General features: G+C 55.7%; 48 protein-coding genes, 1 tRNA gene and 1 pseudogene (1 of these 50 running past the window's edge). 32 read left to right on the forward strand and 18 right to left on the reverse strand.

Annotated elements, in window-relative coordinates; genetic code table 11:
• Positions 1–100 precede the first annotated feature (100 nt).
• Positions 101–2,977, reverse strand: coding sequence for a bifunctional [glutamate--ammonia ligase]-adenylyl-L-tyrosine phosphorylase/[glutamate--ammonia-ligase] adenylyltransferase (gene glnE / locus Q0753_RS08815; RefSeq protein ID WP_298719575.1), 2,877 nt, complete (start codon positions 2,975–2,977; stop codon positions 101–103).
• Between the two features lie 173 nt (positions 2,978–3,150).
• Here glnE and Q0753_RS08820 point away from each other — a divergent pair, with 173 nt between their 5' ends.
• Genes Q0753_RS08820 through Q0753_RS08830 form a run of 3 tightly spaced genes read left to right on the forward strand, consistent with a single transcriptional unit; the run spans position 3,151 to position 4,533 of the window.
• Positions 3,151–3,564 (forward strand): DUF2170 family protein, encoded by a 414-nt coding sequence (locus Q0753_RS08820; protein ID WP_298719577.1) that lies wholly within the window; start codon positions 3,151–3,153, stop codon positions 3,562–3,564.
• A 10-nt stretch (positions 3,565–3,574) separates the two neighbouring features.
• The gene (locus tag Q0753_RS08825) at positions 3,575–4,204 is read left to right on the forward strand and encodes a hypothetical protein (RefSeq protein WP_298719578.1); all 630 of its coding nucleotides are present in this window, start codon (positions 3,575–3,577) and stop codon (positions 4,202–4,204) included.
• Complete coding sequence (locus Q0753_RS08830; protein ID WP_298719580.1) at positions 4,201–4,533, forward strand: hypothetical protein; 333 nt, start codon at positions 4,201–4,203, stop codon at positions 4,531–4,533. The genes Q0753_RS08825 and Q0753_RS08830 overlap by 4 nt, the downstream gene beginning before the upstream one ends.
• A 699-nt stretch (positions 4,534–5,232) precedes the next feature.
• On the opposite strand, the gene Q0753_RS08835 is transcribed toward Q0753_RS08830, so the two are convergent.
• Positions 5,233–6,744 (reverse strand): inorganic triphosphatase, encoded by a 1,512-nt coding sequence (locus tag Q0753_RS08835; RefSeq protein WP_298719582.1) that lies wholly within the window; start codon positions 6,742–6,744, stop codon positions 5,233–5,235.
• A 168-nt stretch (positions 6,745–6,912) separates the two neighbouring features.
• On the opposite strand from Q0753_RS08835, the gene Q0753_RS08840 reads away from it, so the two are divergent.
• The 3 genes from Q0753_RS08840 (at position 6,913) to Q0753_RS08850 (ending at position 9,608) form a co-directional block, all read left to right on the forward strand.
• Positions 6,913–7,593 carry a TIGR00153 family protein gene (locus tag Q0753_RS08840; RefSeq protein ID WP_298719584.1) on the forward strand — a complete coding sequence of 227 codons (681 nt, stop codon included), beginning with the start codon at positions 6,913–6,915 and terminating at the stop codon, positions 7,591–7,593.
• A gap of 21 nt (positions 7,594–7,614) precedes the next feature.
• Positions 7,615–8,880 (forward strand): inorganic phosphate transporter, encoded by a 1,266-nt coding sequence (locus Q0753_RS08845; protein ID WP_298719586.1) that lies wholly within the window; start codon positions 7,615–7,617, stop codon positions 8,878–8,880.
• Between the two features lie 110 nt (positions 8,881–8,990).
• On the forward strand, positions 8,991–9,608 hold the full coding sequence (locus Q0753_RS08850) for a TIGR04211 family SH3 domain-containing protein (RefSeq protein WP_298719588.1): 618 nt from the start codon (positions 8,991–8,993) through the stop codon (positions 9,606–9,608).
• A 475-nt stretch (positions 9,609–10,083) separates the two neighbouring features.
• Here Q0753_RS08850 and Q0753_RS08855 read toward each other — a convergent pair whose 3' ends face one another.
• Entirely contained in the window at positions 10,084–11,049 is a 966-nt protein-coding gene (locus Q0753_RS08855; protein WP_298719590.1) for a hypothetical protein, read from the reverse strand.
• Positions 11,050–11,073: 24 nt separating this feature from the next.
• On the opposite strand from Q0753_RS08855, the gene Q0753_RS08860 reads away from it, so the two are divergent.
• From Q0753_RS08860 to Q0753_RS08870, 3 genes are all read left to right on the forward strand, one after another.
• Entirely contained in the window at positions 11,074–11,277 is a 204-nt protein-coding gene (locus Q0753_RS08860) for a hypothetical protein (protein WP_298719592.1), read from the forward strand.
• A gap of 212 nt (positions 11,278–11,489) precedes the next feature.
• On the forward strand, positions 11,490–14,657 hold the full coding sequence (gene putA, locus Q0753_RS08865) for a bifunctional proline dehydrogenase/L-glutamate gamma-semialdehyde dehydrogenase PutA (RefSeq protein WP_298719594.1): 3,168 nt from the start codon (positions 11,490–11,492) through the stop codon (positions 14,655–14,657).
• 111 nt (positions 14,658–14,768) lie between these two features.
• On the forward strand, positions 14,769–15,995 hold the full coding sequence (locus tag Q0753_RS08870) for a multifunctional CCA addition/repair protein (RefSeq protein ID WP_298719596.1): 1,227 nt from the start codon (positions 14,769–14,771) through the stop codon (positions 15,993–15,995).
• Here Q0753_RS08870 and Q0753_RS08875 read toward each other — a convergent pair.
• Together Q0753_RS08875 and folB are read right to left on the reverse strand one after the other, a co-directional pair.
• Entirely contained in the window at positions 15,992–16,795 is an 804-nt protein-coding gene (locus tag Q0753_RS08875; RefSeq protein ID WP_298719598.1) for an undecaprenyl-diphosphate phosphatase, read from the reverse strand. The genes Q0753_RS08870 and Q0753_RS08875 overlap by 4 nt on opposite strands.
• 65 nt (positions 16,796–16,860) lie before the next feature.
• A complete protein-coding gene (gene folB / locus Q0753_RS08880; protein WP_298719600.1) occupies positions 16,861–17,229 on the reverse strand; it encodes a dihydroneopterin aldolase in 369 nt (122 codons plus the stop codon).
• Positions 17,230–17,348: 119 nt separating this feature from the next.
• On the opposite strand from folB, the gene plsY reads away from it, so the two are divergent.
• Positions 17,349–17,957 (forward strand): glycerol-3-phosphate 1-O-acyltransferase PlsY, encoded by a 609-nt coding sequence (gene plsY / locus Q0753_RS08885; protein ID WP_298719602.1) that lies wholly within the window; start codon positions 17,349–17,351, stop codon positions 17,955–17,957.
• A gap of 71 nt (positions 17,958–18,028) precedes the next feature.
• Here the strand turns inward: plsY and tsaD are convergent, their stop codons facing one another.
• Positions 18,029–19,045, reverse strand: a complete 1,017-nt coding sequence (gene tsaD / locus Q0753_RS08890; protein WP_298719604.1) for a tRNA (adenosine(37)-N6)-threonylcarbamoyltransferase complex transferase subunit TsaD — start codon at positions 19,043–19,045, stop codon at positions 18,029–18,031.
• A gap of 179 nt (positions 19,046–19,224) precedes the next feature.
• On the opposite strand from tsaD, the gene rpsU reads away from it, so the two are divergent.
• From rpsU to Q0753_RS08915, 5 genes and pseudogenes are all read left to right on the forward strand, one after another.
• Positions 19,225–19,440 carry a 30S ribosomal protein S21 gene (gene rpsU, locus Q0753_RS08895; protein ID WP_014293599.1) on the forward strand — a complete coding sequence of 72 codons (216 nt, stop codon included), beginning with the start codon at positions 19,225–19,227 and terminating at the stop codon, positions 19,438–19,440.
• Positions 19,441–19,455: 15 nt separating this feature from the next.
• The gene (locus tag Q0753_RS08900; protein WP_204795213.1) at positions 19,456–19,899 is read left to right on the forward strand and encodes a GatB/YqeY domain-containing protein; all 444 of its coding nucleotides are present in this window, start codon (positions 19,456–19,458) and stop codon (positions 19,897–19,899) included.
• Positions 19,900–19,978: 79 nt separating this feature from the next.
• Entirely contained in the window at positions 19,979–21,757 is a 1,779-nt protein-coding gene (gene dnaG / locus Q0753_RS08905; protein ID WP_298719625.1) for a DNA primase, read from the forward strand.
• Positions 21,758–21,983: 226 nt separating this feature from the next.
• Positions 21,984–23,825: pseudogene (gene rpoD, locus Q0753_RS08910) on the forward strand (RNA polymerase sigma factor RpoD); the annotation flags it as partial.
• Between the two features lie 153 nt (positions 23,826–23,978).
• A tRNA-Ile gene (locus Q0753_RS08915) sits at positions 23,979–24,055 on the forward strand.
• A gap of 402 nt (positions 24,056–24,457) precedes the next feature.
• Here Q0753_RS08915 and Q0753_RS08920 read toward each other — a convergent pair.
• Both Q0753_RS08920 and Q0753_RS08925 read right to left on the reverse strand, forming a co-directional pair.
• A complete protein-coding gene (locus Q0753_RS08920; protein ID WP_298719627.1) occupies positions 24,458–25,309 on the reverse strand; it encodes a reverse transcriptase domain-containing protein in 852 nt (283 codons plus the stop codon).
• Positions 25,310–25,363: 54 nt separating this feature from the next.
• Entirely contained in the window at positions 25,364–25,723 is a 360-nt protein-coding gene (locus tag Q0753_RS08925) for a hypothetical protein (RefSeq protein WP_298719629.1), read from the reverse strand.
• An 877-nt stretch (positions 25,724–26,600) separates the two neighbouring features.
• Here Q0753_RS08925 and Q0753_RS08930 point away from each other — a divergent pair.
• Positions 26,601–27,218 (forward strand): Fic family protein, encoded by a 618-nt coding sequence (locus Q0753_RS08930; RefSeq protein ID WP_298719631.1) that lies wholly within the window; start codon positions 26,601–26,603, stop codon positions 27,216–27,218.
• Between the two features lie 8 nt (positions 27,219–27,226).
• On the opposite strand, the gene Q0753_RS08935 is transcribed toward Q0753_RS08930, so the two are convergent.
• Positions 27,227–27,394: a hypothetical protein gene (locus Q0753_RS08935; protein ID WP_298719633.1), complete on the reverse strand. Its 168-nt coding sequence runs from the start codon at positions 27,392–27,394 to the stop codon at positions 27,227–27,229.
• Positions 27,395–27,907: 513 nt separating this feature from the next.
• Between Q0753_RS08935 and Q0753_RS08940 the strand changes: the two genes are divergently transcribed.
• Positions 27,908–28,762 (forward strand): NAD-dependent protein deacetylase, encoded by an 855-nt coding sequence (locus Q0753_RS08940; protein ID WP_298719635.1) that lies wholly within the window; start codon positions 27,908–27,910, stop codon positions 28,760–28,762.
• A 17-nt stretch (positions 28,763–28,779) separates the two neighbouring features.
• On the opposite strand, the gene Q0753_RS08945 is transcribed toward Q0753_RS08940, so the two are convergent.
• Positions 28,780–29,553, reverse strand: a complete 774-nt coding sequence (locus Q0753_RS08945; RefSeq protein WP_298719637.1) for a helix-turn-helix domain-containing protein — start codon at positions 29,551–29,553, stop codon at positions 28,780–28,782.
• Positions 29,554–29,799: 246 nt separating this feature from the next.
• On the opposite strand from Q0753_RS08945, the gene Q0753_RS08950 reads away from it, so the two are divergent.
• The 7 genes from Q0753_RS08950 to Q0753_RS08980 all read left to right on the forward strand — a co-directional run bounded on the left by Q0753_RS08950 (position 29,800) and on the right by Q0753_RS08980 (position 39,169).
• Positions 29,800–31,329 (forward strand): ABC transporter substrate-binding protein, encoded by a 1,530-nt coding sequence (locus Q0753_RS08950; protein ID WP_298719639.1) that lies wholly within the window; start codon positions 29,800–29,802, stop codon positions 31,327–31,329.
• A gap of 87 nt (positions 31,330–31,416) precedes the next feature.
• On the forward strand, positions 31,417–32,337 hold the full coding sequence (locus Q0753_RS08955) for an ABC transporter permease (protein WP_298719641.1): 921 nt from the start codon (positions 31,417–31,419) through the stop codon (positions 32,335–32,337).
• A 3-nt stretch (positions 32,338–32,340) separates the two neighbouring features.
• Positions 32,341–33,294, forward strand: coding sequence for an ABC transporter permease (locus Q0753_RS08960; RefSeq protein WP_298719643.1), 954 nt, complete (start codon positions 32,341–32,343; stop codon positions 33,292–33,294).
• Between the two features lie 45 nt (positions 33,295–33,339).
• Positions 33,340–35,391, forward strand: a complete 2,052-nt coding sequence (locus tag Q0753_RS08965) for an ABC transporter ATP-binding protein (protein WP_298719645.1) — start codon at positions 33,340–33,342, stop codon at positions 35,389–35,391.
• A 272-nt stretch (positions 35,392–35,663) separates the two neighbouring features.
• Positions 35,664–37,133, forward strand: a complete 1,470-nt coding sequence (locus Q0753_RS08970) for a M81 family metallopeptidase (RefSeq protein ID WP_298719647.1) — start codon at positions 35,664–35,666, stop codon at positions 37,131–37,133.
• Between the two features lie 251 nt (positions 37,134–37,384).
• Entirely contained in the window at positions 37,385–38,656 is a 1,272-nt protein-coding gene (locus tag Q0753_RS08975; RefSeq protein ID WP_298719649.1) for a D-amino acid dehydrogenase, read from the forward strand.
• Between the two features lie 45 nt (positions 38,657–38,701).
• Positions 38,702–39,169 carry a RidA family protein gene (locus Q0753_RS08980; RefSeq protein ID WP_298719651.1) on the forward strand — a complete coding sequence of 156 codons (468 nt, stop codon included), beginning with the start codon at positions 38,702–38,704 and terminating at the stop codon, positions 39,167–39,169.
• Positions 39,170–39,337: 168 nt separating this feature from the next.
• Here Q0753_RS08980 and Q0753_RS08985 read toward each other — a convergent pair whose 3' ends face one another.
• Together Q0753_RS08985 and Q0753_RS08990 are read right to left on the reverse strand one after the other, a co-directional pair.
• A complete protein-coding gene (locus Q0753_RS08985) occupies positions 39,338–40,600 on the reverse strand; it encodes a dicarboxylate/amino acid:cation symporter (protein WP_298719653.1) in 1,263 nt (420 codons plus the stop codon).
• Between the two features lie 391 nt (positions 40,601–40,991).
• Positions 40,992–42,002: a D-cysteine desulfhydrase gene (locus tag Q0753_RS08990; protein WP_298719655.1), complete on the reverse strand. Its 1,011-nt coding sequence runs from the start codon at positions 42,000–42,002 to the stop codon at positions 40,992–40,994.
• 157 nt (positions 42,003–42,159) lie between these two features.
• Between Q0753_RS08990 and Q0753_RS08995 the strand changes: the two genes are divergently transcribed.
• The gene (locus Q0753_RS08995) at positions 42,160–43,068 is read left to right on the forward strand and encodes a LysR family transcriptional regulator (protein ID WP_298719657.1); all 909 of its coding nucleotides are present in this window, start codon (positions 42,160–42,162) and stop codon (positions 43,066–43,068) included.
• A 52-nt stretch (positions 43,069–43,120) separates the two neighbouring features.
• Here the strand turns inward: Q0753_RS08995 and Q0753_RS09000 are convergent, their stop codons facing one another.
• The gene (locus tag Q0753_RS09000) at positions 43,121–43,276 is read right to left on the reverse strand and encodes a DUF2797 domain-containing protein (protein ID WP_298719659.1); all 156 of its coding nucleotides are present in this window, start codon (positions 43,274–43,276) and stop codon (positions 43,121–43,123) included.
• A 220-nt stretch (positions 43,277–43,496) separates the two neighbouring features.
• Between Q0753_RS09000 and Q0753_RS09005 the strand changes: the two genes are divergently transcribed.
• From Q0753_RS09005 to Q0753_RS09015, 3 genes are all read left to right on the forward strand, one after another.
• A complete protein-coding gene (locus Q0753_RS09005) occupies positions 43,497–45,173 on the forward strand; it encodes a sensor histidine kinase (protein WP_298719661.1) in 1,677 nt (558 codons plus the stop codon).
• Positions 45,170–45,880, forward strand: coding sequence for a two-component system response regulator BtsR (gene btsR, locus Q0753_RS09010; RefSeq protein WP_298719663.1), 711 nt, complete (start codon positions 45,170–45,172; stop codon positions 45,878–45,880). The genes Q0753_RS09005 and btsR overlap by 4 nt, the downstream gene beginning before the upstream one ends.
• Before the next feature lie 144 nt (positions 45,881–46,024).
• Positions 46,025–47,461: a carbon starvation protein A gene (locus tag Q0753_RS09015; protein WP_298719665.1), complete on the forward strand. Its 1,437-nt coding sequence runs from the start codon at positions 46,025–46,027 to the stop codon at positions 47,459–47,461.
• Positions 47,462–47,665: 204 nt separating this feature from the next.
• On the opposite strand, the gene Q0753_RS09020 is transcribed toward Q0753_RS09015, so the two are convergent.
• Positions 47,666–49,360 carry a cytochrome c peroxidase gene (locus Q0753_RS09020; protein WP_298719668.1) on the reverse strand — a complete coding sequence of 565 codons (1,695 nt, stop codon included), beginning with the start codon at positions 49,358–49,360 and terminating at the stop codon, positions 47,666–47,668.
• Between the two features lie 1,036 nt (positions 49,361–50,396).
• Positions 50,397–51,086, reverse strand: a complete 690-nt coding sequence (csiR, locus tag Q0753_RS09025; protein ID WP_298719670.1) for a DNA-binding transcriptional regulator CsiR — start codon at positions 51,084–51,086, stop codon at positions 50,397–50,399.
• A 162-nt stretch (positions 51,087–51,248) separates the two neighbouring features.
• Between csiR and glaH the strand changes: the two genes are divergently transcribed.
• On the forward strand, positions 51,249–52,217 hold the full coding sequence (gene glaH / locus Q0753_RS09030; protein ID WP_298719672.1) for a glutarate dioxygenase GlaH: 969 nt from the start codon (positions 51,249–51,251) through the stop codon (positions 52,215–52,217).
• 110 nt (positions 52,218–52,327) lie between these two features.
• Positions 52,328–53,539: an L-2-hydroxyglutarate oxidase gene (gene lhgO / locus Q0753_RS09035; protein ID WP_298719674.1), complete on the forward strand. Its 1,212-nt coding sequence runs from the start codon at positions 52,328–52,330 to the stop codon at positions 53,537–53,539.
• A 347-nt stretch (positions 53,540–53,886) separates the two neighbouring features.
• Here the strand turns inward: lhgO and Q0753_RS09040 are convergent, their stop codons facing one another.
• From Q0753_RS09040 to Q0753_RS09050, 3 genes are all read right to left on the reverse strand, one after another.
• Positions 53,887–55,209 (reverse strand): aspartate aminotransferase family protein, encoded by a 1,323-nt coding sequence (locus tag Q0753_RS09040; RefSeq protein ID WP_298719676.1) that lies wholly within the window; start codon positions 55,207–55,209, stop codon positions 53,887–53,889.
• A gap of 256 nt (positions 55,210–55,465) precedes the next feature.
• Entirely contained in the window at positions 55,466–56,284 is an 819-nt protein-coding gene (locus tag Q0753_RS09045; protein WP_298719677.1) for a DUF2797 domain-containing protein, read from the reverse strand.
• Positions 56,285–56,358: 74 nt separating this feature from the next.
• Positions 56,359–57,078, reverse strand: a complete 720-nt coding sequence (locus Q0753_RS09050; RefSeq protein ID WP_298719679.1) for a GntR family transcriptional regulator — start codon at positions 57,076–57,078, stop codon at positions 56,359–56,361.
• Positions 57,079–57,282: 204 nt separating this feature from the next.
• Here Q0753_RS09050 and Q0753_RS09055 point away from each other — a divergent pair, with 204 nt between their 5' ends.
• Positions 57,283–57,621 carry a UxaA family hydrolase gene (locus Q0753_RS09055; RefSeq protein ID WP_298719681.1) on the forward strand — a complete coding sequence of 113 codons (339 nt, stop codon included), beginning with the start codon at positions 57,283–57,285 and terminating at the stop codon, positions 57,619–57,621.
• Positions 57,618–57,671, forward strand: the 5' end (the start) of a protein-coding gene (locus Q0753_RS09060) for a UxaA family hydrolase (protein ID WP_298719683.1). 1,125 nt of this gene lie beyond the right edge of the window; the window shows 54 of its 1,179 coding nt (coding positions 1–54); its start codon is at positions 57,618–57,620; its stop codon lies beyond the right edge, outside the window. Before Q0753_RS09055 ends, Q0753_RS09060 begins: the two co-directional genes overlap by 4 nt.

Here is a 57,671-nt window from a genome sequence, read left to right on the forward strand (position 1 = left end):
TGCTGCTCCCGAGTCCGTTCGTCAGGAGATCGGATCACGGGAGAAGCAGATAGTTCCCTGATTTAGGAAACAACGCCCCTTCAATGTGGCACTACACCGCTTAGGGCGTTCTGCTTCCCTGCAACCACTTGTTCCAGCTGGCGACCACCCACTCCCGCTCTTGAGTGAGCTCGGTGTCCGGTAGCAGACCCGGCTTGTCCGACAGGCTCAGTCGGTGGCCCCGGTCGCGAATGGCGCAGTAGGCGGTTTTCAGCCGCCGGGCTTCGTCTTCTTCCAGCAGTCCTACTTCCACCGCCGACTCCAGAATACGGATATTGTCCGACCAGCGGGTCAGGGCCTGCGGGTGCTCATGGCCATGAGCCAGCACCAGATACTGGGTCAGAAACTCGATATCGACCAGGCCGCCTGCCGACTGCTTGAGATGAAACTCGCCGGGGCCGGCCTTGCTCAGGTGAGTGCGCATCTTCTCGCGCATCTTGATCACCTCTTCGGCCAGGGTGGCGCGATCGCGCGTGGCGCTGAGGGTTTCTCGCCGAATACGCTCGAACTCCCGGTGCAGCGCCGCATCGCCCACTATCAGCCGGCTGCGCACCAGTGCCTGGTGTTCCCAGATCCAGGCCTCGTTCTGCAGGTAATGCTGATAGGCATCGAGCGGACTCACCAACAGACCGGCGTTGCCGCTGGGCCGCAGCCGCATGTCCAGCTCGTAAAGCACGCCGCTGGGAGTACGGGTGCTGAACAGGTGAATGATGCGCTGAGCCAATCGCAGATAGAACTGGCGCACGTCCAGCGGCTTGTTGCCATTGGTCTGACCCTTGAGCCCGGCCTGCTGCACAAATACCAGATCCAGATCCGAACTGTAGGCCAGTTCGATGCCGCCCAGCTTGCCGTAGGCCACCACGCCAAAGCCGCGGCTCGGGCTGTCGGCCAGCACCTCGGGCACCCCATGGCGCTCGCTTATCTGAATCCAGGCCTGGTTGACCACCTCCTCGACTATGGCTTCTGCCAGCCAGGTCAGGTGATCGCTCACCTTCATCAGCGGCAGGGCTCCGGCGATATCGGCGGCGGCGATGCGCAGCAGATGAATCTGCTTGAACTGGCGCAACGCCTCCATCTGCTGCTCCACGTCTTCTTCCGGCACGCGCAACAGAAACTGGCGCAACTCCCCCTTGTAGGCCTCGAGCGGCATCGGGTTGTACAGCAGCTCCGGCACCAACAGCTCGTCCAGCAATATCGGGTAACGGGCCAACTGCTCGGCCACCAGCGAGCTGGCCTCGCACAGGCGGATCAACTGGGTCAGGGCGCCGGCGTTTTCCACCAGCAATTGCAGATAGGCGGTGCGGGTCACGATTTGCAGCAGCAATTTCTGCAGCCGGGCAAACAGGATGCCGGGGGTATCCGACTGGCTGACCTTGTCCAGCAGCACCGGCATCAGTTTTTCCAGCGCCTGTCGCCCCTGCGGCCCCATGGCCCGGCGCGGACATTCTTCCTTGAAGGTATTGAGCGCCCGGGCCAGCCGCATCGCCTTGTCTTGGTCCATGCCCTGCTCTTGCAGCATCGGCAGCAGCTCCGACTCGTCCAGCTCTGTCTGCCACACATCGAACCAGATCTGGTCTACCCCTTCGTCTTCCACCTCGGTGCTGTCACCGATGAGGCCGCCAAACTGCTGGTGCACTCCGTCCATCGCCTGGCGCAGCGCCTGATAAAAGCCGTCCCAGCTGTCATGGCCCATCAGCCAGGCCAATCGGCTGCGGTTGAGCTCATCCTGAGGCAGGGTCTGGGTCTGTTGATCGTCAAATGCCTGCAGGAAGTTCTCGACCCGCCGCAACAGCCGATAGCTCTGGTGCAACTGGTCGGCCTCGACGGCGGTCAGTGCCCCCGACGCCTGAATGGCTGCCAGCGCATCCGGCAGGTGGCGTACCTGCAGCGCCGGCTCTCGTCCGCCGCGGATCAGCTGAAAGACCTGAGCGATAAATTCCACCTCGCGAATGCCACCGGCGCCCAGCTTGATGTTGTCATGCAGACCCTTGCGCCGCACTTCGGCGGCGATCATCGCCTTCATCTGACGCAGGGAGTCGATCACCCCGAAGTCGATATAGCGGCGAAACACGAAGGGTTTGAGCATGGCGCGCAACTCGGCGGTATATTCGCCCTCGTCGTTGAGGATGCGCGCCTTGACCATGGCGTAACGCTCCCAGGTACGGCCATGATGCTGGTAATAGTCTTCCATGGCGGCAAAGCTGACCGCCAACGGCCCCGACTCGCCAAAGGGCCGCAGCCGCATGTCGACCCGGTAGACCTGACCGTCAACCGTGGTCTGGTGCAGGGCGTTGACCAGCTTCTGCCCCAGACGGATGAAGAACTGCTGATTGGCCAGCTCGCGACGCCCGCCTTGAGTGACGCCGTTATGGGGAAAGGTGAAAATCAGGTCGATATCGGACGAAAAATTCAGCTCGCGCCCGCCCAGCTTGCCCATGCCCAGAATCAACATCGGCACCGCCTCGCCGTCGGCGTCGGTGGGGGTACCCAGCTCGGCGCACTGGCGTTGATACCACCAGCGATAGGCGGCCAGGATCAGGGCATCGGCCAGCGCCGAGATATGGGCGAAGCTTTCTTCCACCTCGGCGCCCAGCAGCATCTCGCGCCAGGCAATCAGCAGCAACTCACGGCGGCGAAAGCGGCGCAGGGTGCGCTGCAGGCCGGGCTCGTCATTCACCTCGGCCAGCAACTGCGCCAGCTCCGGTTGATAGCGCCCGGCACGGTCGGCGTTATGCAGATCCCGCTCGTCGTCCAGCTCCAGCGCCAGCTCCGGTTGCCGGCACAGGCTGTCGGCGGCAAAATCGCTGCAGGCAAACAGGGTGCGCAACTGGTCGCGACGTGCGTCACTCAGTTGCGCCACTACGTCGGCGGCGCGCTCTTCGAAACCGGACCAGTGTTTGTCGGCCTGGGCGTGCAGCAGGGTGGGCATCTCAACCATATCGTTATCCTTAATCCTTGGCGGCGGCATCTGAGCCCAGATTATCATTGTTGTGCGCCTTGCACAGCGCGCCGAAGCAGATTGTGGTGCGCCCGGTGCATCGCAGTGCATGCTTGCGCTGAGGGTGACAGCTGATTTAGTCTGTACCGGACTTATTATGTCAGGACTTCTTGATGGATCTTTCAGTTATCGGCCACCACCTCGAACGGCTCGACGAGCAATCGACCACCGGCTTTCGTTTTCAATGCTTTCCCATCTCCGGCGACGTCGAGGTGCTCAAGGTCACGGTCGAAGGCCGGGAAGAGTTACCGCTGTTTATTTCGGTCTCCGACGATCAGATTCTCTGCATCAGCTACCTCTGGGATGAACGCCAGGTTGATCCCGGCCGCCGTCAGGCCATGCTTGAGGCCATGCTCGACATGAATATTCCCATGCCGCTGTCGGCCTTTGCCCGACTCGATGACTGGTATGTGGTGTTCGGTGCCCTTTCACTGACCTCCGCGCTGGTTGATATCGAACACGAGCTGGCGGTGCTGAGCGACAACTGCCTGGAAGTCATCGAAGACATGGCGGAGTTTCTATTATGAGGGCCGTCCGATGAGCACCCTGAGTCAGGTACTGCGCAGCCTGCATAACGCGGACAATGGCGATCTGGAGTCGGACCGGGTCTGTGTGCAACTGCTGCGCGATGGTCGCCATGCCGAACAGCATATGCAGGGGCTGGCACGCCAGTGCCGACAGCTCGACCTCGATATCGAGCAACTGCGCCGACAACTGCCGGTGTTGCAGCAACAGCGGGCAGAGCGGGAACAGGCGGTACTCACCGCATTGGCCGCCGGAGAGCAGGAGCAGGCCCGCCAGCTGGCCATGGCGCTTGCTCGCGAAGAAGACCGGCTCGACGCCGGCCAGCTGGCGCTGACCGGGCTGCTTAAACGACAAAGCTACTATCAGGGCCGCTGGCTGAGTGCCGAGCGCCATTATCACGACTTGTGCCGCCAGCTGGCCATGGCCAAAACCACCGCCTGTGTGCGCAAGACCATGACCGCCATTCGCCGGCACCCGGCGGTAACGCTGATCGATGCCAAGCAGGCACTGGCCGATATACGGGCTCGTGAGCGACAGCAGGCGGCAGACGCCGAGCCCGAGGCCACGCCGGCCACCCTCGAGGAGCGCAGTGCCGATCAGGTACTGGCACGATTGGAGCAACAACTGAGGGGCCGCTCATGAGCCAACGCAAGCTGCCGGATAAATGGCAAAGCTCGGTGCGTGCCGCCAAGGCGGTACAGGTGGCCTTTGATATGGACGAAACCCTGCAGTATCAGATCCGGCGCGAGGCGCTGGATAACGGCCTGAGTCCATCGGATCAGATCCGCCATATTCTGACCCTGCCCACCGCCGACAAACCCAAACGTCCCCGGCTGACGGTGTCGCTCAGCCCGGACGATTATGTTCATCTGGCCGAGCGCTACGGCCTGCAGCCCGAGCAGCAGCTGGAAATAAAACACAAGGTGATGGATGAATTGCTGAGCTATAGCCAGCAGATGCTGAAGTCCTGAGTTGCCAGCCGCGCAGTATCGTTACCCCCGCGAAGGCGGGGGCCCAGTGCCTTTGCAGACCCCCCCCTCAATCTGACCACTCAACGCCATAAGCCCCGGATTCCCGCCTTCGCGGGAATGACAAGAATAATACCAATCCTACTAAACAAATGATCTATTTCATTTTTGTATAAAAGTCGAACAAAGGGCCCGCTCCCCCGACTCGCCGTGAATCCCTCCCTGGAGGCTCAGCCGCGCCATCCGTGGCGCGGCCGGGAAATGCTCCTGCCGTCCAGGCATTCCCGCCGTCCATGGCGGTCAGATGGTCGGCGGAGCAGATCCCTTTGCTCTCCTTGATGCACCGGAGTTGCCTGTTAGCGCCGTCTACAGACAACTCGATGCTCGAGAAGAGGCAACAGAGATCGACTCTCACGACCGTGAAATGCCATGGCCGGAAAATGCTCCTGCCGTTCCGGCATTCCCGCCCTCCCTGGCGGTCAGACGGCATTTCCCGAGCCCTCAGGGGGCGAGCTTGCCTCGCCGTAACGAACGGTTGCAGCCTGACCGAACATCCAGTGGATGTTCGCAGTAGGCTGCAACTGTGAGTGTCATTTGCCAGTGGCGTGTCGTGGGAGGCGACTGTGTTGCCTCTGATCCCGGGGTTAAAATGATCAGATGTTTATTCAAATTGGTATAATTCGGTGTTCAGCAAGAGCCGCCTCAGCGCCAGTAGGGTTGCAGCAGCAAGGCCTGGGCCCGGGACTGCTCCAGCGCTTCCAGCAAAAATCGCTGCTTGCGCGCCAACCATTCGTCCAGCTCGGCGGCGTCCTGCTCGTTCAGCTCATCACGCAGATCCAGCAGCGGCGATAACATATCCAGATCTTCGATGCCGCGCAGAATGTCGAGCCAGGGCATGCGAAACGTCATGCGCTCCGTCTCCGGATACAAGTCGCTGAAGCAGAGTCCAACCATCAGGTTGCGTCTGAGCTTGCCCTTTTGCTGTATGTATTGCGCGCCATTCAGTTCCGGCTTGCCCAGCGCGCTGTGACGCAGGGTATGCCAACTGTCATCCAGTCGTTGTCGGGCCAGCTCGGCCACCGGAGCGGCCAACTGGGCCGTCTGCGCCGGAGCCAGTCCGGCTCGCCAGTCCTGGCGGTACAGCCAGTGGGTCAGTCCCAGCATCAATCGTGCATAACGGGGGCTGTAGAACAGAGTGCGCAGCTGGGTCGCGTCGGGCAACTGCGCCTGCTGAGCCAACAATTGACTGACCAGGGTTTTCCGGCAGTCCAGTCGACGCAGGTAGTGACCCTTGTCGGCGGTCAGGTGAACCAGCATCTGGGCCCGATCCAGCCATGACAGCTGCTGCTGTAACCACAGTAAATCATCTATCCAGCCGCTGTTGATCCGGTGCGAAACCAGTTCGCCAAACAACAGCAGGGTCTGATGCACCAGAGAGACTCCCTCTCTCAGCTGTACCAGCCATTCGAGACTCGCGTTGGCCAGCCAGCCCTCTTCATGATGTTGCCAGTGACGCAGCCCCTTGTGCAGCAAGGCCACCATGGTCTGCTCACACACATCCTGCGGTTGCAGCGCCAGCGGTTCCAGCATGCACAGCCGGGGGCTGGAGCTGAGCCCCGCCAGTTGATAGCCGCGCCTGGCCTTGGAAACGGCCCCCAGTCGCAAGCCGCCCGCTTTCACCAGTTCCTCGGCCAGCTCGAACAACTGAGAGACATCGCCTTTTACCAACTCCAGCTCCAGCTCGTGAATGGGCTCTCGCCGTTCTCCCGCCTGTACTTCCCCTTCATCCAGTGCCAGCTCTATTTCGGTGCCGTCGATCGCCAGCAACCAGCGCCGACGCAGAAAATCGGTGCTGAACAACGGCTGCAATGACGCCTGTATCTGCGCCACATCCAGCCCTTCGGGCCAGATCCGGGCCGGAAACAGCGACAGATCAGGGGAGTGTACCGTCAGGGGAACATTATACTCCGGCCGTTGATGCAGCCCCCCCACCTGATTGCCCGCCAGCTTGATGGTTTGCTCCATCTCCCCGTTCTGACTGCGGATACGCAAACCGGCATCCATTTTGCGCAACGCCAGATCGGCGGTATCGAAATAGGTGTTGGCCAGATGTTGCTGGTCCTGCTGGAGGATTTGGTAAGATTGCAACTGTGTGGACAGCTGAGCGCCCACCTCGGGTGAGACAAGAAACTTGAGTTCGATTTCTGTATCCATAAGGGTGTCCGGGAGTTCCAACCTTTTGATTTAAAAGTACAATAATAAAATACCGATGAGCCGAGACCCCGGCATCATGAAAAATGCTGTTTTCTTGCCTTTATAGTTAAGTTACCATTCGCGCCACTTTAATGTATCGAGTGTTTTTTCACCGACACAGGGTTGGCCATGCCAGTAAATACTATTTTAGGACTCTTTGCCAAGTCCCCAATCAAGCCCCTGCAGAAGCATGTGATTAAAGTCCATGAAGCTGCACAGCAATTGGTTCCCTTCTTCGACGCCATGTGGGAGCAGGACTGGGAGCAAGCCGAGATCATTCAACGCCGCATTTCCCAGCTGGAACGGGAAGCCGACACGCTGAAACGGGAAATTCGTCTCAAACTCCCTCGCGGCCTGTTTATGCCGGTTGAGCGTACCGATATGCTGGAACTGCTCACTCAGCAAGACAAGATCGCCAACAAGGCGAAAGACATCTCCGGCCGTATTATAGGTCGTCAGATGGGTATTCCGCCGCAGCTCAAACCCGCCTTCATGGATTATCTCAGCCGGTGTATCGATGCTACCGCTCAGGCCGCCAAAGCCATTGACGAGCTCGATGAACTGCTGGAAACCGGCTTCAAGGGCCGGGAAATGGATTTGGTGTCCGAAATGATCCACCAGCTCGACCTGATCGAAGATGATACCGATGTGATGCAAGCCAAACTGCGCAAGCAATTGCAGGCCATCGAAGACGGCTATAACCCTATCGATATCATGTTTCTGTACAAGATCCTCGAGTGGGTCGGTGACCTGGCAGATCAGGCCGAACGGGTAGGTGCCCGTTTAGAGCTGATGCTGTCCCGTTCCTGAGCGAAATAACAAGGTATTACAATGGATATCATTGCTAACTACGGCACCACGCTGATTCTGGTGGCGGCGCTCTTCGGCTTTTTCATGGCCTGGGGTATCGGTGCCAATGATGTGGCCAACGCCATGGGCACCTCGGTGGGCACCCGCTCACTGACCATCAAGCAGGCGATCCTCATCGCCATGGTCTTCGAATTTGCCGGCGCCTATCTGGCAGGGGGTGAGGTCACCTCAACCATAAAAAACGGTATTATCGACTCCAACGCCTTTGCCGGGCATCCCGATTTGTTGGTGTTTGGCATGATTGCCTCATTGCTGGCCGCCGGTACCTGGCTGCTGCTGGCATCCTACTTCGGCTGGCCGGTGTCCACCACTCACTCCATTATCGGCGCCATCATCGGCTTCGCCCTGGTATCACTGGGCTCGGAGGCGGTGCACTGGAACAAGGTGGCCGGCGTGGTCGGCTCCTGGATTATCACCCCGGCGCTGTCTGGTGTGCTCGCCTACTTCACCTTCATCAGCGTACAGCGGTTGATTTTCAACACCGACAATCCGCTGGCGGCCGCCAAGAAGTACGTGCCGGTTTACATCTTCATGACGGTGATGGTGATCTGTCTGGTGACCCTGAAGAAGGGTCTCAAGCATGTCGGTCTGGACATGAGCGATGCCCAGAGCTGGGGGCTGTCGATTCTGGTTTCCCTGATCAGCGCCGTGCTCTGCAGTCTTTATATCAAGCGCCAGCAGTACAACCCGAACGATGACAAGGACATGCACTACTCCAACGTGGAGAAGGTGTTCGGCATCCTGATGGTGGTCACCGCCTGCGCCATGGCTTTTGCCCACGGCTCCAACGATGTGGCCAATGCCATAGGGCCGCTGTCTGCCGTGGTCAGCATAGTGCAAAGCTCCGGCGAAATTGCGGCCAAGTCCAGCATCGCCTGGTGGATACTGCCGTTGGGCGGCATCGGCATCGTCATCGGCCTGGCCTCACTCGGTCACAAGGTAATGGCCACCGTAGGTACCGGTATTACCCACCTGACCCCCAGCCGAGGCTTTGCCGCCCAGCTGGCCACCGCTGCGACAGTGGTGATCGCATCCGGCACCGGCCTGCCCATTTCCACCACCCAGACCCTGGTCGGTGCCGTGATGGGCGTCGGTCTGGCGCGCGGTATTGCGGCGCTCAATCTTAACGTATTGCGCAATATAGTGGTTTCCTGGATAGTCACGCTGCCTGCCGGCGCTATTCTGGCCATCATCTTCTTCTATATCATTCAGTGGTGCTTCAGCTAAGCACCGACTTCAAGGGGGCAAAACGCCCCCTTGTTCTTGTTCTCCCCCCTTGCACCCATTACCATGTTCCCACTGTTGACAATGAATTATCGAGAACGAAGGAACCCCAGGTGAAATCGAGACTTCTTGTGGTACTGCTGTGCTATCTGCCGTGGCTCGGCGCGGCCGAAGCCGCCAATCGTTACATTTCAGATAACGTATATACCTATCTGCACTCCGGTCCCAGCAACCAGTTCCGTATCATCGGCACCGTCAATGCCGGCGAGCCGGTCGAGCAACTGGATCATGATGCCAAGACCGAGTACGTACAAATTCGTGACGCCGAGGGTCGTACCGGCTGGGTAAATGGCGACTTTATGCAGACGGAAGAAAGCTTTCGCTCACGGCTGCCGTTGCTGGAAGAGGAACTGACCAACACCAAGCAGATGCTCGCCTCGGTAGATGAACGTCATGAGCTGGATATGCAGGACAAAACTACCCGGCTATTGCAACAGGAGCAGGAATTGAACCTGATGCACGATCAATTCAACGAGCTGCGTCAGCAACACGCCAAGCTGGAAAGTGAAAACCAGCGTCTGAGCAGCCTGATGGATGATAAGGAACACAAAATGCGTCTGGACTGGCTGCTGAACGGCGGCATGGTAGCCGGCGCCGGTATTCTGTTCGGGATACTACTGCCGATGATTCCGTTGCGCCGCAAGCGCAATCAGAGCCGCTGGATGAACTAATACCAATCCCAGTAATAATATGGTCATATTAGGCCTCAGATCAGAGGCAACACAGCCGCCTTCCTCGACACGCTACGAGTACATCCATGTAAGCTCGGACATGCCTTCCCTGGCATGTCACGGTCGTGGAAGTCGTTCTCTGTTGCCTCTTCTGGAACACCGAGTTGTCCGCAGGCTGTGCTAACAGGCGACGCCGGAGCATCAAGGAGGGCAAAGGGATCTGCTCCACCGACCATCACATGACAGGGCCAACAAAAGCTCCTGCAATGCTGGCACTCCCGCCGTCCATGGCGGTCGGACGTCATGTGCTGAGCGTCACAAGGAGGTGCTTGAGCGAGTCGGTGGATCGAGCCCTTTGTCCGGGGTTGGTATGACAGTCAAAAAGATCGAGTGTTTAATGTAATTGCTATAAGACCCAGTTACGACAAAGGCGCCCTGGGGCGCCTTTGTCGTAACTCGAGATATGAGCGGTTCGTTAGCTTTGGTCTTGCTGGTTCAGGGCGAAATGCCGGTTGGGCTTGCGATAGACGATGCCGTCCTGCAGCAACCAGTGAAAGATATCTTCCACCTCTTCCAGCGGCTTCTCCAGCATGCGCGACACGGCTCCCTTGGCACAGCGCAGCTCACCCGCCTGCAACCGGGCCACCAGCTCATGATAATAATCCGGACGGGCCGGCATGGCAGGCTCCGCCGGTACTTCTGGTGCCACTGCTACCTGCTGCTGCTCCTTCTTCCTTCGACTACGCCGGAAACGGGTTTCTTCCCCCAGCAGCGAAATAAAGAAGGCCGCAAAGAAATCCAGCAGCACAGACAGGGCGGCAACAACACCAAACTGCACTCGCTCCAGCGGCCAGCCCAGGCCATCGGCCAGGCTGGACATCAGGCCCATCAGCGAACTCTGGCTGGTAATGGCCACCTTATCCCGCTGGCGCCGTAACTCATCCTGTCGGGCCCGTAACTCCTGATTGCGCGCCAGCATCTTGGTCATGCCGTTGGCAATGCGTTTCATGTCGATATAAGCCTGGGCCGCCTGCTCGTTGATCTCGATTTCCCGATCCAGAGACACTATCTTGTCGTTATAGCTCTGCACCTCGGCCGCCTTGGCTTCATCCCCCTGCATCAGGGTGTTGGTGGCGGCGTTAATGCCGCCGACACTGCCGGCGATGGAAAGCCCCGCCAATACCCCATAGAAACAGAGCGCCTTCAGCGACCCCATCGCATCACCACGGTTGGTGCGTTCGCCCATTTCATACCAGATATAAAACTTGCCGACCTCGAACACCAACGCCAGGCCACCAAACATCAGCTTCATCAGCAGGCCCTGCTCCAGCGACAGGAACAACAACAGAGAAAACACCATGGAAGCGGCAATGGAGGCGCCGGTGATCAGATAAACCACAGACAGGGCGAAAGGCCCCTTGGGAAGACGTTGATAGTGCACTTGGCTTGCTTACCACAGACAAAAATGAGCGCGCATTATAGGGCCAGAGCCACCGACAAGACAATGGCACCGGTCGGTCGAGTATTAACGCCGGACTCCCTGTTGTCGCCAACCTCCATTCGGTGCGCCCCCACTATCGCACACCGGCACATCATCCATATCGCCCCCACCGCCAAGGCACGCACCATCACCATCGACAACTGCCGGCGACGGCTTCAGCTATATTGATAAAACCTGACAGATAAAGCATGGCGCCCCCGACTTCGTATACAGAAACAGACGTTAAATCAGATATAAACCGATTGAAATGCCATAAAAATCTCACTTTAGCGTTCAGGTCGATGTGCAAACTTTTGATTACCCATTAATCGTATACATCAATATCCCTAACAGCCGCCTCGCTCGGGCAGCCGTTACCTCGCGACATCAGGAGTGCCGTTATGTTTACTGCCGCCACCGTCTTTGCCCCCGACTATGCCCCCAGAGATCTGCCGTCTCTGCGCCAGGACATCACCCAAAACTACATCGTCGACGAGAACACCTATCTGGCTGCCTTGCTGGAGCAGGTGCCCGCCAGTGGTCAGACTCTGACGCAGATAAATGAACAGGCCCACCAACTGGTCACCCGGGTACGAGAAGAAAGCGACGGCGGTGACGGCATCGACGCCTTTTTGCAGCAATACAGCCTGGATACCCAGGAAGGCATTATCCTGATGTGTCTGGCCGAAGCCCTGTTGCGCATTCCCGACAGCCACACCGCCGACGAGTTGATAAAAGACAAACTGTCCGGCGCCGACTGGGCCAGTCATTTCCGCCAGAGCGACTCCACCCTGGTCAATGCCTCTACCTGGGGGCTGATGCTGACCGGCAAGATAGTGCGCATGGACAAGAAGCTCGATGGCAATCCGGCCAATGTGCTCAATCGCATGATCAACCGCATGGGCGAGCCCATGGTGCGCTCGGCCATGTATGCGGCCATGAAGATCATGGGCAAGCAGTTCGTGCTGGGCCGTGACATCAAGGAGGCGCTCAAGGCCAGCCGCAAGTCTCGCGAGCTCGGCTATACCCACTCCTACGACATGCTGGGCGAAGCGGCCATGACCGCCAGTGATGCCGAGAAATACCGCGCCGACTACGCCAATGCCATCGCTACCGTCGGGGCCGAGAAACTCAACAACCCCAAGGTGCCGCGCCCCTCCATTTCCATCAAATTGTCGGCCCTGCATCCCCGCTACGAAGAAGCGAATCGGGAACGGGTACTGACCGAGCTGTACGCCACCGTGCTCGGGCTGCTGGAGCTGGCCCGCAAGCTGGATGTATTTATCACCATAGACGCGGAAGAAATGGACCGGCTGGAGCTGTCGCTCGACTTGTTCGAGGCGCTGTATCGTTCGGACATCAACCAGGGCTGGGGCGGCCTGGGGCTGGTGATTCAGGCCTATTCCAAGCGCGCCCTGCCGGTATTGTGCTGGCTGACCGCCCTGGCGCGCGAACAGGGCGATGAAATTCCGGTACGTCTGGTCAAAGGCGCCTACTGGGACAGTGAAATCAAACTCTGCCAGCAGAGCGGCATCGACGGCTATCCGGTCTATACCCGCAAGGCCGGCACCGATGTGTCTTACCTGGCCTGTGCCCGCTACCTGCTGAGCGAAGCCTGTAATGGCGCCATTTATCCCCAGTTTGCCACCCACAACGCCCATACGGTGGTGTCGGTGATGGCCATGGCCGGTGAGCGAAACTTCGAATTTCAGCGCCTGCACGGCATGGGCGAAGAACTGTACAACGCCGTGCTGGCTGAAAACCCGGGACTGAATTGCCGCATCTATGCGCCGGTTGGCGCGCACAAGGATCTGCTGCCCTACCTGGTGCGTCGCCTGCTGGAAAACGGCGCCAATACCTCCTTCGTACACAAGCTGGTGGATCCCAAGACGCCCATCGACACCCTGATCACCCATCCGCTGACCAGCCTGGCGGAATACGATACTCTCGCCAACGACAAGATACCGCTGCCGCTGGCCATCTTCCCCGACCGGACCAATTCCCGGGGCCTGAACATGAATATCGAGGGCATTCGCGTCCCCTTCTTCAAGGCGCTGGATAAACTGGCCGGCAAGAGCTGGCAGGGCGGCCCCATCGTCGGCGGCAAAACCCTGACCACGGGCACCGCCAACGCAGTACTGAGCCCCCAGAATAACGGCCATCAGGTCGGCCGGGTTCACTTCGCCGATAAAGCCACCGTCGAGCTGGCCGTCGGCAAGGCGCAGGCCGCCTTCGGGGGCTGGCGCAACACACCGGTGGACGTCCGCGCCCAGGCACTGGAAAAGCTGGCGGATCTGCTGGAAGAACACCAGGACGAGTTTATTTCCCTCTGTACCCGGGAAGCGGGCAAGCTGCTGCAGGACGGCATCGACGAGGTGCGTGAGGCGGTGGACTTCTGCCGCTACTATGCCAATGAAGCCCGCGTGCTGATGGAGCCGAAGACGCTGCCCGGATACACCGGCGAGCTGAACCTGCTGTTCGCCCAGGGCCGTGGTCCCTTCGTCTGCATCAGCCCCTGGAACTTCCCGCTGGCGATTTTCCTCGGTCAAATTTCCGCCGCCCTGGCCACCGGCAATACCGTGCTGGCCAAGCCCGCCGAGCAGACCAGCCTGATCGCCCATCTGGCGGTTACCCTGGCTCACAAGGCCGGTATTCCTGCCGATGTGCTGCAGCTACTGCCCGGCGACGGTGCCACCGTTGGCGCGACGCTGACCGCGGATCCGCGCATTGCCGGCGTCTGTTTCACCGGCTCTACCGACACCGCCATGCTGATCAACCAGACCCTGGCCAAGCGTAAAGGCGCCATCATACCGCTGATTGCCGAAACCGGCGGCCAGAACGCCATGATCGTCGACTCCACCGCCCTGCCCGAGCAGGTGGTACGGGACGTGGTGCGCGCCGCCTTCCAGAGCGCCGGCCAGCGTTGTTCCGCCCTGCGGGTGCTCTATCTGCAGGACGACATCGCCGAACGGGTACTGGGCATACTGAAAGGTGCCATGAACGAGCTGAGCGTGGCCGATCCGGCGCTGTGGTCGACAGACGTAGGCCCGGTGATCGACCAGGACGCCCAGTCCGGCCTCGAAGCCCACCTGAGCAGGATGCAGGCCGAAGGCAAGAATATCATCGCCCAGACGTCGCTCGGCAAAGGCTGCGATCAGGGCTTCTATATTCAACCCACGGCGCTGGAGATCGGCGCCATCGGTGAACTGGAGAAAGAACAGTTCGGCCCCATACTGCACGTGGTGCGCTTCAAGGCCAAAGACATCGACCGGGTGATCAAGGATATCAATAATACCGGTTACGGCCTGACCCTGGGCATTCACAGCCGTAACGAGTCCTTTGCCGAATATGTGGCCCAAAGTATCGACGCGGGCAACGCCTACATCAACCGGGATCAGATCGGCGCCATGGTGGGCGTACAACCCTTCGGTGGCCAGGGCCTGTCCGGCACCGGCCCCAAGGCCGGTGGCCCCCACTACCTGACTCGCTTCATCACCGAGAAGACCATCACCAACAACACCACGGCCATCGGCGGCAATGCCACCCTGCTGTCACTGGGCGAAGGCTAAACGGAAGCGGCAAGCCGAAAACTTTAGGTTGTAATAAGAAAAGACGCTGCGGCGTCTTTTTTCATATTCAGCCGTTATAATGACCTTTTTAGAGAAAGAGGGCCTGAATTCGTGGAAGTCTATCTGGTGGGGGGCGCGGTACGGGATGAGCTGCTGGGTCTGAAGGTCAGGGAGCGCGACTACATGGTGGTGGGGGCGACTCCCGAGCAATTGCTCAAGCTTGGCTACAACCAGGTCGGCAAGGACTTTCCGGTGTTTCTGCACCCGACAAGCCGCGAGGAATACGCCCTGGCCCGTACCGAGCGCAAGTCGGGCAAGGGCTACACCGGTTTTATCTGCGAATTCGGCCCCGACGTCACATTGGAACAAGACCTGCTGCGTCGGGATCTGACCATCAATGCCATCGCCCGGGACAAGCAAGGCACACTGCATGATCCCTACGGTGGCCAGGCCGACATAGAGGCGCGGGTGCTGCGCCATGTGTCCGACGCCTTCGGAGAAGATCCGCTGCGGGTCTTGCGGGTGGCGCGCTTCGCCGCCCGCTTTCACGCCCAGGGTTTTACCGTGGCCGATGAAACCCAGACTCTGATGCAACAGATGGCTGCCGGCGGTGAGCTTGGCGCCCTGACGCCGGAACGAGTGTGGAAAGAAACGGAAAAGGCCCTGGCCAGCGACAACCCCCAGGTGTTTTTCGAGGTATTGCGCCGGTGCGGTGCACTCAAGGTGCTGTTTCCACAAGTGGATGCCCTGTTCGGCGTGCCCGGACCGAAAGAATGGCACCCGGAAATCGACACCGGTCTGCACACCATGATGGTACTCAAACGCGCCGCCGAGCTGGGCGCCGGCATCCCCTGTCGCTTTGCCGCCCTCTGCCATGACTTCGGCAAGGCGCTGACCCCATCGGATAAATGGCCCAGCCACCACGATCACGGCGAATTGGGAATAGAGCCGATAGCGACGCTGTGCGCCCGCTTCAGGGTGCCTACCGAACACAAGGAACTGGCCCTGCTGATGAGCCGCTGGCATATTTGCCTTCATCGGCTGGTCAAGCCGGCGCCGGAGCAGGCCGAGGCGGTACTGGCACTGTTTCAGCATACCGATGCCTGGCGCAAGCCCGAGCGCTTCGCCCAGTTACTCTTGTGTGCCCAAGCCGATCTGCAGGGCAGAACCGGCTTCGAACAGCGTCCTTACCCGCAGCGGGAGCGACTATGGCAGTGGTTGTGCGAACTGAGAGCCATTACCGCCGCCCCCTTTGTGGCTCAAGGTCTCAGGGGCTCGGCCATCGGCGAGGCCATTGCTGCCGCCCGCCTGCAGCAGTTGAAACGCTGGCTGGCTTAAAGCTGGCCGGCCATTACCCAGAACAACACGGCGCCCAGCCCTAATCGATACAAGACGAAAGGCATGACACCGATACGGTTGAGCAGCGCCAGAAAAAGATGAATGCAGGTCAAGGCGCTGGCAAAAGACACCACCACGCCCAGGCCGATGGCCGACCAGGGCATGGTCAGGCCGGAGCCGATTAAACCGCTCGCCTGATGGCTGCCGGCCAGAAAGATGATGGGGATGGACATCAGAAACGAAAAGCGAGCGGCGGCAGCCCGGGTCATGCCCAGCATCAGGCCGGCGGTCAGGGTGATGCCGCTGCGTGAAGTACCCGGGATCAGGGCCAGCGCCTGAGCGCATCCCAACAGCAAGGCACCCCGCCAGCCGGTCTGATATTCGTCTTTGTACAGCTGCGCCATCTTGTCCGCGAACCACAGCAACAAACCAAACACCACGGTGGCCGCCGCAATGACCCAGCCGGAGCGCAGGTAGTCGGCAATGATACCGCCAAACAGCGCCCCAATCACACAGGCCGGCACCGTTGCCAGCACTATGCTCCAGGCCAGCCGCGACTCGGCATTATGTCCTTTTCCGCGCACCGAGCGAGACCAGGCCCGGGTCAGGGTAACGACTTCCTTGCGGAAGTAATACAGCACCGCCAGCAGGCTGCCCAGATGTACCGCCACGTCGAAGGCCATACCCTGATCGCGCCAGCCCAGCAACACCGAAGGCAGAATCAGGTGCGCCGAGCTGGAAATGGGGAGGAATTCGGTAAACCCCTGAATGAGCGCCAGCAGTATGACGTGCACTTCCATCTTGTTATTCCTTTGAGTGATTACATTCGCAAGCTAGCAGTATTCAGTGACGCGGTAATGACACCTCAGCTCAATCCGTGAGCGTGGGCAAAGCGCTCTATTTCTACGCCCACGCCGGCGGCATTGGCCACCGCGCCCGGCTTGGTCAGCCGAACTTTTACCGACTGAACCGGAAACTCCGCCAGGATCAACTGGGCTATCTGTTCGGCCATGGTTTCGACCAGCTCTACATGATTTTGTTCGGCGTGCTGCGTCACTTTCTGTGACAGGGCGGCATAATCGAGCGCCTTGGTCAGATCGTCGCCCAACGCCGCCGGCCGATTGTCATGCATCATCTCCAGATCGAAGCGGATCTTTTGTTTTATGCTCTTTTCCCACTCATAAGCGCCAATGGTAGTGAGCACTTCCAGGGCTTGTACAAACACTTTATCCATCGTTTATATCTTCTGTTAAGCTGTGGTTATTTTCGGCGATCGGGCCTTGCTGGCTCAGCCAGCAGCTCGGTTTTTAAGCGCGCAATAGTAACGGATTGACCCCGAGGTATAAACCGAGAATGACGGCTCTCACCCTGTTTATGATCATGTTTGCCTATCTGGGGGGATCCATCTCCAGTGCCGTGTTGATCTCTCGTCTTTACCGTCTGCCGGACCCACGACAGCATGGCTCGGGCAACCCCGGTGCCACCAATGTGCTGCGCACCGGCAACCGCAGCGCCGCGGTCTGGGTGCTGCTGCTCGATATTCTCAAGGGAACACTGCCGGTTTATCTGGGCTGGTTTCTCGACATCAGCCCTCTGTATCTGGCCTTGATCGGTATGGCTGCCTGCCTGGGACACATGTTCCCGCTGTTTTTCCACTTTCGCGGTGGCAAGGGGGTGGCAACCGCCCTGGGTACCCTGCTGCCACTGGGCATGGACATGACCGGCCTGATGCTGCTGACCTGGCTGGTCTGCCTGGGATTGTTTGGCTATTCCTCGCTGGCCTCACTCATTACCGCCCTGGTGGCACCACTCTATGTGTATTTCATCAAGCCGGAATATACCCTGGCGGTGGCCCTGCTCTCCTGCCTGCTCATACTGCGCCATCACCGTAATATCAGCCGTCTGTATCACCGGCAAGAAAAACCGATTCTGGACAAATTCAGAGGAAATCGTGGGGAATAACCCTGTGAGGGGTGAGGAATAAGGCAACGTTCTTTCCTAACACCTCACTCTTTACTCCTCACGGGGTCACGTCAATCAACCGCTTCCAGCTCATCCAGCGGCCAGCGCGGTCTGGCGCGTACCGCCAGCGGCTCGGTTTCACCGGCTTTCAGTCGTTGCAGGCCGGCGAAGGCAATCATGGCACCATTATCGGTACAATATTCGTTACGCGGATAAAATACTTCGCCGTTCAGCCCCTTCATCAGCGCTTCCAGTTGGCTTCGCAACGAGACATTCGCGCTCACACCACCGGCCACCACCAACCGGTTGAGCCCGGTCTGTTGCAGGGCCCGCTTGCACTTGATGGCCAGAGTATCGACCACCGCCTGCTGAAAGGCGTGGGCGATGTCGGCCCGAGTCTGCTCGTCGTTACCCTCTCGGGCAATGGTGGTGGCGGTGGCGGTTTTCAGGCCGGAAAAGCTGAAATCCAGCCCGGGCCTGTCGGTCATGGGCCGCGGAAATTTAAAGCGGTTGGGCTGGCCCAGCTCGGCAAGCTTGGCCAGCCGCGGGCCACCGGGGTAATCCAGTCCCATCAGTTTGGCGGTTTTATCGAACGCCTCGCCGGCGGCATCGTCTACCGACTCGCCCAATATTTCGTAACGACCAATGCCATCGACCCGCACTAACAATGTATGACCACCAGAGACCAGCAAGGCGACAAAGGGAAAGGCCGGCACCCGCTCTTCCAGCATGGGGGCCAGCAGGTGGCCTTCCATATGATGCACCGCCACCGCCGGCTTGTTCCAGGCAAAGGCCAGGCTGCGCCCTATGGTGGCCCCCACCAGCAAGGCGCCCATCAGGCCGGGCCCGGCGGTATAGGCCACACCGTCGATATCATCCCGACTGCAACCGGCGTCGGCCAGCGCGGTCTCGATCAGCGGAATGGTCTTGCGAATATGATCCCGACTGGCCAGTTCGGGCACCACGCCACCATAGTCCGCATGCAGCGCGACCTGGCTGTATAACTGGTGAGCCATGATACCGAGTTGGTCGTCGTAGATGGCGATGCCGGTTTCATCACAGGAGGTTTCTATACCTAATACACGCATGTCGGTCTAATCATTCAAGGCTGTCGAAAAAGAGGGGTCTATGTTACCCTCCCCGTGATTTTTTAACCAGCGAAGGGCTGCCGGACTTTACTTTAGGTTCCGGTTCAGAGTAGAATTTCGCACCATTTTTATTAGTCAAACTGGTCGGTGACAGACCAGTTAACCGAGGTGAGAGGCACATGCCAGTAATTAAAGTACGTGAAAACGAGCCCTTCGACGTAGCCCTGCGTCGTTTCAAGCGTTCCTGCGAAAAGGCCGGTATCCTGTCTGAAGTGCGTCGTCGCGAGCACTACGAGAAGCCGACTACCGAACGCAAGCGCGCCAAGGCTGCTGCTGTTAAGCGTCATGCCAAGAAACTGGCTCGTGAAAACGCACGTCGTACTCGTCTGTACTAAGTTGTTGTTGATCTCATGTCTTTAAAAGACCAGCTGTCAGAGCAACAAAAGATTGCCATGCGTGCCAGAAACAAGGCGCGCCTCGGCACCTTGCGTATGCTGCTGGCAGAGATCAAACAAAAAGAGATAGACAGCCGCGAGACCCTGGATGATGACGCCATCATCACCATCGTCACCAAAATGGTGAAACAGCGTAAAGACGCCGCCACTCAATTCGAGCAGGCCGGACGTCAGGAGCTGGCCGATGGTGAACGCCAGGAAATCGTGGTGCTGCAGGAATTCCTGCCGCAACCTCTGACCGCAGACGAACTGGATGCCTTGCTGACGCAAGCCATCGCCGATACCGGTGCCACCGGCATGCAGGATATGGGCAAAGTGATGGCGGTGCTCAAACCGCAAATCCAGGGACGTGCAGATATGGGCAAGGTCAGCGCCAGCATTAAAGCCAGACTGGCTTAAAGCGCTCACGCTGTTCCCTGCCGACGGGCCGTGCCTCTTCTTGAAGCACGGCTTTGTTTTTTTCGCTTTCCGGTGAATGATGACAGGCAGAATCCCCCAATCTTTTATTGACGATCTGCTGGCCAGAACCGACATCGTCGATCTGATCGATCAGCGGGTAAAACTCAAAAAAGCCGGCAAGAACTATCAGGCCTGCTGCCCTTTTCACAACGAAAAATCCCCCTCCTTTACCGTCAGTGCCGATAAACAGTTCTATCATTGCTTCGGCTGTGGCGCCCACGGCACCGTGCTCGGCTTTCTGATGGAATATGACGGACTGGAATTTCTCGATGCCATCGACGAACTCGCCGGCATGCACGGCGTCACGGTCCCGCGGGAAAGCGGCGGCTCATCGCTGTCTCCGGCACAACAGGCGGCGGCAAAGGCGGTACGCCAGGATCTCTACGGTCAGCTCAACGATATCAGCCGTTTCTATCAGGGACAGCTGCGCCAGTCCCAGGATGCCATCAGCTACCTCAAGGGCCGGGGCCTGAGCGGCGAGGTAGTCAAACAGTTCCGTATCGGTTATGTGCCGGATCAGTGGGATGGTGTAAAAAAACAGTTTGCCCGCAATCCGGAAGCCGAACGCCAGCTGATAGAAGGCGGCATGCTGCTGCAAAGCGACAACGGCCGGGTCTATGACCGTTTTCGCGATCGCATCATGTTCCCCATCCACGACCGGCGCGGTCGGGTTATCGGCTTCGGTGGTCGCGTTCTGGGCGACGGCACCCCGAAATACCTGAATTCACCCGAGACACCGGTGTTTCACAAGGGGCGTGAACTCTACGGCCTCTATGAAGTACGGCAGGCACACCGCAATCCGGATCGTATCCTGGTGGTGGAAGGCTACATGGATGTAGTGGCGCTGGCCCAGTTTGGCATCGACTATGCGGTGGCCAGCCTCGGCACCTCCACCACACCCGATCACCTGCAGTTGCTGTTCCGTACCACCCGCGAAGTGATCTGCTGCTACGACGGAGACCGGGCCGGACGCGAAGCCGCCTGGCGCGCATTGGAAAATGCCCTGCCATTGATGCAGGATGGTCGCAGCCTGAAATTCGTGTTTCTGCCCGACGGCGAAGATCCCGACACCCTGGTACGCAAACTGGGCGCCGCCGTGTTTGAACAGCAACTGGGTCAGGCCCAGGACTTTGGCGACTTCCTGTTCGAGCGCCTGGCCCAGGACACCATGAGCGGTGACGCCGGCCAGCACGAGCTGGCCAACAAGGCGGCGGAAGCCATTATTCGAGTGCCGGAAGGCTTTACCCGTGAAGGCCTGATCACTCACCTCTCCCGCCAGCTGAACTGGGGCGAAAACGAACGCCGGGTGCGAGAGCTGTTCGGTCGTTTGCAGAAGAGCGGCGCAGAGCCGTCCACCCCGACCAGACAGCCCGGTAAAAAGATAAAGCTGACCCCTATTCGCCGGGCCATTGCCCTTGTGCTACAATATCCGGCTGCCGCTGCCAGACTACCGGCCATGCCCGAACTGGCCGAATTGCCATTACCCGGCATGGAACTGCTGCAGACGCTGTTGGGTCAGGTGCAACACCGACCGGAAATGACCACGGCCCAGTTGCTCGAACACTGGCGCGGTCATGAATCCGAGCCGGCGCTGGCTCGCCTCGCAATGGCCGAAGGCCTGTTTGCAGGCGAGCATATCGAGCAGGAGCTGCAGGATATCTTTGTGGTGCTGATCAACGAATACCTGGCCAGCCGCATCGAATCGCTGCAACGAAAAAGCAGTCAGCACGGACTGACCTCGGCAGAAAAACAGGAATTACTGCTGCTGCTCAGCGAAAGCAAGGGTGGGAGCGGATGAACATTGAAAAGTGGGCGTGACGCCCCAATATCGTAAAGCAGGCCCGGCAAACGGGTAATGATGAACCATTGAACGCTGCAGCACTCTCACCGATTATTGAAGGCGAGGCGTGTTGGCAAGCTCAGACCAGCATAGCGAGGCTGGTCAAATTTTGTTATAATCGGCTACTTGCGCGCCATAAAAGAGTGCCTAATGCCTACACCCTCTTGCAACATCTAACCGGACGAGTTCTATGGAGCAAACCCCGCAGTCTCAGCTTAAACTTCTCGTTGCCAAAGGTAAAGAACAGGGTTACCTGACCTATGCCGAGGTAAACGATCATCTTCCTCAGGATATCGTCGATTCCGATCAAATCGAAGATATCATTCAGATGATCAATGACATGGGTATTCAGGTGGTGGAAAGCGCCCCCGATGCCGATGATCTGATGATGTCTGAAACCACCGCCGACGAAGACGCCGCCGAGGCCGCCGCTCAGGCGCTGGCTTCTGTTGAGTCGGAAATCGGCCGCACCACCGACCCGGTACGCATGTATATGCGCGAAATGGGTACGGTTGAGCTGCTGACCCGTGAAGGCGAAATCGACATCGCCAAACGGATCGAAGAAGGCATCAACCAGGTGCAGAGCTCGGTGTCCGAATACCCCGAGACCATCACCTCTTTGCTGTACCAGTTTGACCGCTTTGAAGCCGGTGACATCAAACTGAGCGATATCATCTCCGGTTTTCTCGACCCGGACGCCGTCGACACCGTCGCCCCCACCGCGACTCATATCGGCTCTGAACTGAGCGATAAAGAGCTGGAAGACGAAGACGAAGACGATAAAGACGACGAAGACGAAGAAGAAGTCGATACCGGCCCGGATCCCGAGCTGGCGCGCGAAAAATTCGGCATCTTGCGTGAACAGTACGACATCATGCGCGGCGTGATTGAAAGCAAAGGCCGTACCTCGCCGGAAGCCGCTGCAGAAATCGCCGGGCTCGCCTACATTTTCCGCGAGTTTCGCCTGGTGCCCAAGCAGTTCGATCGCCTGGTCAATGCCATGCGTAACACCATGGACCGCGTACGCATTCAGGAACGCCTCATCCTGAAGCTGTGTGTAGAGCAGTGCAAAATGCCGAAGAAGACCTTCGTGCAGGCCTTTGCTCAACACGAAAGCGAGCAGGAATGGTTCAAGAAGCAGCTGGCCGCCGGTAAAGCCTGGTCTGTGAAGATGGAAGAAGTCGCCGAAGACGTGCTGCGTTCCATCGGCAAGCTCAAGCTGGTTGAAGAAGAAACCGGCCTGACCATCTCGCAGATTAAAGACATCAACCGTCGCATGAGCATCGGTGAAGCCAAGGCCCGCCGCGCCAAGAAAGAAATGGTTGAGGCCAACCTGCGTCTGGTTATCTCCATCGCCAAGAAGTACACCAACCGCGGCTTGCAGTTCCTGGATCTGATCCAGGAGGGCAACATCGGTCTGATGAAGGCAGTGGACAAGTTTGAATATCGTCGCGGCTACAAGTTCTCGACCTACGCTACCTGGTGGATTCGTCAGGCCATTACCCGCTCCATCGCGGATCAGGCCCGTACCATCCGTATTCCGGTACACATGATCGAGACCATCAACAAGCTCAACCGTATTTCCCGCCAGATGCTGCAGGAAATGGGTCGTGAACCGACCCCGGAAGAGCTGGCGCATCGCATGGCCATGCCGGAAGACAAGATCCGCAAGGTGCTGAAAATCGCCAAAGAGCCGATCTCGATGGAGACGCCCATCGGCGACGATGAAGACTCCCATCTGGGCGACTTTATCGAGGACACCACCCTGTCCTTGCCGGCCGACTCCGCCACCAGCGAAAGCCTGCGTAATGCTACCAAAGACGTGCTTTCGGGCCTGACGGCTCGTGAAGCCAAGGTACTGCGCATGCGCTTTGGTATCGACATGAACACCGACCACACTCTGGAAGAGGTGGGCAAGCAGTTCGACGTTACCCGCGAGCGTATTCGCCAGATCGAAGCCAAGGCATTGCGCAAACTGCGCCATCCCAGCCGCTCCGAAGTACTGCGCAGCTTCCTCGACGAGTAAGCGGCAGTCAGCGACAAGCAAGACGATAAAAGGGCGCCTCGGCGCCCTTTCTCTTTTTGTGCCTAATGTTCCAACCGTTTAAAAATCAAACTGATATAGAGCTACCCTGACTGGACAGCCAAGGCCGCTTTCCCTATAATCAGCTCCACTTTTGGCCCCTTAGCTCAGTTGGTTAGAGCACACGACTCATAATCGTTAGGTCCCCAGTTCAAGTCTGGGAGGGGCCACCAAATACCAAGGGTTAGCAGGTTAAGAGCCGCTAACCCTTTTTTTATGGGGATACTTCGGGGATACCTCAGCGCAGATAATAAGAGCCTGTTTGCCTGCTTCTCCCACAAACACCAGGCCGGTTGTCAGCTGTTTAACAGCACATAAAATCCAGATTATCCCGCATACCTCCTCCCTGACGCAAAAGCGCCAACCCTATTGGGTTGGCGCTTTTTTGTTTTTGCTCCTAGCCCCCCCCACCATCGCTCCGGAACAAAGACCAAACCTTAGTCAGGCGGGCATCCGCATACCGCACCTGGCTTGAGAATGCCCACTAACATTAGGTAGGGCGGGGATTACTCCCCGTCCCTCCCACAGAACCGTGCGTACGGACCTCGTACACGGCTCCTGCATACTGTTATCCCTTAACACCAAGGGGCGAGTTGGCCTGTCTTGATCTTGGTAAGATTAAACAAGCCCTGTTCGTCGAACCAGGCATTCGGCATCGCGTAACTCGCAAGCGGACTCGCGGCATTGCGCCATGACCTCATCTTGATGCGCTTGAATTTACCTTTATATCCCAGCTGCCTCAGCCGCCTGTGCAGCCGAGCCGGTCGTTTCCAATGCACCAACTGAATACAGCGCAGTCTGCGCCGGACCCATTGCATGAGTTTGACGAACTCGCGGCTACTGTTGCTGATCCTGAAGTAATAACCGAACCCGCGTAGCACGGCATTCAACTCGCTGATGATTCTCGCCAGTTGTCTGCCGCGATTACGTTTCGTCAGCTGTTTGACTCGGGCTTTGAATGAACTGAGCTTCTTCGCTTGGATCCGGGTGTAATGCGTATAAATTTCCACACCCAAGAACTTAACCCCCTCGTCGCTGTGGGCGAGATGGGTTTTCTGTTCGTTAACCTTCAGCCTGAGATCACCTTCCAGTAGTTGGGTTGCTACCCGGCGTGCATGCTCTGCCGCCGCCTGTGAGCCGCACAGGATCAGGATGTCGTCCGCATAGCGGACTATCCGATGGTTGCGGCGTTTCATCTCTTGATCGAACGCATCAAGATACACATTGGCGATCAGCGGACTGATCACCCCGCCTTGCGGGCTGCCCACGCGGGTCGCTTGCCATTGACCGTCGACCATCACCCCACTTTGCAGAAACTGACTCAATAATGTCAGTATGCTGCCGTCTGTCACCCGCCGTCGGAACGCCTTGATGATCAGCTCATGATCGAGCATATCGAAGCATTTCGACAGATCCATGTCGACCACCCACCGCCGATGATACTGGCGAATAAAGAGCGTCGCTTTGGAAATGGCCTGGTGTCAACTCCGACCCGGACGATACCCGTAGCTTGACGGATGAAAGTCCGCATCGAAGATGGGATTCAGGATATCCAGCAGCGCCTGCTGAACAATGCGGTCCCGCACTGCGGGGATCCCCAGTTGTAGTGTGCCGCCATCCTCTTTCGGGATCTCGACTCGCCGCACCGGAAGCGGTTGGTAGCGCTTTTCCCGCAGTTCACTCAGTAGTTGTTCGAGGTTCACATCCAGTTTCGAGGCGAAGTCGCTCAGGCTCTGCCCATCTATTCCGGCCGCGCCTTTCGCTTTCCACACCTGTTTGAATCCGGCGTATAGCGCCTGCTTTGACAGCAGCCGACCATACAAGCTGTAATACACTCTCACATCTTCTCCTCACAGCGTGCTTGACCTCGTCGCACTTCTTCGGTGATGAACGCTTGGCAACGGTTGACCGGCGTACTAGCACGACGGCAATCTACCGGCTCGTCCGTTGTTACTCCCTTGTGCGGCCCTGTCATTTCAGTGCAGCGGTTCCCCGCGTTACCGGCTGAAGGTGCCCCGCCTCGTCAGGCAGCTTGTGCACGTCACCTTGGAAACATGACGCGGTGTCACGCGTTTACAGTATGCTTCACCCCTTCGCAATGATGGGTGCTTTTGGCGACCCACCACTTCAGCAAACATGATCGGCCCAGTTTTCTCCTCCACACCCTTACGGGCTTTCATTGGCTGGGCCTTACTCACTACTACGGGATCATCTGCCACCTCACACCCACAACCGCCTTGAGTCACCTCTCGTGCGGCTGCGTCCGGCTCTGCCGGAATCGGTGCCAGGCTTCCCCAGTTACTGCACTGGCTCCCTGTCTGGAATGCCACCCTCAAGCACAGCATGAGTCTGACTGAGTATCGGGCTTCGCGTTATTTCGCACGCTGACCACCCTCATGCTGCCGAAGCAGGTTCACTTGCGTTGTGTACTCCAGACTTCCTATGGCTTCCTTCAGACCTTGCCGTTGGCCAACAACGCCCTTGCCACTCGGATTGTCTTCCCCTCAGTCGGGGTGACGTGGACTTCTTTCAGTCCACCGGGGTTGCCAGCTTCGCTGGGCAAACAAAAAGACACCGTCGGGTTCGGACGGTGTCTGCTAATACTGTCGGTATCGGACCTTGGCATTCAAACGATCACCATTTAGACTCACTTAGTACCGTAGAAAAACCACTCTGTAACTGCTTACACTGCAGGCGCGTGGTGTGAAAGGAGCACCAATGAACCGCTATAACGCCACCGGACACGAAGCTGAAGATCAGCCGGGAACAGAGCCTGGTGTACTACGCAACCTCCTTGGCCTCACAAGCATTCAGGATATAGAGGATGCGGAAGCCGAGCTATTAAACGACCTGTATATCCATGTGTTGCCACAGCCCTGCGACACGCTGACTTTTGCCGACATTCAGCGCTGGCATCGACAGTGGTTGGGGAAGCTATATCAGTGGGCAGGCCAGCTACGTACCGTAAACATGAGTAAAGGAGACTTTCACTTTGCTGCCGCAGACCAGCTACCCCGTCTGGTCTCGACGTTCGAGCTGGATTTCCTGTCACAACTAGCCGATCTGAACACCTGGCCGGAAGATGCCGTGATCCGTTACCTGGCGCAAAGCCATGTGGAATTCATTCTCATCCATCCGTTTCGGGAAGGTAATGGCCGTGTTTCACGGCTGCTACTCGACATAATGGCGTTGCAGGCAGGATATCAGCCCCTCGACTATCGGCTATGGGAAGAACATAAAAACTTTTACTTCCGGGCTATTCAGGCCGGTGTAAGTGGGGATTATCAGTACGTAGAGAGATTGGTCAGGGACGTGCTGACGCAAGAGCAAATCTGAGAACAGGCTTAGTCGGCAAGAGACAGTTGTGGAAAGCGGCGCTTACCGGACTTTAGCCGAGTTTCGATAACGGCCGTGGCTTCACCGGTTTCAATGGCGGTTGAACTGGCCACGGAACGGCGGATTTTTTCTGGAGTGAGCTGATTGCGTGCAGCTGTTTTGCTTCGACGTATCATGATGGACCTCCTAGCTAGTTATCACATTATAACAGAATCGATAACATATACAGTGGTTGCCTGGCAATGCAGACGAGCAGAGCCGAGAAGGACGATATCATGCCGTGACTCCCGACCTCTAAGATCTTGAGTAGCTGGCCAACCAAAAGAAACAACATCCCCTGACCAACGACAACCTCCTTGATCTCACAATCATTCAGGATATAACGGAAGCCGAGCTGCTAAGCGACCTGTATGCCCATGTGTTGCCACAGCCTTGGGGCACGCTGACCTTTGCCGACATTCAGCGCTGATATCAACAGTAGTTAGGATAAAGCGCATCATGCTCACATTCTATATGCCAAAAGAACCCAAGCCTCGTCAGGCTCGATCCAAGGATCTGGTTGGGATAGGATATCTCACATACTTTCGAATGGGATACTGACGACTTGCGTAGCCTTGGTCGAACTGGCCGGCACTATGAGCACAGGCCGTCTGAACGCCGACACCAGAATACAAGGAAGCCCGAGCCCTATGCCCAGCACTGAGCCCCATATCGATCTGGTCGAATTCATCCGTACCCACCCTCGCCTGCTGGTGCTGACCGGTGCCGGCATCAGTACGGATTCCGGCATTCCCGACTACCGCGATCAGCAAGGCCAGTGGAAGCGCGCCCAGCCGGTGCAGCATCCGGACTTCATGCGCTGCGAGCACACCCGAAAACGCTACTGGGGCCGCAGCCTGGTCGGTTGGCCGATGATGCGCGATGCCCACCCCAATCCGGCGCATCAGGCCCTGGCACGACTGGAGCAGCTGGATCATATTGACCTGCTGGTTACCCAAAACGTAGATCGACTTCACCAGCGGGCCGGCAGCCGCAAGGTAGTCGACCTGCATGGTCGTTCAGATCAGATTATCTGCATGAGCTGCGACTATCGCTGCAGCCGCGACGAGTCACATCAGCGCAGTGCCGAGCTGAATCCGGATTTCCCCGGGCTCAGCGCCGCCGCGGCACCGGATGGCGATGCCGATCTGGAAGTGGATTTCAGCGGCTTTCACATTCCCGACTGCCACCAGTGTGGCGGCATTCTCAAACCGGATGTCGTCTTCTTCGGCGATAACGTGCCCAAACTGCGCGTTATGGAAGCACTGAACGCGCTCGAGCGCGCCGATGCCCTGCTGGTCATCGGCTCTTCATTGATGGTCTACTCGGGCTTTCGTTTCTGCCGAAAAGCCCAAGAGTGGAACAAGCCCATCGCCGCCCTCACCCTGGGAAAAACCCGGGCCGATGACTTGCTCAACCTCAAGCTGAATGCACCCATCACACCGGTACTGCAAGCAGCACTCAACGTGCTGTCCTCCCAACCATGCCAGACGATGACTGATTAGCCCCCACCAGTACACTGCTAGATTGAGTTAGCAGCCTCAACCAAATGAGGTAACACCTCCCGTACGATACGCTCTCTGTCCCACTCAGAAGCGGCCATTGGAGATTGTATTGCTGCTAACGGGTTGCCCCGACCATCTATAACGGGAACGGCAATGTTGATAAGGCTGCTGCTGGCCCCTTGTGACTCACTAATGCAGTACCCCTGCTTTCGAGCAAGCAGGATCTCTTCGAAAATCTTGTCTCGATCATCGATCACCTTATAAGTCAAAAACAGCGGATTCGTCCCATCCCAACTGTCAACGATTGCACGTACCTCGTCGTCAGTTTTAAAAGAGAGCAGGACCCGACCGGGAGTGGTCAGAACTGCTGGTACCCGCCGGCCCAGAAAAGTCGAGTAATAGGGGGCTTGATTGTATGGGTTTCGAATCGTGAAAACGATGTCTGTACCATCCAGTTCCGCCAGATTGACGGTAATTTTCAGCTTCCTTCCCAGGTCGATGAGCCGAGGCGTGGCCAGTCGTACCAGTTGGTCTGAGTGCAGATAGCTCCAACTGAAGTCCAAGTACTTGAGTGTTGGCCGAAAGCTCTTCGATTTTTCTTCCTTCTGCAGGTATCCAAGCTCGTGAAGGGTATGGCATAGACGCTGTACCGAACTCTTACTCAGCTCTGTCTTTAATGCTATCTCGCCAAGCGTCATCTCGGTGCTTTCAGGCGTAAAGGCTCTCATCACCCGAAGTCCTTTCTCAAGTGAATTAATGAATAGCGGATCGGGTCGTTTTGAATCTGTCATCAGTCGCACCTTTTACCAGTGGAAAGCTCATGGTTGGCGCCAATCTATCACGATGATAGCTAACACACCAAATCGCTGATCGTGATTCATACATCGAAAGTCTTGACTGAGAAATTTAATAAATATAGAGTTAATTGTAAAGCGATTGTTGTGAATCGCATAGCGATATATACATACCGCGAAAGCTTCACAAGCTGCGCTCACTAACCCTTGTAACAAATCTTGTAACAAAAGAGTGAGGACGATATGAAAACTAAAATATTCAAGGCGGCAACAGGGCTGGTCTTGCTGGGAGTTTCTGCTGGCGCATTCGCTGGGAAGGCAGAAAACAGTATGGTAGTGGCCATCAACAAGGAGATTCAGAGCCTTGATAGCCTGTATTCAACGTCCCGCGAAAGCCTCATTCTCAGCCACCTCCTTTCCGATCAACTGGTAAGCGTTGATCCTACAACCGGCGAATATATGCCGGCACTTGCTGAGTCGTTCAGCTTCGTAGATCCCAGCACTATTGAATTCGTGATCCGAGAAGGTGTGAAGTTTCACGATGGGAGCGACTTGACCGTTGAAGATGTAGTCTATTCGATCAACTGGGCCGCAAGCGATGAAGGCCAAACCTATCGTCGCACTATGGTGAGTCTGTGGTTTGATCGCGTAGAGAAAGTGGACGATCGCAGGCTTCGTCTGTACTCGAAGTTTCCCTATCCTCTCGCACTGCGTGATATCGCCACCTTCGTACAGACTCGCAAAGCGGGTAGCTACCACAAAGATGGCAAGGTCAATATCGACGCGTTTGCCTCAGACTACAACGGAACCGGTCCGTTCAAAGTGTCCAGTTTCTCCATGGGCAGTGGCTTGGTGCTGGAGCGTTTTGAGGACTACTACGCAAACAGTCCGAAAGGCGTTCTCAGTCTGGACAAGCTGGTGCTGAAACCGGTCACCGACTGGGGAACTCTGACCGCAGAGATGATGGCAGGCAATGTCGACTGGAGTTACAGCATTCCAGAAGATGTTGCTACGAGTGTCGCCTCGATGCCGACAATCAAGCACATTAGCGGTCCCGAACTTCGCATTGCTTTCATAAATCTGGATGCCAAGGGGATGACCGGTGAAAACAACCCTCTGACGAAACTGAAGGTTCGCCAAGCGCTCAATTACGCGGTGAACCGGAAAAGTATCGTCAAGAATCTGGTGAACGATTCTGCTTTCGTAATCAATGCGGCCTGTCACCCCTCACAGTTTGGTTGCGCCAGCGATGTAAAGGCGTATGAATACGACCCTGAAAAAGCAAAAAAACTGCTCACAGAAGCTGGCTACCCCGACGGTTTCGAGTTTGAAATGTGGGCACATGTGGATAAGCCGGTGGTCGAGGCCATTGCGGCAGATCTGGCCAAGGTGGGCGTGAAGGTCAAAATGAATTGGGCCAAACTGGGGACGCTCGATAAGGCTCGTAATCAGGAAGAAACCCAAGCCTATTTGGGCACATGGGGGTCTTTCGGAACCTTTGATGTTGCCGCCAGCGCCGACCACTTTATATCCGGCTCAGACCGTAATCTGCACAATGACACCACGATCGAATCCCTGTTCGTTGATGCCCAGAAAACGACCGATTCGCAAGCACGCGAGCAAATGTATAAGGAAGCGCTGAAACGCTTTGCTGAGCAAGCTTATTGGGTTCCGATGTTCTCATACTCTGTCAACTTTCTGGCCAACAACGACGTGGAATTCACCCCTTGGGCGGATGGCGTTCCCCGCCTTTACGAGCTGAACTGGAAGTGATCTTGGCCCCCAAGGTCGCTGACTGACCTTGAGGGGTATCGACTTAACTTTAATCTAGAGAAATATAATCATAAAGGAGGAAGGCGTGTGATTCTGTTTATTCTCAAGCGATGCCTGTTGGCCACGTTAGTTGTGCTGACCGTATCTATTGCAACTTTCTTTCTGCTGAATGCTTCGACCGATCCGGCTTCTGCCATTGCTGGTGAGAATGCGGACCAAGAAGTGGTTGAGCAGATTCGTATCCAGTATGGCTTTGATCGCCCTCTCGTTGTTCAGTACGCCTCATGGATTGGCCGCCTCGCTCAGGGGGACTTCGGTGACAGCTATTACTGGAAGCAGCCGGTGCTTGATTTGTTTATCGAGCGGGCTCCGGTGACCGTCATGCTTGCGGTCAGTGCACTGTCCATCAGCATTATTGTTGGGCTGACCCTCGGTATTTTAGGCGCTCGCAATCCCGACGGCTGGGTGGACCGTTTTGCACTGGCATTGGGTACCTCCGCCCAAGCGATCCCCAATTTCTGGCTGGGTCTGATCATGATCATCCTGTTTGCGGTGATGGTGCCGATCTTTCCGGTCTCAGGTGATGCTACCTGGCAACACTATGTACTGCCGGCCTTTGTTCTAGGTATGAGTACCGTACCGCAGATTCTGCGATTGACCCGTGCCGGGATGATCGAAGTGCTGGGTTCGGACTTCATCCGCACGGCCCGAGCCAAAGGGTTTATGCAAGGTCAGGTGATGCTTCGCCATGCCCTGCGTAACGCAATCTTGCCGGTGGTCAGCGTTATTGCTATCCAGCTAGGGTACAAGCTGGGCGGCTCTCTGATCACCGAAACTATCTTTAACATGAACGGCCTGGGACGCTTGGCCTACGAGTCCATTCTAGGTGCTGACGTGCCGACTATTCAGATGCTCGTCTTCATGTTTGCGCTTATTTTTATCGTGTTGACGACGCTGGGTGAAATTCTCAATGCCTTGCTAGATCCGCGAATTCGTATGGGGCAATGAGTCATGACAACAACAGCTAAATCAATCATTGGCGGTACCGAAACGAGTCAACCAAAGGCCATCCTCTGCGAGGACAAAAAGGTCGACGAAGTGCTGGACCTCACCCCGAGACAACGGATGTGGATTCGGGCGAAAAAGCACCGTGGTCTGCAATTCGGGGCTTTCGTAGTTCTGTTTATGGTACTGGCAGCCGTTCTGGCACCCTGGTTAGCACCCCATGACCCCTTTGTGCAGGATCTATCTCAACGATTAATTCCACCCGTATGGACTGAAGGAGGAAGCTGGTCACATATCTTTGGCACCGATCATCTAGGACGAGACTACCTGAGCCGCTTGATGTACGGAGCCCAGGTTTCCCTAGGGGTTGGCTTTGGCGCAGCAGCGCTTGGCTGCGTGCTAGGAGTAACGATGGGCATGCTGTCCGGTTACTACGGAGGGCGGATTGCTCACGGCACTTCCTTTCTTCTGACCTGCCAGCTATCACTGCCTAATCTGTTAATGGCGATGTCCATCGTGTTCTTTGTGGGTACATCTATCCCTACTCTGATTATTGTACTGGGCTGCCTGCATTGGACTTATTTTATGGCGGTGAGCCGTACGGTCACTCGCCAGATAGTTGAAATGGAGTACGTGAGCGCGGCGCGGTCCATTGGGAGTAGCGACCGGCAAATTCTTCTGCACGAAATTCTGCCGAATATCGTTAATCAGATCATCGTTGTATTTTCCCTGGAGATCGCGGTGCTCATCATTGCCGAAGCGTCGCTGTCCTTCCTAGGTGTTGGTGTTCAACCGCCCACTGCGTCTTGGGGGCTGATGATTGCCGAAGGCAAATCTTTCATGTTCTTCAAACCTTATCTTGTGATTATTCCTGGAGCAGCCCTCTTCCTGTTGGTGCTGGCGGTCAACATGTTTGGCGATGGCATTCGTGACGTGACCGCCCCCGAGCATCGTAACTAGATTGGCCGTTTAGCTCTTTATCCACACAAATTTCAGGAGAACACTATGTCTGCATTACTCGAGGTTGATGGCTTGTCAATTACCCTGCCTCTGGCGCAAGGGGAGCTCAACGCGGTGTCTGACGTCTCTTTTACTCTCAACAAGGGTGAAACTCTGGGGATCGTTGGCGAGTCCGGTTCGGGAAAATCCCTTTCCTCTCTAGCCGTGATGGGTCTGCTGTCAAAGTCCGCCAAAGTGAATGCCAAATCACTGAGGTTCGACGGCCAGGACCTGCTCGATATGGATGAGAAAAGCCGAGCGAAACTCCGTGGTAATCGCATTGCGATGATTTTTCAGGAGCCGATGACCTCCTTAAATCCGGTCTATTCCATCGGACGGCAGATGACAGAGGTGCTGATGCTACACAAGAAGGTCTCCATGGCTGAAGCCAGAAAACGGGCGATCTATCTCTTGGGCCGGGTTGGCATCACCTCGGCGGAACACCGGTTGAAACAGTACCCTCATGAGTTGTCCGGCGGGTTGCGTCAGCGTGTCATGATAGCCATGGCGCTGATGTGCGAACCGGATCTTATCATTGCCGATGAGCCGACCACCGCGCTGGACGTCACCGTACAGGCGCAGATACTGCTATTGCTCCAGGAGCTGCAGCAGGAGTTCAAGATGGCGATCATTTTTATCGCCCACGATATGGGGGTGGTTGCCAGGGTGTCCGACAGGGTGTCGGTGATGTATGCCGGGCAGATCATCGAAACCGGTAAGGCGAGTGAGATGTTTCGAAACCCCGTGCACCCCTACACCAAAGGGCTGATGGAAAGTATTCCAGTACCCGGCCAGATTGAGCCTGGCCAACACCTGGGGTCGATCCCCGGCATGGTGCCTTCGCTGACAACAAAGATCCTAGGCTGTCATTTTGCAGGGCGTTGCCGATACAAGAAGAATGCCTGCGAGGCCGGAGATATTCCCTTTGTAGCCCTCTCCGAGAGTCGTGGCTATCGCTGTATCCTGCCGCCGGAAGAAACGCAATTACTCATGGGCATGCCAAGGGGCGAGCAGGAAACCGGTACAGGCTCGGGTGACTTGGCCTATGGGGAGGACATCGATCATCAATCACAACCCATTCTCTCCGTCGTCGAAGCCGAGTGTGAGTTCAGGGTCAAACAGGCTTTTTTTTCCCCAGCCACGCCTTTGCGGGCGGTAGGCAACGTGTCTCTGGATCTCAGGAAAGGCGAGGTTCTGGCACTGGTAGGAGAATCTGGTTGTGGAAAAAGCACCCTGGCCAAAATTATGCTGGGTTTGCAGAAGCCCACGGCCGGGGATATCCGCATCAACGGACAGTCCCTAAAGGACGTTGACCTCAAGGAGCTTTCGCGGCGAGTTCAGCCCATTTTCCAGGATCCCTATTCATCGCTTAACCCTCGAAAGACCATCGGTGAAATTATCCGGCGCCCGCTGGTAATCCATGGCATCGGTGATGCCGAAGAGCAGAAGACCATGGTCGATGACGTGATGGAGAAGGTCGGTTTGCCGAAGCGGTTCTATCACAATTATCCCAACCAGTTGTCCGGCGGTCAGCGGCAACGGGTGGCGGTTGCTCGTGCCCTGATTACAAAGCCTGATATCGTCATTTGTGATGAGCCGACTTCTGCGTTGGATGTATCGGTGCAGGCTCAGATATTGAACCTGCTTTTGGATCTTCGCGAAGAGATGGGGTTGACCTATCTACTTATCACCCACGATATGGCGGTGGTTGAGCATATAGCGACTCGTGTCGCCATTATGTATCTGGGCCAGATCGTCGAAATCAGCGATACCAAGTCACTATTCAAAGACGCCAAGCACCCCTACAGCCGCGTGCTGCTGGATTCGGTTCTGACACCAGAAGCAGAGCTGGGGGTACCGGGTTGTCATCTGGTTGGCTCGAGCTACCCCAACCCGATCAATCCACCCTCGGGGTGCAAATTCCACCCTCGTTGTGAAAAAGCGATGGGTATCTGTAAGAGCCAGGCACCGATAGAGGTAAGGACCGGTAATCAGCTGGTGAGTTGTCACCTTTATGCTCAAACCGATCCTACATCGATCATTGCCAAAACGGGCTAGGACTTATGTAGCGCTTGGAGCGACGGTGCCTATAGCTAAATAGATCGAACCAGTTCTCCTTTCATTATTCAGAGAAGACATCAGCACAGATCTTAATGGGCTCTGTATGAGGCCTTTTTTTGTCCTGATAGAGCTCAATAGAGAAATGCCAAATGTATCGATACAGCCGTCACTCACCAAATTAATGTTGTATCGAATACCAATATCTGTGCTCACTTAACTTTAGTTTATTTAAGAGACAGAAAAGGTCAATCCAATTGGAGTAATACGACATGGGTCGCAAGGTTATTATTGGGCAATTGGAACATGAAACTAATACTTTCAATACCTGCCCCACTGAACTGGTTAATTTCGCCAATCGACTTTATTTTACTGGCGAAGACATTTTACTGAGCATGAGCAATCGACAACTTTCAACCACAGGTTTTATCGATGTTGCCAAGGAATATGGATGGGACGTCATTCCCAGTGTAGCGGCAGCGGCTAATCCCGGCGGAAAAGTGTCTAAAGAGGCCTGGGATATTCTGGCCGGCGGCATTCTTGATGCTGTGAGAAATACATCAGATTTGGATGGTATCTGCTTGGGACTGCACGGTGCCATGGTGACTGAAGATCATGACGATGCTGAAGGCGCTCTGATCAGCCAGATACGGGAGATAGTGGGACCGGATGTACCCATCGCGGTCACGCTGGATCTGCACGGTAATATTTCTGACGAAATGTGCCAGCAGACCAACATCGTCGTGTCCTACAAAACTTACCCTCACGTCGATATGCGCCAATGTGGGCGGCGAGCCGCTCGTCTCCTGGAGGAGGCAATGTCGGGCAAGATCAAGCCTCGATGCACAATCGTACGTCGCCCGCTTCTCGTTGGAGCAAACAACGGACGAACCACAGAAGGGCAGATGGTCGACCTGTTGGCCTGCGCAGAAGAGATGATGCAGGAACCGGGGGTTCTTGATATCAGTATCAACGCCGGTTTCACCATGGCGGATACGCCTTATATCGGACCGAGTGTCACTGTGACTGGTGACGGGAAAAGCCCGCGCTATGTTGAGATCGGGGAGGAGTTGATGGATCGGATCTGGCAGCTTCGGGATGAGTTCAGTATGAAACCCATTCCGGCAGAGGATGCGATCAATTTCGCCAAGAATCGTCAATATGATGGCAAGCCGTTGGTGATATCAGATTACTCTGATAACCCTGGAAGTGGTGCTTATGGAGATGCGACCAATCTGCTCAAGGCGATGATCGACGCGAATTTAGAGGATGCTGCATTTGGTGCCTTTTGCGATAAGGAACTTGCCAGCGACCTGTGCAGTGAGGGGGTTGGAAAATATGTGACCTGCGTTCTTGGTGGAAAAAATGGCTCGGCTATTGGTGGAGGGGCCTTGGCGGTGAGTGGGCTTGTCGTATCCACCGGCGATGGGAAATACATCGGCGATGCGCCAATGTCTACCGGGAATCTTGGGCCTTGCGCCGTATTGCGAGTAGAGGGAATTGATATCTTGATCATATCCTTCAGACAGCAGGTCGTAGACCTGCAGATGTTCACTTCGAACGGCATCAATCTGCTGGAGAAGAAGACTATTGTCGTTAAATCAAAGCAACATTTTCGTGCTGCGTTCGATCCCGTAGCTTCCGAAGTGATCTTTTCGGAAAGTTTTGGCCTGGCCAGCCAGGACGTTACGGCGAGGGTATATCGGAAAGTTCGTAGGCCTATCTACCCATTGGATAAATGAATTCACATATCTCATATAAAAATTTCCGATAATAAACCGGTAGATAGATATTTGACTTATTACCACTTATTACCACTTATTACCACTTTTCATCTTTTTTAGATTGAATCTAACCGCTCTAACGGGGCTTAAATAAAATGAAAATTAATTTTCACGTTGCGATGTACCTGAAAGAATAACATGCAAGATAAAATAGAAATCAAGACGTACATTTAGTTCAAGCGTGATAGTCAGGTAGGATAGTGAATACAATGTATAATCAAACCATAGCCATTGTCGGGGCCGGTATTATCGGCGTGACCTCGGCCTATTTGTTAAGCCGCTTGGGACATCGGATTATATTGATGGATGCGGCAGAGGGACCAACCCAAGGAGCCAGCTTTGCGAATGGCGCACAGCTCAGTTATTCCTACAGTGATGCGATGTCATCCCCATCTCTGCTAGGAAAAATCCCAGCGATTCTTGCTGGCAAAGATCCTGCATTTCGGATAAAGCCCTCGCTTGATCCTGATCTGGTGCGTTGGGGTAGCAGCTTTCTATCTAATGCCAGATCTCATAAAGAAGAGTTCAATACACGCACAACGCTCAGGCTGGCCCTTCACTCAAGAGATGTGCTCCATCAAGTATTGGAAGAGCACGAAATCAAGTTTGACTATCGACGGTCAGGCAAGCTGCATATCTACACCTCTGAGAACGACTTACAAAAAGCCCGTATACGCGTCTCGCAGAAATCAGAATGGGGAGTTGGGCAGCAGATCCTGTCGAAGCAGCAGAGTCTGGAGGTGGAGCCAAGGCTTGAGCAGCTTTCTGCTCCCTTTGCAGGATGCGTTTACTCACCTATTGACGAGGTGGGTAACTGCCCTTACTTCGCAAACGCCCTGTTGCAGGAGATGCGTGATAAAAATGCGATTGAGGAGCGCTATAAGTGCGAGGTACACCGACTGATCTCTTCTGGTGGCTCTGTCTCTGGATTGGAAACCTCCCAAGGCCGAGTGGATGCGGATTCCATCGTGCTGGCGACGGGCTCTGTCAGGGGACACCGACTGGCCAAAACCGCGGGGATTCGGCTGCCTATCCATCCGATCAAAGGTTACAGCATAACGGTACCCGCTACTGATGAAGCACCGGATGTCTGCATTACCGATGTTGACAACAAAATCGTATTTGCCCGGGTTGGTGATCTGTTACGGATTGCTGGCTGTGCAGATATTGTCGGGTACGACGAACGGCTAGATCCTGACCGTATTCGGCACCTTCTCAATACCAGCCGCAAACGCTTTCCCAAGGCGGGTTTGTATGGCGAGGTCCTGGACCAATGGACCGGCTTCAGGCCTGTAACACCAAGTAGCACTCCCATTATCGGGCGTACCGTATTATCCAATCTCTACCTGAACACCGGGCATGGGATGCTTGGATGGACCTTGGCTATGGGGTCGGCGTCGCTTCTTGCATCCATCATAGCGGAGCTTCCTGCACCGATCGACAGCACTGGGTTTCGCCCGGTGGACCACGGTATCAACTGATCGATACCAAACTACCAAAGACACTTTGAGAGAGTCATTCATCTGATGAGTACTGTAGAAAGCAAACTGTCTGAGCTTAATATTCAACTACCTGACCCCGTCGCTCCGGCGGGAAACTACGTTCCTTTCTTACAACAGGGGAGCAGAATCCTACTGAGCGGACAAACCTGTAGACAGGATGGCGCCATGGCTTACAGCGGGCAGGTGGGGGGTAAACTCAGCGTTGAGGAAGGAAAGGCGGCAGCCAGGATCTGTGCATTGAATCTGTTGTCGCAGCTCCGCACCTCTTGCGGAGGGGATATGGATCGGGTGAAACGCTGTATCAAGCTGAATATCTATGTGAACAGCGCCAGTAGTTTCTCGAGTCAGCCGGCTGTTGCCAATGGAGCGTCGGACCTGATGGTGGAAATATTCGGCGAGAAGGGAGTCCATGTGCGCTCGGCCGTTGGAGTAGCTGCCCTACCAGGCAATGCGGCAGTGGAAGTTGACGGTGAATTCGAAATTCTGATCTAACTAACCGGATTGCCCCCCCCCACGTCCATCTAATTTAAATGGCTCGGGTGGTATGACATCGTATGGTCGCTAAATCCTAAAATGTGTCGTCTAATCAAGCAGATTCACGGGCATAGCACCAGCCGGTGTTATGCCCGTAAATTGAAAGACTGAAACTGAAGTGGAAGGTTATACGGGTCTCTTGTAATAGATTTCCTTGTCCAGCTCACCTTCACTGTGGGCGATCAACACGGATACCGCCGCATCACCGGTGACGTTGATGGTGGTACGTGCCATGTCCAGAATTCGGTCGATACCGGCAACCAGGGCAATCCCTTCGAGTGGCAAGCCGACCGAACTCAGCACGAGAGAAAGTACAATCAGACCACCGCCGGGCACCGATGCAGTTCCGATAGAAGCCAGGACCGCGGTCAGCAATATCATGCCGTATTCAGCCATCCCCAGATCAATACCGTAGGCCTGGGCAATGAATACTGCGGTCAACGCCTGATAGAGGGCGGTGCCATCCAGATTGATCGTGGTACCCACGGGCAGAACGAAGCTGGACACATCCTTGGATACGCCCAGATTATCACGCGCACAAGCCATGGTGACGGGCAGTGTACCGGCGGCAGTGGTCGTGCTGAAGGCAACCAGTTGGGCTTCGAAGATCCCCTTGAAAAACTGAATTGGATTCAGGCGAGCTAATAAAGCCAAGCCGCCACCCAGGGTAACAATCGCATGAATGATGCAGCCGAGGTAGACGCCAAGAATAACCTTACCTAAGGGCAGCAACACATCCAGACCATATTGGCCAGTAGTGGTGGCAATCAGTGCAAAAACACCGTAGGGAGCGAAGGCAATCACCAGGTCGGTCAGCTTGTACATCACGTCGGCAAAGGCATCGAATACCTTTCTCACCGGGTCTGCTTTTTCGCCAACCAGGTTGATGGCAATACCAAGAAAAATGGCAAACAGGATGATCTGCAGCACATCACCGTTGGCAAAGGAGGCAAAGGGATTGGTAGGGATAATGTTCAGCAGGGTATCGACGATACTTGGCGCCGACTTCACATCAATAGCCGTCGCACTCCCCAGCTCCATTCCAACTCCGGGTTCAAGCCAGACGGCCAGTGCCAGGCCAATCGGAATGGCGATGGCGGTGGTTACAATATAGGCAACAAAGGTTTTTATTCCTATCCGCCCCATGCGAGTCACGTCCTTGATGGCGGTGACACCACAGACCAGAGAGATAAAAATCAGCGGGACAACCAACATCTTGATAGCGGCGATAAAAGCCTTGCCGATGGGATGCAAAATCGCCGCATCTTCTCCCAGCAGAAAGCCGGTGGCGGCCCCCAGAATCAATCCAATCAACACTTTCTGCCAGATCTGCAGCCTTTTCCACCAGTTGGCATCTTTCATTTTTACCTGCGCCGTTATGGTACTCATCGTCGAACTCCTTTTCTTTTTATTCATAGCCTTAGAGACACAAAAAATGGCATTACTGGTGTTCCTGGAAAAGAAAAACAGAATGCCATTCACATCACGTCAAAACCTGAGAAGCAGCAATTTCAGTGTCACAGCCAATGTCATCAAGCTGACTCTTTTATCACCCCTTTCACCCTGTAAACATATGCCCAGCCAACAGTTGAGAGGCATCATAAATTGGCAGGTCTATGTCGGTTTATGGGCAACGCCAGTTTCTTTTGCTTGGACAAGAGATAGTCTTCCAGCCATCAAATTATTTGGCATATTCGCCCACCAACAACTCCCCCTCACGGGTCAGCATTTCCTTGATACCAACCTGCTTGCTCTCCCTACAGAGAACCGGGCACGCATATTAACAATATTTAGGGAGGTTGAAGACATCGCGATAGCCGAACAACGCCTGGCTGCCACCGGTATGCAGGAAGACAACATTTTCCCCTTTCTTGAAGTGGCCCTTGCGGATCAAATCGATAAGACCTGCCGCACCTTTGCCGGAGTAGACCGGATCCAGCAGTATGCCTTCATGGCGGGCAAACAGTTCGATGGCTTCCAGGGTGCTTTCGGCAGGAATGCCGTAACCTTCTCCCACGTAATCACAGTTGGCCACCACGTCTTCGCGCTTGATGGCACCGGGGATGCCCAGTTTCTCGGCAGTACGCTCGGCCAAACGGAATACGTTGGCTTCCTGCTGCTCACGGGGTACCCGCACACCGATGCCCAGCACCGGGATCTGGCTGTTGCTGCCGTACAACCCCGTCACCAGACCAGCCTGAGTACCAGCTGAACCGGTCGCATGTACCAGATGATCGATGCGCAAACCGCGATCATTGGCCTGACCCAGCAACTCCAACGCACAGTTGACGTAACCCAGGGCACCAATTTCATTAGAACCACCACCGGGAATGATATAGGGCTTCTTGCCTTCAGCTTTCAGCTTGGTGGCAAGTTCTTCCATCGCCGCATTCATGTCGGTACCGCCTGGATATTTGCGTAGTTGACCACCAAACAGTTGATCGAGCATGACGTTGCCGTTATAGACGTAATCGGCATCCTCGGAGCCGGTGCGATCTTCCAGCAGGATATGACAGTCCATTTCCAGCTTGGTGGCGATGGCCACGGTCTGGCGAGCGTGGTTGGATTGGGTAGCTCCTTGGGTAATAATGGTATCGGCACCTTGCTCCAGGGCATCAGCCATTAGAAATTCCAGCTTGCGGGTCTTGTTGCCGCCACCTGCCAGACCGGTACAGTCGTCGCGCTTGATCCACAGGGTGGGACCATCCAGTAATTTGGTCAGCTGAGGCATGGGCTCAAGGGGGGTATTAAGGTGGGCGAAATTAAGACGCGGGTAACGGGCCAAAAGCATGGGTAACACTCCTATCTCATTTAAAACATTGTTAATACAATTTGGTAACACAACCATCTTGAAATAAGATTCCCTGACCGACCAATGCTATCTTGGCTTCGTAGACGATTACTTTTCGGTATACCCAGAATAAAACATACACAAAGGGTTGATTTAAATGGAATTAAAGTGGTTAAAGGATTTTGTCGCCTTGAGTGAGTACGGCAGCTTTTCCAAGGCTGCAGAAGCACGTTTCGTCACTCAACCGGCCTTTAGCCGACGTATCCGTTCGCTGGAAAATTGGCTGGGTATTGCTCTGGTCGACCGAGACAAACATCCGACCACCCTATCTGTAACCGGTCTGGCGTTCGTTGAAGAAGCCAAACGGATGATTCACGACACTTACCGGGTGCGTGAGCGACTGCAGGGACAGGAGTCACGCCAAAGTCTGGTGTTTTTTTCCCAGCATTCCCCTGCGGTCTCGTTTTTTCCTCACTGGATCCGGACTCTGGAGCCCCAGGTGGGCACCACTCTGGTCAAGCTGAATGCCGGTAATCTGCATGATGTGATGGAATCCTTCATGGCGGGAGTGGGTGACTTCCTGCTCAGCTACTCATCCGGCGAAAATATCTCTCAGCTATCACGTAACGACACAATCTGTATTCAGGTGGGTACCGATAAGCTGGTGCCGGTATCGGCGGTGAAGGCCAATGGCACTCCGCTCTATTCGATCGACAACCACGCCCCCTTCAAACTGCTGGCCTACCCTGATGATTCCTATCTAGGCGGCATCATCAAGGAGCAGTGTCTCGCCAGGATCCCGCCCGACATTCAATATACGACGGTCTGCGAAAACGCCCTGGCTGAAGGCCTGAAAGCCATGGCGATACAGGGTTACGGCGTCGCATGGCTACCATCCAGCCTGATCCAGAACGAACTGCAGAACAAGCAGCTAGTGATACTGGACGGCCCACTCCGGGCGGTCGAACTGAGGATACTGCTGTATCGCTTCCGTCATACGGTCAAGTCCGAGGTGGACGTTTTCTGGAAGTACCTGCTCGAACTCTACAATCATGGATATGCGTGAAGAGCCGACCAGCCGATACCGGGAGCGACATGGCGCCCCCGGCCTCTGAGTGTCAGCCAAAAGTCACTTCATAACCGGTGAACTTGCGCAGCTTGATGACCCCGGTGTCGAGCATCAGATACCGGCCCTTGATGCCGAGCAGGGTGCCCGAAACCACCGGGTTCTTGTCGAAGTTGTGGCTGGCAATTTTGGTCGGGTATTCCAGCACCGGATAGTTATAACAAACACGTCAATTAGAACTCGCAAGCTCGCGCTTATTATGCAGGCGTTCCCGTAGCGATCATGGCAAAAGCGGTACCGGCTATTATTTAATCAGTATTTTCCACTCCAGAAAGGTCATTACCGGCTTGCGCCGAATCCGGTATCACGCTATTACCGGGGCATTACCCGTCTGCCACCAGCATACGTCCACCACACAAGGAGTCTTGATGTCGCTCATCCTGTTTCTGATCCAGCAGATGTCCCTGTATCTGGTGATCGTTTACTTGGTCAGCAAGACGCCGTTGTTCAAGCTGTTTACCGAAGCTTCTACCCGCCTGCCCCACAAGATTTTCATCTATCTGGTGTTTTCCGGCTTCTGTGTCATGGCGACCTACTTCGGTGAGCAAACCAACGGCGCCATCGCCAACACCCGGGCCATGGGTGCCGTGCTCGGCGGTTTACTCGGTGGCCCGGTCACCGGATTTCTGGTCGGGCTCACCGGTGGTCTGCATCGCTATAGCCTGGGTGGTTTTACCGATATGGCCTGTGCCATTTCCACCACAGTTGAAGGTCTTTCGGCCGGTCTGCTCAGCCATTACCTGCGGCGCAGCGGCAGAAGCGAGCTGATTTTCAATCCACTGGTGGTGTTTCTCATCACCCTGTACGCCGAAATCATGCAGATGAGTATCATACTGCTGGTTGCCCGGCCTTTTGATGAGGCTCTGGCGCTGGTCAAGCAAATCGCACCGTCCATGCTGCTGGTCAATTCGGTCGGTGCCGCCCTGTTCATGAGCATGATCCGTGACCAAAAAACCATGTTCGACAAGCTGTCCTCCGCCTTTTCCACCAAGGCTCTGAAAATTGCCGAACGCAGCGTGGGTATGCTCAGCAAGGGCTTCAATGAAGAAACCAGCGCCCAGGTGGCCAGAATCATGATTGAAGAAACCAAGGTCGGCGCCGTGGCCATTACCGACCGGGAAAAGCTGCTGGCCTTTATCGGTATCGGTGCCGACCATCATCTGCCCGGCGCCCCCATTTCCTCGCGCATGACACTGGATGCCATCAACCACAACAAGGTGATGTTTGCCGACGGCGTCGAGGTACCCTATGCCTGCTCCATGTCTCCCCAGTGTTCGCTGGGGTCCAGCCTGGTGATCCCGCTCAGAAGCGACAATGAAGTCATCGGTACCATTAAGCTGTACGAACCCAAAAACAAGCTGTTCCTCAATATCAACCGTACCCTGGGCGAAGGCATCGCCCGATTGCTGTCCAACCAGATCCTCTTCGGCCGCTTTGTGCAACAGCAAAACCTGCTGACCCAGGCCGAGCTCAAGCTGTTGCAGGCCCAGGTCAACCCGCATTTCCTGTTCAACGCCCTCGGTACCATCGGTGCCATTACCCGCCAGGATCCCAACAAGGCACGGCAACTACTGCAGCAGCTGAGTCAGTTTCTGCGGATTAACCTCAAACGCACCACCGGTCTGGTGACACTCGGTGATGAGCTGGAGCATATTCATGCTTATCTGACCATAGAGAAGGCCCGCTTCATCGATAAACTGCAGGTGGATCTTCAGCTTCCCGAATCTCTGCTCGGCATTCAGGTGCCGGCTTTTACCCTGCAGCCGATTATCGAAAACGCCGTCAAGCACGGCACGTCACACCTGCTGGAAACCGGACGGATTAATGTCACTGCCAGTGTGGACGGGGACGTTCTGCTACTCGAAGTGACCGATAATGCGGGGCTTTATCAGCCCAAAGAAGACTCGGACGGCCTGGGCATGAACCTGGTGCACAAGCGCATTCAAAACCTGTTCGGGCCAGACTACGGCCTGAATGTCATCTGTCAGCCCGGTGAATATACTCGGGTCGAGATTCGTTTACCCATCACGGAAACAGCATCATGATCACCTGCCTGATTATCGACGATGAGCCCTTCGCCCGGGACGAACTGGCGGCCCAGCTTGCCGAGGCCGATGACATTGAAATTGTCGGTCAGTGCAGTAACGCCATCGAAGCGATGCAGGCCATCAGCCGACTCAAACCCCAGCTGATTTTTCTGGATATTCAGATGCCCAGAATTACCGGCATGGAACTGATCGCCATGCTGGATCCGGACACCATGCCCCGAGTGGTATTCGTTACCGCCTACGATCAATTTGCCGTGCAGGCCTTTGACCGGCATGCCTTTGACTACCTGCTCAAGCCGGTAGACGAGCAGCGACTGCAGCGCACGCTGGAAAAAGTTCGCCGTGACCTGCACCCACAGGCGATCGGTGACCTGGCACCGAGTCAGTTAGAGCACCTGCCCTGTTACACAGGCCAGCGCCTTAAAGTGGTGCCGGTGCAGGAGGTCGAATATGTGTTCAGCGATCTCGGTGGGGTACATGTGGCCACCGCCAAAGAGAAGGTACATACCCACATGACCCTGAAAGTCATGGAAGAAAAAACGCCGCTCATCCGCTGCCATCGACAGTATCTGGTGGCCCCCGCCGCTATTGCCGAAATCGAGCTGCTGGATACCGGCGGCGAGGTCATCACTCGCTCCGGCGCCAAGGTACCGGTCTCGCGTCGTTACCTCAAACCGCTGAAACAGATATTCGGTTTCCACTAAGACTGATGCACTGGAGTGAGCGAGCGATCGTTCACTCCCGCTGACAACCGCTTACCCTTCGTTTTCGACCGCTGACCCATTTCCCGCTATACCCGACGCACCGGCACCTTACACTGACGGCCATCTAATAAGGGAGATGACGTTATGACCTGGTTTTTACTCTGTGTCGGCCTGTTGCTCGGCGGATATTTTATCTACGGCACCTTTGTTGAAAAGATATTCGGCATCAAAAGGGAACGTCAGACCCCGGCGTTTACCCAAGGCGACGGGGTGGACTTTGTGCCCATGTCCAAGGGTAAAGTCTATCTGATCCAGTTGCTCAACATTGCCGGTGTCGGTCCCATCTTCGGCCCTATTCTCGGTGCTCTTTATGGCCCGGCTGCCATGTTGTGGATTGTGCTGGGCTGTATCTTTGCCGGTGCCGTGCACGATTACTTCTCCGGCATGCTGTCGGTACGCAACGGCGGCCAGTCGGTTCCCAACCTGGCGGGTAAATATCTGGGCCGGGGCGCCAAAAACTTCATGAACGTCTTTGCCATCGTGCTGCTGCTGCTGGTGGGCGTGGTGTTCATCTCCGCCCCTGCCGGCCTGCTGGCCAAGCTCACCGGTGTCAGCCTCTCGGTATTTGTCGGTGTGATCTTCGTCTACTACCTGCTGGCCACCATAGTGCCGGTCGACAAGATCATCGGTCGTCTCTATCCCTTCTTTGGCGCCCTGCTTATCTTCATGTCGGTCGGCCTTACCGTGGCGCTGGCGCTTTCCAGCGAGCACAGCATGCTGCCGGGCTTTGAAGTAGGTGACTTCTTCCAGAACCTGAACCCCAACGACATGCCGCTGTGGCCGGCACTGTTCATCACCATCGCCTGCGGTGCCGTGTCCGGTTTTCATGCCACCCAGTCCCCGCTGATGGCCCGCTGTGTAGAGAATGAAAGCAATGGCCGCTTCGTGTTCTACGGCGCCATGATTGGCGAGGGCATCATCGCCCTGATCTGGTGTGCCATCGCCCTGTCTTTCTTCGGTGGTGTTGAAGGTCTCAATACCGGCATGGCCGGTAACCCGGCCAACGTGGTGTACGACGCCTCTACCGGTCTGCTCGGCGCGGTAGGCGGCTTCATGGCGGTACTGGGCGTGATAGTGCTGCCGATTACTTCCGGTGACACCGCCTTCCGCTCTGCCCGTCTGATCCTGGCCGAGTATTTCAACCTGCCGCAGACTCAGCTGCCCAGGCGCCTGCTGCTGGCCATACCGCTGTTCATCGTCGGAGCCATGCTGACTCAGGTCGATTTCGGTATCATCTGGCGCTATTTCGGGGTGGCCAACCAGGCAACCGCCGTAATGATGCTGTGGACCGCCGCCGCCTACCTGCTGCGTCACAACAAGCTGCACTGGATTGCGACCATACCGGCGATGTTCATGACCACTGTGGTCATCAGCTTCCTGCTCAACTCCGCCACCCTGGGTGCCGGACTGCCGATGACCCTCTCTACCGTCGCCGGCATCGTGCTGACCCTGGCGATTACCGCCCTGGTCATCACCAAAACCAAAGGCAAGGATGTCGAACTGCAGGCAGAAAAAGCCTAAGCCCACCCGCTCGCTGCCCACAAAAAGCCGGTCATCAAGACCGGCTTTTTTATTGCTTTATGCTCGCTGAGTCTAAAGTGATACAAATAATGCCACGCGGTCATTGGCCGAGCAGGCTGTATTATTCGGCACCACACAAAAGCCGCCTTACGGCGGCTTTGATTATTTGCACCTGTGCAGCGGCCATAAGGCCATCACACTGTTCTAGGGCAGATCCACAGCGGCTTCATCGCTAAAGGTTTTCAAGTAGGAAACGATGGCCGCTTCGTCACATGCGCTTAGCCCCAGGTTACCGGTGAGACCAAAAGTAAAGGATGCTCCGGCTTCATGACCTGGTGCTGGCCAGCAATTGTTAGCCAATGCTTCCTGCTCTGTGGTTTCTCCATTCATACAGCGCTGCACATCATGCTTAAGCACTGGCGGTGGGCCGGCAATAAAGTCGGACGGATCAACAAGAGACGTATTGTAGAAGTGCACCAAACTCTCCAGGCTTTTGAACCAGCCATTTCTGGTATAGGCCTTGATAAAATCAGGTGTGGGCCGTAGATCCACATTACGTATGGAAGGAGTCTTTACAAGTCCGGCATGGTTACTGTCACCGGTATGATCCGCTAGGCCATCATCCGATGCGGTAACACCGGGAATGTCGTAATTCACCGGGCTACCAATATTGTGGTAACCATGATCGGCATAAGTCTGCAGCGGCTCGGTACCGTTATCGGTGGCGTTGTTACTGTGACAAAGAACACAGCCGGCACCCATTCTTTCTTCCGTTAATGCCACCCCTTCAGGAAAGAAATTGCCATCCGCATCACAGGTTGCAATATCGCCCACTTGAATAGGTTTAGGCTGAGCAGGATTAAACAGAATCGCTGCTGCATAGAACAGATCGTGGCCCCAGTTTTCTTCGGGGGTCAGTCCTGCCAATGGAAAGGCGCCAGGGCTGTTATCCGCTTCACACATAGACGGCTGGTCAGACACCAACCCGAAGCGGGATGCTATGTCGTCAAACTCCGCATCGGTCAGATTCTGGGCCCAGGGTAACGCTTTTATATCCCCTTCGGTCAAACACGCCAGCTCGGCGCGCAAGGCATTATCCCGTTTGGAGCTGAAAGAATTCACCTCGGGCGAGTCCTGATAAGCGGCAAGCGCCACGCCAAATCGTTTGAAACTTCTCGACAAGTTGTCTCGATCGCAGGCGATACGTTCTCCCCACGTCACCTGATACAAAGAGCCAAAGCGACCTATTTTTTTGAGCTGCTTACAGACGCCTTCCTCCGTAATGTGCTGTTCAACCGGGTTCGGGAAGGGATTAAGAGCCTGCTCGGCTACCGGCCCCAGAAAACGCGTGATTGCCGCTCTGAAGCTCGAAGAATCGCTTGATTTGACCACATCATTAATCGAGATATGTTCTGTGGCACCGCCCGGATAAAGGGGATCCCGACCTTCGGCACGACCATTCCAGAAAGCCCCCCCAAAGGCGGGGACAAAAGGATTGTTTACACTCAAGGCAAAAGGAGGAATAAAGGTCGCGTAGGCATTGGTGGGTGGTTTCAGCTGCCCTCTGGCATCAGGATCCCGGTGAATGTTCGCCCCGGGCTGCGCCACTTCAACCAGATTGATGTTTGAACTGGCTCCCGTCCAGCCAGTGGCGGGGTCATGACAGCTGGCGCAAGACTGCTTTTGCTTGGGCCGTGAAATAGGCGTAAAAAACAGCTCTTTACCAAATTCAACCAGGGCCGCCACCCGCTCCTCATCACTTTTTACCGGCGATCCCCTCCTGTCATCCGATCCTCTTCTGGCTTCTGCCTGACTGGAAGCCAGGCTTAAACTACCCGCAAGCACCACGAGTGTCACTGCCTTGGCTATCGAAGATATCCGAAATATTGTTGTGGCCATCACTGTTGCTCCTTAATTAATTATTACTACTTCCTCTTGTTACCATTGTATGTAACGAGACCTACATATTTTTATTTTTTGCAGACGCAGAATATAAATAACAGCTACACCATCAAAAAAGGCAGCACTGAAAAATACCAAATAAAAAAAGCTCGCATCACCACAACGCAAAAATATAAGACACGAAACTAACAAGCATCATGCAACTGCCACCTGCACCATAAAAAATGATGTCATGTAAAGCCAGCTACCTTTAGCGTTAAACTGGTTCATTAAGCTTTAATGAAAAAAAATGATTTGCAAAGTACACTGCCACAAGAAAAAAGGTTCAAACACAAAAAACCAATCTTCAGGGCAAGGCAAGGGAAGGATAAACCATTAAGGTAATAACATTAAAAAACAACCACTTAACCAAGATCTCAAATATTGAAACCAATATAAAAAAACAAAAAAATCAAAAACTTAACAATAAAAAACCATTATATGGAACTTACCAAAAACTTTCTTAAGATAAACCACCAATTCTCTTTTAATGCTTTAAAAATAAAAAATTAATAACAAAAAGATATTTTATTATCTCATTAATGATACATCAAAATGCCTCATATGAATCTTTTCCTGGTCTCGTTGACTCGGACGACATCATGGATAAATAGAGTTATTTCTATTTGACAGGGAATAACTCATACGACCGATGATGCGCCTGGATGGGAAGAAGAGTAGTACGCAATGATCAGACTATTGCTGCTAAGTAATACCCTATGACTGGTGTGGATTATGGAGCTCGTTTGCCTTTATCGTCACCCTCGCGAAGGCGGGGGGCCAGTGTTTTGCAGGCGACTCACAGTGTAGTGGTCTGCCCGCTCTTCGTGACAAGCTCTGGACTCCCACTTCGCGGGAATGACAAGAGGGCGCGCGGGAATGTCGACAAAACCAAACCTGTTATGCAGTACTGCTACCGGCATGGTACTGATCTTGGCAACGACCACCTGATCATGACCATACCGTAATGCCGCGCAGACTGTTAGGCAGGATGCTAACCCACTCCTTGCTCGGTCAGCACTTGGGTAATGATGGCAACCGGGCTTATCAGATGCTCGCGCATCATGGCGCTGGCCTGTGGGTCGCGGGCCAATAGGGCATCAAACAAGGCCTGATGTTCCTGCTGCTTGTCGGCCAGCGCCTGTGCGCTGAACACGGTGCGTTTCAGCCACAGATAGCGATAACGCGCCGCCTGATCCATCAGCGTCCGGCGCACCACCAGCAACTGGGGCGAACAACAGCCGGCGGCCACCGCCTGATGAAAGGCCTGATGCCGTTGATCCCACTGGTTAAGCTGATCTTCCACCGACTCAAGATGGGTCACCTTGCTCAGCGCATGATGCGCCGCCACCACCCCGGCCTCCCACAAATCATCGCCCCGGGCCAGCGCCAGCTCCACCACCAGCCCTTCCAGCTGGGCGCGCGCATCGTAAATGTCCTTCAGCTCCGCCACCGACATGGGGCTGACCCGAAAGCCGCGCTGGCTTTCGGCCGTGACCAGCCGCTCGGATACCAGCTGCGACAGCGCCTCCCGCAACGGACTGACCCCCAGACCATAACGACTCTTCAGGCTGCTCATCAGCAGTTTTTCACCCGGCCCGAAATGGCTCTGAATGATGTCTTGCTTCAATTGCTGGTAGGCCGTGCGCGCCAGGTTTTCCCGCGGGGCATCGAGGTTGCTCATGCTCTGTTCCTGAATGAATTCATGGCGCGATTATAGCGAAATTGTAACGGCGATCATAAAACAACCACAAAGAATTGACAAAAAGACAAAATGTCGACATTTTATAGGTACAGCGACATTAAGTCGTCTCGACCCAATACATAAAGTAACAAGGAAACCACCATGTCTAACGTTGCCACCGCCGATTTCGTTCATCACCAGCATCAGGGGTTTACCCTGGCGCCATCTGCTCACTCTGCCCGCCTGCTCGAGCTTCGCTTCGACGAGCACACCGTTAACGCGTTTCTGGAGGCCACCGCCGAATGGCCGGTTCAGGCACTGGAATACAAGTCGTTTCTGCGTTTTCGCGTGGCAAAACTGCTGAATGATCTCTGTGGTCAGGCGCTGCAGCCGCTGCTGATCAATACCCTGGTCGACCGTAATACCGGCGCCCTGCTGATCACCCCGGAAGGATTGAATCAGGTAGAGCAGGCAGAAGACATGGTCAAGTTCACCACCGCCGTGGCCCACCTGATGGGTCGTTCCAACTTCGATGCCATGAGCGGCCAGTACTATGCCCGTTTCGTGGTCAAGAATCAGGACAGCTCGGACAGCTATCTGCGCCAGGCGCATCGAGTGATGGAGCTGCACAATGACGGCACCTACGTCGAGCAGGACACCGACTATGTGCTGATGCTGAAGATCGACGAGCAGAACATGGAAGGCGGCAATTCACTGTTGCTGCACCTGGACGACTGGGAACACCTGAACCGCTTCTATGCCGATCCCATGGCTCGCCGGGTGATGCGCTGGGCCGCTCCGCCCAGCAAGAACACCACCAAGGACGTGTATCATGCTGTGTTCGATACCGATCGCAGCGGCCAACCCATCATGTCGTATATCGATCAGTTCGTGCAGCCGAAAAACTTTGACGAAGGCGTATGGCTGGCTGACTTGTCCGAAGCGCTGGAAACCAGCAAACAACAGCTGTCGGTGCCGGTGCCTGCCGGCTCCTTCCTGCTGATCAACAACCATTTCTGGCTGCACGGTCGCGACAAGTTCATTGCCCATGATGGCCTGCGTCGCGAGTTGATGCGCCAGCGCGGCTACTTCACTCACGCCAAGACCCTGAAGCAGCCAAATCAGGGCTAAAGACTTTGACAAGGTGCCGCCTGACGCGGCACTTTGAATAATAACAACAAGCTAACATCATGCCGGGGCTGGTCTCCGGCTTTTGCCTCTTTCTCACAGGTGAACCTACAGTGTTTGACTTCATTATTATCGGTGGCGGCATCGTCGGCATGTCCACCGCATGGCAGCTGAAAAAAGCCTATCCCGACCACAGAATACTGCTGCTGGAAAAAGAGTCCGGCCCGGCCCAGCACCAAACCGGCCATAACAGCGGCGTGATTCATGCGGGGGTTTATTACACCCCCGGCAGCCTCAAGGCCAGATTCTGCCTGGAAGGCAACCTCGCCACCAAGGCGTTCTGCCGCGAGCATGACATTCCCTTCGACGAGTGCGGCAAGCTGCTGGTAGCCACCAGTGCGCTTGAAATGGAACGAATGAAGGCGCTGTGGGATCGCAGCGAGGCCAATGGCCTGGAACGCTACTGGCTGAATGCCGACGAGCTGAAGGAACGTGAGCCCAATATCACCGGCGTGGGCGGTATCTTTGTGCCTTCCAGCGGCATCGTCAACTACAAGCAGGTGACGGCGGCCATGGGCCGGGAGTTCCAGAAGCTGGGTGGCGAAATTCGTTATAACGCCGAAGTGACCGGGCTGGTGGAAGAAAGCAGCCAGGTAGTGGTGCAAACCGCACTGGGCGAATTTCAGGGTCGGTATCTGGTGTCCTGCTCCGGCCTGATGGCGGATCGAGTGGTGCGCATGCTGGGTATAGAGCCCGAGTTCAAGATTTGCCCCTTCCGCGGCGAATACTACCTGCTCAAGCCCGAGCACAATCAGATAGTGAACCACCTGATCTATCCGATTCCGGATCCGAACATGCCGTTCCTTGGTGTGCACCTGACCCGCATGATCGACGGCACCGTCACCGTGGGCCCCAACGCGGTACTGGCGTTCAAGCGAGAAGGCTACCACAAGCGCGATATCTCACTGCGGGACACCCTGGAGATGTTTACCTATCCCGGCATTCTCAAGGTGTTGATGAAGAACCTCAAACCGGGTCTGATCGAGATGAAGAACTCCCTCAACAAGAGCGGCTATCTGGCGCTGGTGCGCAAATACTGCCCCAGCCTGCAGGTCGGCGATCTTACTCCCTACCCGGCCGGCATTCGCGCCCAGGCGGTGTCGAAAGACGGCAACCTGGTGGACGACTTCCTGTTCGTGAACACCAAACGCACCATCAACGTCTGCAACGCCCCGTCACCGGCGGCCACCTCTGCCATTCCCATCGGCGGCTACATCGTCGACAAGGTGAAGGCTCAGGTCGAGGAAGGTACCGCCATCGCCTGATTCGATTAAGCCACAACATAAAAAGGCAGACTCACGGGTCTGCCTTTTTGATCCGCTTTCACACAGCCAGTGCTACCCCAAGCGGTAAACTTATACCAAGTCCACTAAAAAATGCTCAATTTCTGACAACCATGCCGTGTTTAAAACTCTGTCATACCGGGCTTGCCCCGGTATCTTTCTGCAGGAAGATCCTGACTTTCGTCAGGATGACAGTCTGACCAAATGATGAGTCTGTTTGGTATTAGTCCCATTGGCCAGGGGTTCTGCCGCCTGCACGCAAAATGAATCAGGGTCTGAGACGTAAAAAGGGCTGCTCATGCAGCCCTTTTTTTCATCACTCAGAAGGGTTAGCCCAGATGCTGCCGAATGCTGGATTCGAGAATGCCAATGGCCTGATCAACATGCGGTTTATCGATGATCAGCGGCGGCGACATGGCGATGGCATCGCCCAGCGAGCGCAGCATCATGCCCTGCTCCCAGGCGGTGGTCTGTATCATGCCGCCGCTGGCGCCGGGCTTGCCGGCCAGAGGTTCAAACTCGACCGCCGCAATCAGCGAGTAGTTACGAATATCCACCACTCCCGGCAGCCCTTTCAGGCTATGCAGGCCCTGCTCGAAATAACGGGCAATATCGCCGTCGGCGGCACCACGGTGGAACAGCGACTCCTGCTCGTACACATCCAGGGTCGCCATGGCGGCGGCGCAGGCCAGCGGATGGGCGGAATAGGTATAGCCGTGGAAGAATTCAACCCCGTGACCACCGTGCTCGACCACCGCATCGTAGATATGATCCCCGGCCAGTACCGCACCCATGGGCGCGGCGCCGTTGGTCAGCCCCTTGGCGATGGTCATGATGTCGGGCACCACGTCAAAGGTCTGGCTGGCAAAGACATCGCCGGTGCGACCAAAACCGCAAATCACCTCGTCGAAAATCAGCAGAATGCCGTGCTGATCGCAGATTTCACGAATGCGTTTCAGGTAGCCGACCGGGGGTGGCAGCACGCCGCCGGCACCGGTAATGGGCTCGATGATCACGGCGGCAATACGGCTGGCATCGTGACGCTTGATCAGCTTTTCCAGCTCATTGGCCTTGTCGATACCACCGTGCAGCGGCAAACCGCGGGAGAAGGCGTTGAGCTCCAGATCCTGGGTATGCGTCAGGTGATCATTGGGGATCCACTGACCAAAGGCCTTGTGGTTATTGGTCAGTCCACCCACCGAGATACCGCCGAAATTAACGCCGTGGTAGCCGCGTTCCCGGCCGATAAACAGCTGCTTGCCGCCATTACCCTGCGCATGATGGTAGGCGAGCGCCATTTTCAGAGCGGTTTCTACCGACTCGGAGCCGGAGTTGGTATAAAACACCTTGTTGAGGTTACCCGGCGCCAGCTGAGCCAGCCGCTCCGATAATTCAAACGACAATGGATGGCCAAAGCCGAAACAGGGGGCATAGTCCAGCGTTCTGGCCTGACGGGCGATAGCCTCGGCAATATGCGGGTGGCCATGACCGGCGTTACAGCACCAGAGGCCGGCGGTCATATCCAGCACCTGACGCTGATCGTCCGTGGTCCAGTACATTCCCTTGGCGCCGGTAAGCATGCGCGGCTTGGCTTTGAAGCCCTTGTTGGGGGTAAACGGCATCCAGTGTGCGGCTAATTCGTTGGCATTCATCTTGGCACTTCCTCTGACTCTCGATACAAATGTGGTGTGAGCTAATAGTCGGAACAGTGTGAACAAGATGAAATGTTTGAAAAATCACGGTGCTTAAATGCTTAGTTTGACCAGGTTCAACATGAAGCATGGTAAACGCTTTTAGACCACTGGATGACACCTGTGGCCGTGCAATAAAAAAGCCGGTCATCGAGACCGGCTTTTTGTCGTCAGACTTTAAATTACCCGATCAAGGATGGCAGCTGACCGACAAGCATCAGCCCAGCGTGACTTCGTAGCCGGTGAATTTGCGCAGGTTAATCACCCCGGTGTCTAGCATCAGATACTGGCCCTTGATGCCGAGCAGGGTGCCCGAGACCACCGGGTTCTTGTCGAAGTTGTGGCTGGCGATTTTGGTCGGGTATTCCAGCACCGGATAGCTCAGTTCCACTATCTCTTCGTCCAGCACGGTTACCGCGTCTTCACCGTATTTCAGCAGCAGATCGCCGATCTTGTCCTGAATTTCCGGCAGTAACCGCGCAGCTTCGGCTTTAAGATCCATATCGGCTTCACCGCCCTTGAGCATGGCGCGCCAGTTGGTCTTGTCTGCCACCATTTCGGCCAGCGCCACTTCCACCAGACCGGAGAGCTGACGGGTCGCCACCCGTAAAATCGGCAATGCCTGAGTGGCGCCCTGATCAATCCAGCGGGTCGGCACCTGGCTATGGCGGGTAATGCCCACCTTCAGGCCCGAGGTGTTTGCCAGATAGACGATATGCTCCACCATGCAGTGACTGTCGCCCCATTCGGGCTCGCGGCAGGTGCCTTCAAAATAGTGGCAGGTCTCCGGCTTCATCACGCACATGTCGCAGCGGGCCAGTTTCTTCATGCAGGGAAAGCAGTGCCCCTGGGAATAACTCTTGCTGGTTTTGCGCCCGCAGGCATTGCAGTAGATGTTGCCGGTGTGAGTCAGGGTCAGCACCTGCCCCAGCAAGGGGTTGAGATCGACGCGATGTTCGCCCAGCGCCAGCTGGTAGGTCACGGGAGAAGCCAGTTGCCCCGGCATCTTGATCAGGGTTCCGGTAAGGTTGCTCATGCTGCCTTGTCGTTGCTGTTGAGTAAGCCGCTCATTCTATCAGCCACCCGGCAGAGTGTCCTGCCGGCAGGCATTCACTTCCCTTCATCGGTCAATTCAGGCACGGATTGGCCAACCGTGTCGGCCTTGTGGCCCGACAGGGCATGCGCCTTGAACCGGGCGCCGATCTCGGTAAAGGTGGTGATATTTTCTCCCGCCAGCCTGACGGCCAGATCGGCATCCCCGGCACAAATGGCATCCACCAGCGGCTGATGGCTGCTCGCGATCTCTTCAGGCTTGTAGCTGACCAGATCGATGTTGAAGTAAATCAGCATCTGGTTGGCCACGTTCTGGTAGATGTTATGCAGGCGGCCATTGCCACTCAGCTCCACAATCAGGCTGTGCAGGTTCAGCTCCTGCTTGCTCATTTCCTGACTGCTGACATTCGGCTCGGCCGCCTTTTCCAGAAACGCGTCCATCATGCCCTGCAGTCGCCGCCGCCCCTCATCGGTAAGACGCTCGGCCGCCAGCCAGGCCGAGCGGGTTTCCAGCGCGACCCTGAGGTGAAAAATCTCCCATAAATCGTGCTCGTCCAGCTCGATCACCTGCCATCCGACATAGGGTTTTTGCACCACTATGCCCTCGTGAGCCAGGTTGTTGAGCGCCATGCGCACGGTACTGCGGGACAGTTCCAGCTCTCTGGCCAGCGCACTTTCCACCAGTTTTTCTCCCATGCGGTAATGTCCGCTCAGGATCAGCTCGCGCAGGTACCCGGCGGCTTGCTCTTCCAGGCTACTTTTGATGATTTTTTTCATTATTTATCAACCGCTACGGTGAGTCATGCCATCGCATTGTAACGCATCTGCGGCCACAAAAGCGCCCCAAATACACCGGCAGACTGTTCGACAATCAAACAACTCCGACCAGAATAGGTGAAATTTTCGGTGTTCCTCGCTTATTGATTGTCCTACAATCCCCTCCGCCGATTGTAGGACAATCAATAGCAGGGAGAGGTGAAGATGACAGTCAAAGCCATTCGCTTGGCCCAGCAGGACAATGTTGCCACATTACTGAGTGATGCCGACAAGCATCAGGTAGTGGAGGTAATTGATGATAAAAATCAGTCTGTTGGTCAATTCAAGGCGCTGCAGGCCATTCCCTTTGGCAACAAGATAGCGCTCACGGCCATCGCGCCACAGCAGGCCATTCAGAAAGCGGGGTATTCGGTCGGCATCGCCGTGAAACCCATCCCGGTCGGCGACCTGGTGCATGTTCAGAATGTACGCAGCAGCCGGGTCGATATTCCGCAAAACATTATCGAACAAATTATCCAACAGATGCGGATAGAGACCCCATGATGCAGTTTTTCCAGGGATATCGACGCCCCAACGGGCAAGTAGGCATTCGC

It is taken from the genome of uncultured Oceanisphaera sp. (assembly GCF_947495715.1).
Taxonomy (GTDB): domain Bacteria; phylum Pseudomonadota; class Gammaproteobacteria; order Enterobacterales; family Aeromonadaceae; genus Oceanimonas; species Oceanimonas sediminis.

Coding starts and splice junctions, on each gene's coding strand:
- Q0753_RS09040 (WP_298719676.1), bottom strand. CDS start 55,209: ATGAATGCCAACGAATTAGCCGCACACTGGATGCCGTTTACCCCCAAC.
- glaH (WP_298719672.1), top strand. CDS start 51,249: ATGTCTAACGTTGCCACCGCCGATTTCGTTCATCACCAGCATCAGGGG.
- csiR (WP_298719670.1), bottom strand. CDS start 51,086: ATGAGCAACCTCGATGCCCCGCGGGAAAACCTGGCGCGCACGGCCTAC.
- Q0753_RS08860 (WP_298719592.1), top strand. CDS start 11,074: ATGAGCGCGCATTATAGGGCCAGAGCCACCGACAAGACAATGGCACCG.
- Q0753_RS09045 (WP_298719677.1), bottom strand. CDS start 56,284: ATGAGCAACCTTACCGGAACCCTGATCAAGATGCCGGGGCAACTGGCT.
- folB (WP_298719600.1), bottom strand. CDS start 17,229: ATGGATAAAGTGTTTGTACAAGCCCTGGAAGTGCTCACTACCATTGGC.
- Q0753_RS08820 (WP_298719577.1), top strand. CDS start 3,151: ATGGATCTTTCAGTTATCGGCCACCACCTCGAACGGCTCGACGAGCAA.
- Q0753_RS08970 (WP_298719647.1), top strand. CDS start 35,664: ATGGGTCGCAAGGTTATTATTGGGCAATTGGAACATGAAACTAATACT.
- Q0753_RS08935 (WP_298719633.1), bottom strand. CDS start 27,394: ATGATACGTCGAAGCAAAACAGCTGCACGCAATCAGCTCACTCCAGAA.
- Q0753_RS09015 (WP_298719665.1), top strand. CDS start 46,025: ATGACCTGGTTTTTACTCTGTGTCGGCCTGTTGCTCGGCGGATATTTT.
- Q0753_RS09005 (WP_298719661.1), top strand. CDS start 43,497: ATGTCGCTCATCCTGTTTCTGATCCAGCAGATGTCCCTGTATCTGGTG.
- Q0753_RS08975 (WP_298719649.1), top strand. CDS start 37,385: ATGTATAATCAAACCATAGCCATTGTCGGGGCCGGTATTATCGGCGTG.
- Q0753_RS09020 (WP_298719668.1), bottom strand. CDS start 49,360: ATGGCCACAACAATATTTCGGATATCTTCGATAGCCAAGGCAGTGACA.
- Q0753_RS08930 (WP_298719631.1), top strand. CDS start 26,601: ATGAACCGCTATAACGCCACCGGACACGAAGCTGAAGATCAGCCGGGA.
- btsR (WP_298719663.1), top strand. CDS start 45,170: ATGATCACCTGCCTGATTATCGACGATGAGCCCTTCGCCCGGGACGAA.
- Q0753_RS08950 (WP_298719639.1), top strand. CDS start 29,800: ATGAAAACTAAAATATTCAAGGCGGCAACAGGGCTGGTCTTGCTGGGA.
- tsaD (WP_298719604.1), bottom strand. CDS start 19,045: ATGCGTGTATTAGGTATAGAAACCTCCTGTGATGAAACCGGCATCGCC.
- Q0753_RS08980 (WP_298719651.1), top strand. CDS start 38,702: ATGAGTACTGTAGAAAGCAAACTGTCTGAGCTTAATATTCAACTACCT.
- Q0753_RS08875 (WP_298719598.1), bottom strand. CDS start 16,795: ATGGAAGTGCACGTCATACTGCTGGCGCTCATTCAGGGGTTTACCGAA.
- Q0753_RS08995 (WP_298719657.1), top strand. CDS start 42,160: ATGGAATTAAAGTGGTTAAAGGATTTTGTCGCCTTGAGTGAGTACGGC.
- Q0753_RS08965 (WP_298719645.1), top strand. CDS start 33,340: ATGTCTGCATTACTCGAGGTTGATGGCTTGTCAATTACCCTGCCTCTG.
- plsY (WP_298719602.1), top strand. CDS start 17,349: ATGACGGCTCTCACCCTGTTTATGATCATGTTTGCCTATCTGGGGGGA.
- Q0753_RS09050 (WP_298719679.1), bottom strand. CDS start 57,078: ATGAAAAAAATCATCAAAAGTAGCCTGGAAGAGCAAGCCGCCGGGTAC.
- Q0753_RS08830 (WP_298719580.1), top strand. CDS start 4,201: ATGAGCCAACGCAAGCTGCCGGATAAATGGCAAAGCTCGGTGCGTGCC.
- Q0753_RS08940 (WP_298719635.1), top strand. CDS start 27,908: ATGCCCAGCACTGAGCCCCATATCGATCTGGTCGAATTCATCCGTACC.
- Q0753_RS08960 (WP_298719643.1), top strand. CDS start 32,341: ATGACAACAACAGCTAAATCAATCATTGGCGGTACCGAAACGAGTCAA.
- Q0753_RS08845 (WP_298719586.1), top strand. CDS start 7,615: ATGGATATCATTGCTAACTACGGCACCACGCTGATTCTGGTGGCGGCG.
- rpsU (WP_014293599.1), top strand. CDS start 19,225: ATGCCAGTAATTAAAGTACGTGAAAACGAGCCCTTCGACGTAGCCCTG.
- Q0753_RS08840 (WP_298719584.1), top strand. CDS start 6,913: ATGCCAGTAAATACTATTTTAGGACTCTTTGCCAAGTCCCCAATCAAG.
- Q0753_RS08985 (WP_298719653.1), bottom strand. CDS start 40,600: ATGAGTACCATAACGGCGCAGGTAAAAATGAAAGATGCCAACTGGTGG.
- putA (WP_298719594.1), top strand. CDS start 11,490: ATGTTTACTGCCGCCACCGTCTTTGCCCCCGACTATGCCCCCAGAGAT.
- Q0753_RS08825 (WP_298719578.1), top strand. CDS start 3,575: ATGAGCACCCTGAGTCAGGTACTGCGCAGCCTGCATAACGCGGACAAT.
- Q0753_RS08835 (WP_298719582.1), bottom strand. CDS start 6,744: ATGGATACAGAAATCGAACTCAAGTTTCTTGTCTCACCCGAGGTGGGC.
- Q0753_RS08990 (WP_298719655.1), bottom strand. CDS start 42,002: ATGCTTTTGGCCCGTTACCCGCGTCTTAATTTCGCCCACCTTAATACC.
- Q0753_RS08900 (WP_204795213.1), top strand. CDS start 19,456: ATGTCTTTAAAAGACCAGCTGTCAGAGCAACAAAAGATTGCCATGCGT.
- glnE (WP_298719575.1), bottom strand. CDS start 2,977: ATGGTTGAGATGCCCACCCTGCTGCACGCCCAGGCCGACAAACACTGG.
- Q0753_RS09055 (WP_298719681.1), top strand. CDS start 57,283: ATGACAGTCAAAGCCATTCGCTTGGCCCAGCAGGACAATGTTGCCACA.
- dnaG (WP_298719625.1), top strand. CDS start 19,979: ATGACAGGCAGAATCCCCCAATCTTTTATTGACGATCTGCTGGCCAGA.
- Q0753_RS08945 (WP_298719637.1), bottom strand. CDS start 29,553: ATGACAGATTCAAAACGACCCGATCCGCTATTCATTAATTCACTTGAG.